Here is a 57671-nt window from a genome sequence, read left to right on the forward strand (position 1 = left end):
GATTTTTGCCGCTCAATATGCGCGCGAAAACACAATTCCCTTTTTCGGTATTTGTTTAGGTATGCAAATATGCGTTATAGAGTATGCACGCAACGTGTTGGGCTTAAAAGATGCCGATTCGACCGAAATGAATCGGGATACGGGGCACCCCGTTATAAGCCTTATGAGCGATAAGGCGGGAACCGAAGTTCCCGGAGGTCTTATGGGCGGAACTTTGCGTTTGGGAAAATACGAGTGCAGCCTTGCCGACGGCTCTTTGGCGCACAAAGCATACGGCGAACACAAAATTTGGGAGCGCCACCGCCACCGTTATGAGTTTAACAATGATTTTAAAGAACCTTTTGAAAAGGGTGGATTAAAATTCAGCGGTATAAACGAAGAGCGCGGCTTGGTTGAAATTGCGGAATTGGATACAAAGGTTCATCCGTGGATGCTTGCCGTACAGTTCCACCCCGAATTCAAGTCGAGGCCGAACAGGGCTCATCCTTTGTTTAGGGATTTTATCGGTGCCGCCCTTGCACACGGCGGTTCGGCAAAAAACTGACATTTTTCGGCACTCCGGCCGTTTTTCGGCTTTCGGCCGCACAAAAGGGTATATCAACAGCGTAACGGGAGACATTATGCACGAACATATAAAGGTTCTGGACTTCGGGAGCCAGTATGCACATTTGATAACAAAACGCCTTCGCCTTTCGGGCTACTATGCCGAAATCGCGTCCCCGGCCTCCCCCGCCGCTTCCTTTGAGCATACGCGCGGCATTATTTTATCGGGCGGCCCCGCTTCCGTGTACGAAAAGGATATTCCCGAATTCAATGAGGGGATTTTCGATTTGGATATTCCGGTACTCGGTTTGTGCTATGGGCATCAGCTTATGTGTAAGCACTACGGCGGCACCGTACAAAAGGCGCAAGCCGGAGAATTCGGCATAGCTTCTTTAATCGAATGTAAAGAAAACCCCTCTCCCCTTTTTGAAAACATCGCCTTTCCTTCTCAAGTGTGGATGAGCCATCAGGATGAGGTAAGCTCTTTGCCGCCGGGCTTTGAATGTACCGCATACACCGCAAACTGCGCTTATGCAGCGATTCAAGACCTTAAGCGAAAACGCTTCGGCTTACAGTTTCACACGGAAGTAAAAGATACCGTTCAGGGAATAGAGATTTTGGAAAACTTTGCGCGTTTTTGCGGCATGGGAAAAAATCGGAACACGGATGTTCTTCTTAATGAAATTATGGAAGATATTCGCCGCGACGCACAAAACCGTTCGGTATTGCTTTTTTTATCGGGCGGCGTAGACTCAACCGTAGCCTTTGCCCTTTTAAACAAAGCGCTCGGTACGGAGCGGGTTAAGGGGCTTCATATAGACAACGGCTTTATGCGCAAAAACGAAAGTGCATCAATAGCCGAGCGCTACCGTTCATTCGGATTTACAAACTTTATCGTCGAAGACGCTTCCGATCGATTTTTAAAAGCCGTATATCGCGAAACCGACCCGCAAAAAAAACGCCATGCCGTCGGTGAAACCTTTATCAAAGTGCGCGACGAGGTAGCATCAAAATACGGTTTGGATTCGGATCATTGGCTTTTGGCGCAGGGAACGCTTTACCCCGACATTATAGAATCGGGCGGAACAAAAAATGCGCACGTTATAAAAACCCATCACAACCGAGTAGAAGGCATTCAGGAATTGATTGAAAAGGGTTTGATTATTGAGCCTTTAAAAGATTTGTATAAGGATGAGGTGCGCATTATCGGTAAACAGCTCGGCCTTCCCGACGAATTGATTATGCGCCATCCTTTTCCCGGCCCCGGCCTTTCGATAAACGTGTTGGGAAGTACCGGAAAACTCGACAATTCTTCAGAATATAAAGAAGCCCTTGCACAAACGGCCGCCGCCCTTAGCGAGCTTAAAAAACATTCAACTTCAGTCGCCGCCTCCCCTTCCGCTGCAATCGCTTCCCCCGCCTCGCAAGCCGTTGCCGACGCCGTTACGGGAGACCTTGCGGAAGCCGTCGGCTGCATAGAGCGAATCGGCGTTTTACCCGTAAAGTCGGTCGGTGTGCAGGGAGATTTCCGCACCTACCGCTTTCCTGCGGTTTTGTATACCGCAAGCCAAGACGACTATGCGGATAAAAAAGCCTCTTTACAAAAAGCGGAAAAACTCTTTGCCGTACACGGCGCCGAACGCTTATGGGGCGGCTTTGAACACATATCTTCGGGATTGACCAATTCCTGCGAAAAGATAAACCGCACGGTATGGGCGCTCTACGAAAAAAAAGACTGCCGTCTTGTCGAAGGCTATTGCGATAAGGGGCGGCTCGACCACATACGCGAAACCGATGCCGTTATGCTCGACGAATTACGAAAATCGTCCTGGTACGCAAAAATCTTCCAGCATTTAACGATAAACCTTCCCTACGCCGCCGAAGACGGGCACTGCTCCATTGTGCTGCGTCCGGTTGTATCCGAAGACGTTATGACCGCACGTTTTGCGCATCTTGAGCCCCGCGTTCTTTTTGCCGCCCTTGAGCGGATAACGGATTTCGACTTTATCGATGCGGTATACTACGATATTACAAACAAACCGCCCGCCACCTTTGGCTGGGAGTAAAAAGAGGGGAAATAACTAAAATAATATTAACATTCAATTGTTTTATATTATGAATTATACCCGGCAGCGATTACACCTTGTTTTGATTTAAAATCGGAAGGAGAGCAGTCCATGTATTTACGAAAAACTTCTGCAAAATACTTATAACTATTAAAGCCGGTTTTTTCTGCAATTTCATAAATATAACAGGTTTCAGTTTTTAACATTAATATTGAAATATGAATACGGTATCTATTAAGAAAATCATTAAACGGGAAACCGGTTTCCTTTTTTAATATTCGATTCAAATATGTTGTACTTATGCTATATTTTGTACTAAGCTCGTTTAAAGTTATCTTATTTTTAAAATTTTTCCTTATATAATGATATATTTCTTTTACATAAAGAGAAAAATTATCTTGTAGCTCGTCGATTTTTTTTACACTAAAAGAACCTATAGGAACATCTTCTGTCAATACAATCTGTTTATTTTCAAAATATTTACAAATCTTTCTTATAGCTTTAGATAATTGGTCAGGATTTACGGGTTTAAGAAGATATTCATGTGCTCGTAATTGTACTGCTTTTTGTGCATATGAAAAATCATTATATGCCGATAAAATTATTGTTTCAAAACAATGATACTGTTTTGCTTTTGTCAACATCTCAAGCCCATCCAATAATGGCATACGAATATCGGTAATGACAATATCAGGAGTTAATTCAATAATTTTCTCCAAACCTTCTTTACCGTTTACCGCTTCACCAACTATTTCACAGTTAAGCTCTATCCAGTTAGTTTTATGCAATAAAAATTTGCGTATTATGTTTTCATCTTCAACAATTAATACTTTATACATATCTTAATCGCTTTGTTTTGCAGGGAAAGCTAATCTTATATCCGTTCCTTTTTTTAATTTACTTTTGATTTTTATTCCGTATGCGGATCCATACACCAATCTTAGCCTATAATGGGTATTCAATAGTCCCAAATGTTTTGATGTGGGTACCCATTCCTTATTTAATTTTTCATTTAATTTTTGTAATTGTTCCTCAGAAATACCGTCCCCATTATCTTTTACATGTAAAATAACAATACCTTTTATTATAATACCCGTTATTTTTATAGAAAGATTTTCTTTATAGTGTCTGTATTTTATACAATTTTCAACTAATGGTTGTAATAATAATTTAGGTATCTTAGATTTATATAAATCCTTTGAAATGTTGATAGAGTATTGCAATTTCTCTTCAAGACGTATTTTTTGCAATTCTAAATACGTTTTTATATATGATAAATCTTCTTTGATTTCAACTTGTGTATTTTTACTACCAAGGCTATAACGTAACAAACCTGCTAAAAGTTCAATTATTTCATTGGATTTTGCGGGATTGTCATAATTGGTATAATATATAATTTGTAAAACATTAAATAAAAAATGAGGATCAAACTGTGCTTGCAGCAACCTTATCTCAGCAAGACGAGTCTGATTACTGATTGCTATATTTTGATTAATTAAATTTTTTATCTCACTAACTAATTCTATATATTGATTGGATAAATATTGGAATTCATCGTTATTCTCCAATTGTAACTTATAATCGAGATTACCTGCTTGGAATTCCGATATAGCATTTTTTAACTGAATGACAGGTGTACTTAATTTCTTTGCAACAGACGATGAAAGAATATTCATCATAGCCAATATTAAGGTTGAAAAAAAGAATATTAATAGAAATCCGTATAGAATCATTTGTTCCAAAATGGTTATAGAAGTGAGTATTGTTACACTAATATTTGTTCCCTGTAATAAACACTGCGTAATTAGATAATGTATTTTATTAAGTGATATCACAGACGGGATTAAAGTTTTCTCATAAGTAAATCTGTTCCATGTATCTTTTATCCTATGATGATTTGTAGCTATAATAGTATCGTAATTATCGCTTAAAACAACAGCGTGCAAGTCAGTCGTTGATATTACAGACATCAAATCTGTTTCCAACATCTCACATATTATAAAACAAGAAGCTGCAGTATTCATTCTTATTTTATTTCCAAGAATATATACAATATCGTTATTCCCAACTCTTTTTTCATGAGAAGTATAACCGATTATCTTACCTTCATCGATATCAGCAATTTCTAGAATTTGCTTATGCAACGAATTGTTTATTATGTAATTTTCTCCCATTTGCCAAGCATTTGTTATTAAAATATTGGCATCCGTATCCAATACATAGAAAAGACATTTACATTGTCGATTGCGATTAAAATCATATAATATCTTATATAATAAATCCTTGTTTTCACGATCCAATATATATGAATGCAATACCTCATTGTTAGCAAGAGATTCTAAGAATACAATGTAATCCGTAATTTCTTTTGATAATACAGATCTTAATTTTGTATTTGTTTTTAAATTACTTTGTACAACAATATAAACACTACAAGAAATAAAGGTTAGCCAAAGTAACAGAAAAAAAAGAATAAGGATGGCAACATAATGGAAAAAAGCTGATTTCACGGAACTATTAAAATCTTGTCCTCTTTCATGCTTCATATTATCCGCCTAATACTTTACCCCTAAATTTTTATTTCTGAATTCTTTGATAATTTAAAAAATAACAATAGCACGGTCACGGTACTTAAAGCCAATATAACAGATAGAGCTGCAGCTGTTCCATAGTTTGAACGAACAACCTCAGTATAAATAGCTATTGTTAAAGTTTCCGTTTTTTTCACATAAAGGAGGATCGTTGCACTAAGCTCACTGATAATAGTCATCCAACTTAAAATTGCCCCTGACAACACACCGGGAAACATCATTGGTAATACAATATATCCAAAAGTTTTAATATTTGAAGCGCCTAAGCTGATAGCAGCTTCTTCAACACTCGGATGTATGTTTGTTAATATTGCAGCGCTTGAGCGTATTGTATATGGTATACGCCGTAAAACATATGCCAGCAACATGATGAATACACTGCCGACTAACATAAAAGGTTTACGGTTAAAGCCGAGTAACAATGCAATCCCCATGATAGAACCCGGAATAATATACGATACCATTGTCATTGTATCAAGTAAGTGTGTAATTACACTTGCACGTCTTACTGCCAAATAGGCAACAAATACACCGATTAAAACAATCATCAGAACGGCTACTATACTAAAGACATACGTATTTACCAAACAGTTTCCTAATTTTTTAAAGGCTATATGAAAGCTAGTAAGCGAATATCCCGGTATAAACATTCTTCCGCTTGTACTTGTCTTTCGGAAAGCAGTATACGTAACGGTCAATTGCGGTAATAATCCTAAGAAAACTATTATATATACGAATATATGCGCTGCAATATTTTTCAATCCAGAATGTTGTATTGCTTCCATAGATTTATTTGCATTCATAGTGTATGACATTTTGCGAGATATATATTTTTGTAACAGAAAAAATATCAATGTAATAATAACCATAATGACACTTAATGCCGCAGCGAAACCGTCATTTCCACCAACCTCACTGATGAATTCATTATATATAAGATATGGCATTGTACGATAGCCTTTGCCAATAAGTTGTGGCGTCCCAAAATCGGCCATACTTCGCATAAATACCAATACGGCTCCGGATAAAATCATCGGCATCAATAACGGCAAAATGACTTTAAAGAAACGTCTAATCCCTATACAACCAAAGCTTTCCGATGCCTCAAGCAATGATTTATTTATATTTTTTAGAGCGCCGGATACATATAAATAAATCAGAGGATATAATTGTAACGAAAAAACAGTTAACATTCCGTGAAATCCATAAATTGACGGTAATATAATGCCGGAAGTATTTTTAACAAAATTAGTTATAACACCGTTACGCCCAAGTAATAATATCCAGCTATATGCACCGATAAAAGGAGGTGATAACATTGTAATAATAATTATAATTTCAAGAAACTTTTTTCCATAGATTTTCATGGTATGTGTAATATACGCAAGTACGGTTCCGATAATTACCGTTGTGAATGTTGCAGAAAAAGCAACAAGAAGACTATTTGTTAAAGCAGATACATAATATTTTTTTTCAAGGAATTTATTAAAATATTTAAACGAAAAAATTCCGTCATTTATAACACTTAGACGAAATATTTGTAAAAGCGGATATACCATAAATAATGTAAAGAATAACAAACAAATAATTGTAGACAATGTCCAAATATCCCATTTAATTCGGATAGATTTTATCTTATCAATTTGCATTATGCTCTACTCCTTGAACAAGATTTTTTGAACCGTCTTTAGTGAATACGTTTATTTTTTTAGATTTTATTTGTAAATGTACTTTTGTGTTTTTAGGAATAATTTCAGCAATATCAGATTCCGATATTGTTTCGATTTCCCGGCCATCCGATAAAGTTATAAAGTAGTGAGTATTCAATCCTAAAAATACACTATCTTTAATGACACCTTCTATACCATTCTTTGAATGTCTTGATATGCAAAATTCTTCAGGACGTATGGAAACTTTAACCGTACCTATATTTTTCGCCTCAGGAAGCATATTATCCATCTTTATTGTATAATTGTTATAAAATTGTAATGTATCGCTCTTATTTATTTCGATACATTGTGCTTCAATAACATTACTTCTACCGATAAAGGTTGCAACAAATAAATTTGCCGGTCTTTGATAAATATTTTTTGGAGTTCCCACATGCTGTAAAACACCTTGGTTCATTACTCCGATTCTGTCGCTAATAGCAAGTGCTTCTTCTTGGTCATGTGTTACATATATTGTTGTAATTCCTATTGAGTGTTGTATTTCTCTGATAGCATTTCGCATTTCAATTCTTAGCTTTGCATCTAAATTTGATAAAGGTTCATCCATTAATAATACGTCCGGCCTAATTACAATTGCTCGTGCTAAAGCTATTCTCTGTTGTTGCCCTCCAGACATATTCTGAGGTAATCTGTCTTTTAATTCCTCAATATGAACTGTTTTTAATATTTCGTTAACTCGACAATTTATTTCTTCATTGGATATCTTTCTTTCTTGAAGTCCGAATGCAACATTTTTAAAAACCGATAAATGAGGAAATACAGCATAATCTTGAAAAACCATACCTATATTGCGTTTACTGGGTGGAACATTATTTATAATTTGATTATTGAATGATATTGTTCCTCCTTCTATTGTATTGAATCCCGCTACCATACGTAATAAAGTTGTTTTACCGCAGCCTGACGGTCCGAGAAGTGTAAAAAATTCTCCTTCATGTACTTTTAGAGAAAGTCCGGGTATAACAGGCATTCCATCATCATATTTCTTTATAACTGTATCAAACATAATTGGATAACTCATTTTGCATAGCCCTCAGTATATTTCCATATTATTCAAAAAAATTGCTGTAAAAAATTATTATTTGACAACTCAACACGTCTGCAATTAAGTTTTTGTATATACCTAATTGCAGACAGTTTTTTGATTTTTTAATATTTATTTTACATTAGTCACATAGTCTGTCCATTTTTCTACCCATTCGGACTTTTTCTGTGAAACATATTGAAAATCTGTTGTAGTCAGTTTTATTTCCTTAAGAGGTTTCATGTGTTTTCCAACAACGGCATCCTTTCTGACGCCCCGAAGACAAGCTTCCGTCCCGAGTTTATTTTGAATGTCTTCACTGAGCACATAATCAATAAATTTCTGGGCATTTGTCAAGTTTTTCGTTCCTTTTACTATCATCAAAGCTGAACCGCAATAAACGACACCTTCTTCCATATAAACGACTTCAATATGATCGGCCCCCTCTTTAACATAAGAACAGGCAGGATCCTCATAAGTCAAACCAACAGCATATTCACCTCCTACAACACCCTTATGAACAGCACTTGAAGATTGCAGGACATTTCCGGAAATGTTTTCCAACAATTTTTGGACATATTCCCATGCTTGGGGACTATCATGTTTTCCTTCCGGAGAAAAATCTGCCATAATATTAGTAAGATGATCAAACGCAGAACTTGATGCAGCAGCATCGGCTGTTACGATTTTACCTTTGAGTGCAGGATTCAATAAATCTTTGTATCCTTTTACTTTTATATTTCCAATAAGGTTTTTATTTATAAGTATAACAGATGTACCCATTTTATATTGATTGATAGCACCGTCATTTTTAAAACCGGCAATAATATGTTTTTGATTAGGAGATTCATACGGATGAAATAAATGTTCCTTTGATTTTGCCATTAAATAGCTACATCCCAACAATACATCGGCTTTTGGATCATTTGCTTCTGATTCCAAACGTTTTAGAATTTCACCGGAACCGCCGGTTATGATTTCAACTTTTATTCCTGTTTTTTCTTGAAAACTGGGTACTATTAAGTTTATAAGTTCATCTGATTCCGTAGAATACAAAGTCAGAATTTTATTTTCACCGGTTTTTGCCGCAGCATTATCACTTGTACCTTTGGCAAAGCTCAAAAAGACCAGTAATCCCATTGTTACCGTTGCAATGATTTTTTTCATAATTAAACTCCTTGAAAATAGTTTTATAGATATACAATCTCTTATATCTATAAAAATTATACCATTGAATATCCAATTTACAATCCACAATAAGAAACAAAATATCCGCAATTCGAAACTAAGTTTATTTATAGAGAGCGCGCAGCAATACTCATAACTGTTATAAAGGAAAAGGTATATTGGAATAACAAAAATTCAATATATAAATTTAATTGTCAATCTGATAACGAAAATTTAATCAACCTCATTTTAACTTTTCCATCACCCTTTACTGTTTGCCGAAAGTATGAGATACTGAAAAACACAAAAACACAGGAGTCATTATGAAAGACATTATTGAATACGACGATTTTGCAAAATTGGATATGAGGGCGGGAACGGTTTTATCCTGCGAAAAGGTTGAAAATGCCGAAAAGCTGTATAAAATTATGGTCGATGTCGGTGAAGAAAACCCGCGGCAAATAGTATCGAGTTTGGTCGATTACTACACTGCAGAAGAATTGACCGGAAAGCGCATTATCGTTTTGGTGAATTTAAAGCCGCGGAAAATGCGCGGTATAGAATCGCAGGGTATGCTTTTGTGCAGCGAAACCGAAGACGGTAAAACCTGCGTTCTTTTAAAGCCCGAAAAAGACGTGGAACCGGGAACCCCCGTTACATAAAAGCTTAATAGGCCGGAACCTTTGGAACCGTTTCGACAGACACGGGTTCCGGTACATGTAAGCTTTCTATTTTTTGTAATTCATCAGCCTGTTTTTTTATTTCTTCTTCTACATCGTAGGCATTTTGCAAACCGAGCCAAAATCGGGTACTTGTTCCGAAAAAGGCTGCAAAGCGCAATGCCGTATCGGCCGTTATTCTCCTTTTTCCGTGTATAATATCCGATATTCTTGTTTGAGGAATACGTATAGCCTTTGCCAGCCTATAGGCGGAAATATTCATCGGCTTTAAAAATTCTTCCGATAATATTTCTCCGGGGTGAATATTCGGTAATTTATCATCAATGATAATCGACAATTTCGAGTTCATAGGCATCGTTAAATGATTTGATCACGGAACAATAATACTGCAAGACAGGAGTATTGTCAAATTTATTTTATATCACTGAAATTTGTCGAAATACACGAGAAAATACCTATATACGAACCGGAAAATTCCGTAAAAAATCAAAAAACGGACGCTTGACTAAGGCAAGACTTTTTTGATATACTGAACGGCGTATCGGGCGGAATAATTCAACCCGCTGCGGTCACGGTGCCTGTAGTTCAGGGGTAGAGCGCCAGATTGTGGATCTGGTTGTCGAGGGTTCAAATCCCTTCAGGCACCCGAACAGATTATCTGTTTTATGCGTTCGTAGCTCAGCCGGATAGAGCAACGGACTTCGAATCCGTAGGTCGCACGTTCGAACCGTGTCGGACGCAGCGTAAATATTCGCAACGTGTAAACGTTCGGGGTAAAGTAAAAAACGGATTATTACGGGCCATTAGCTCAGTTGGTAGAGCAACAGACTCTTAATCTGTGGGTCGCTGGTTCGAAGCCGGCATGGCTCAAAAAGACCGAAACTGTAAAAAGGAAATATCCTTACAAACAGTTTCGGTTTTTTTATTTTTAAATCGGCGGCTGCCGATTGCCCTTTATACCGGGCTTGCTGTTTTTGAACGCGATTGTCCCTTGATGTCGAGCGTACATAAAAAAAGAGGTGCCGAAAAAGTACGCGCTTTTAAGGCACCTCCGATATTTTACAAATTTTAGAGCGATTTTTTTACTTTGCAGCGGCCGCTGAAGCTCCGGCAAGTTTACCGAACACAACCGTATCGGGCAGTGCATTGCCGCCCAAGCGGTTCGAACCGTGTATGCCTCCGGTTACTTCTCCGGCAGCATATAAGCCGGGAATCGCTTTGCCGTTTGTATCAAGCACGCGTGCATCCTTATCAATTGCAACACCGCCCATTGTATGGTGTATTGTCGGAACGCGGATTCCGGCATAAAACGGTGCTTTATCGAACCTTTTATCCATTACCTTTTTGTTAAGCGGATCTTTTATTTTTCCGTCAACAGCTTTATTATATTCTTCTACCGATTGTACCAAATTGTCGGGATTGACTCCCATCTTTTCGGCCAAGCCGCTTATCGTGTCGGCTTTAACAACAAGTCCTTTTGCAACAAGTTCGTCTATCGTTTCGTTAAAATCGTTTTTAACGTCGCCGGATGTATATTCATGCGCATCGTGAAGGATAAACATCTTCTTTTCGGGCTGCGCCAATAATGCACGGGTAAGATTGTCGCGGCGTTCGTCTTCGGCTATAAATCTTTTTCCTTCAAGATTTATAAACAATTGGTTCGCGGCATTAATCGATATATTGCCGGACATTCCGCCGGTTTCCGGATTGCCGACCGGTAAAAGTTGAATCCATTCCATTCCGACAAGGTTTGCTCCGGCAGCTTGAGCCATAATAATGCCGTCACCGGTCGCACCCATGTGGTTTGTCGAACCGAGGCCGTCCAAGCCGCCCCAGTGAATATCGTATTTTGCAATCAATTCGGAATTCCGTGCAAACCCTCCAGTTGCAAGTACGACACCTTTTTGGGCAAAAAGGGTATAGTCGTCGGCAGCCGAAGATGCTTTTACTCCCGTAACCTTTCCGTCTTTTATAATCAATTCGTCGGCCTTTGTGCTTAACAAAATCTCGCAGTCTTTTGCACTGTTCAAATATGCCATATAAGCTTCAATGGGGCCGGTCATAAGCGGTTTTTCGAATTGGTGCGTTCTGGGCCACAAAGAACCGGTTACCATTCCCACAAATTCCTGAACTTCAACACCGATACTTTCCAGCCAGCCGATAGATTCTTGAGCGCCCTTTGTAAGCTGATAAATCAATTCGAGGTTTCCTACCCTATCGCCGCCTTCAAAGGCTTGCAGTGCGTGGAACTCGGCAGAGTCAAAGGTGTAGGTCGCTTTATTGTCTTTGTATTCTTTTAACTGAGCTTTTACTTTTTCGATAAGTTCTTTATGCAAATCGTTTGCAGGCTCGGTATTGATAAAGCGGTTGACGGCATCCAAATTACCCTTTCTAAGCTGAATTTTTTGCTGGCGTCCGGGGTCGAAGGCGTTATATTGACCGCCCGAAATAATCGTTGAACCGCCGACCGAGGGCATTTTTTCAACAACAATGACCGAAGCGCCCGCTTGTTTTGCACTCACCGCTGCGGCAAGACCGGCACCGCCTGCTCCGACAATAACTACATCCGCTTTTTTTGTTACCGCCTTTTTTTTCGCTGCAGATTTTTTTACCGCATTTTTAAAAACCGCAACATTCGCTCCGGATTCGGTTAAAGCTGCTTCGGCGGCGGTTAAAATTGCCTTGCTTGTAACGGTCGCACCGGATACCGTATCGACGGCCAAACTTTGATGTTTGACAATACTTTTGGGTATATTTTGAATTGCGGCATCGGAAATATTCGGCGTTTCATTGTGAGAAACAACGGAAACATCCGTAATTTTACCGTTTTTTAAGGTAACCGCTACCTTAACGTCACCGTGAACACCCTGCCCCGTGCCGTTAAACACACCGCTGATGTTCCCCGCACTGTTTTGTTTTGCGGAACAACCGGCAATTACAAAAATTGCCGTTACACATAGAAAAGCTGCAAATCTCTTCATCCCTTTCATAAAAACTCCTATAAAGTTTTTAGCAGAAACCGTCATAAACCGACGACATACAATATGGGCGCGACGCGTTCAAAATGTACATAATAAAAGATTTATTATTCTGCTTAATTTGCAAGTAGAACTATGTTGATTAAAAATCGAGATTTAACCGACAGTTCTTATAGTGTAATCACTATAAGTCTTGCAGTCAAGAGAAGTTTTGCGTTATAACAATTTACAGGTCTTCCGTTTCTTCTGCGGGATTTTTTCTGTAAAGCCTATCTTTTACCACATAGCCTTTTTCATCGCAGGTTCCGTAATAATCAAAAAAACCTTTATCGATTGCAATAGGAAGCCATACCCTATAATCAACCGACATTTTTAAAAACGGCAGTCGTTTTACACTTGCCCAAAAGGGGCGGTTTAATTCGGTTTCCTTTATGCAGCCCGTATATTTGGATGTCACATATATATGGCAACGAAAATTTTTTCCGGGCATCGAAAAGTTTAAACGCCCCTGATAACTCGGCTGCTCAACCGATAATCCCGTTTCCGTATATACGCTTTTTTTACACACTTCAACGGCATTTTCCTGCTCTTGTAACAAAGATATAGGGCCGGAAACCTTTCCCGACCCCTTTTCTTTATATTTGCGCTCAACAAGCAAAACTTGATTTTTATTATTTAAAACAAAGCACAATACAAACGTTTTATCCGGCCGCCAATCGGTCCATAGATCGTCGAGTTTTTCATCGACCTTTTCTTCCGGTTTTACAAGCAAGTCGGGATGATCCGAAAAAAAACAGTCGTCGCATGTATTTTCATCAACGGTTAAAATCTGTGTAATCGAAAGTTCTTTGCCGCATTTTCGGCATAAGCGGCTGAACGGCCACATCACAGCACGAAACACAAATACGAAAACGGCAAGTATTGCCAAGCCGACAAAAGAAAAATACGGGTTATAATTTTTGTTTACAATCACGTATAAAAACAGCCAGTATAAAAACGCACAGGCAAACATTATCAGTACGGCTTTTCTTTTTTTGCGGCATATACCGCCCTTTTTTAGCTGATTAAAATAAACAAGAGCAAAAGCGACAAATAAAAAAATATAATTATCGATTATAAAAGAAAGTATTTTTTCCATATGTATTTTTTTTATAAAAGCAAAGGGCTGCCGCAAAACCGCTTCGGGCAGCCCTCAAATACTGTTATTCAATAACCATTACCGAAACACCGTCGGGGATTGCGGTTACCGCAGCATCGGGATTTCCGCATATTTTTTCGGCAGTTTTCATAGCTTCGTCCAAACTATGGGCGGGAATCATATGTAAATCCCGTATCAGTTGGTCGTCGGCATCCGAAACATAGATAACTTGAGCACGCTGTAAAATACGGATAAATATTTGCGTTTGCCATTGGTCGGACTGCGTTTCATTTCTTCCGCGGCTCATAAAAAGGTCGAGTGTTTTTTGAATATCCGGCTCATCCGCCATCTGATGATAAAAGCCTTCTCCGCCGTGCCCGTCATTCGACTTTGCAAGCATAATGATAACGCCGCCTTTTTTAACCGTCGCTTCGGCGGCAGTCATTCCCTTAACGGCTTGATATATGTTTTGGTCAAGCGGGTAGCCGCCGTTTGTGGAAATAACGATATCGGCGGGTTTGGCATCTACTTTACAAAGTGAAGAAAGAAAATCGCAACCGGCTTTATGCGCTTCTTTAAAATCGCCGGCGACCGCATAAATGGCTTCTTTTTTTTCATTAATGATAACATTAACGATAAATGCAAGTTTTGCATGAGCTGCCGCCCACATCATATCGTTATGAATCGGATTGTTTTCAAGAATACCGGTACGCGAATGCGAATCGGCAATAAATTCCGAACAGTGATTTGCAAGAACCGTTGTACGGCTTGCAATACCGGGAAGAACGCTTTTGCGGCCGCCTGAAAAACCTGCAAAAAAGTGCGGTTCGATAAAACCTTCTGCAACTAAAAGGTCTGCATCGATTGCAAGACGGTTTAATATACAATCGCCTCCGCTGGGAAGCGTACCGATATGCACCAAAGGCGACTTATCGCAATCATGTATGATAATTTTTTCGTTTTTACAAATTTCTTCGCCGAACTTACTAACCAATTCTTCTTTTGTGGTTTCTCTATGACATCCGGTTGAAATAAGAATCGTAATATCGGCATCGGGATTTCCTTTACGGATTTCCGCAAGCATATGCGGTACAATCGCTTTGCTCGGAACGGGGCGCGTATGGTCGCTGGCAATGAGAACTACTTTATTTTTACCTTTTGCAAGCTCCGAAAGCCTTTGAGTACCTATCGGGTTTTTCAAAGCTTCGACAACAAGTTCATCTTGTGTTTTATCCGTTTTATAATGATGAAGATTGGAAACAAGGATTCCTTTGATTCTTTCATCATTAATGTTGATTTTTAAAAACTCTTTTCCGTAGGGAAATGATAATTCCATAATATCATCCTAAAAATTAAAATAAAATCCGTTGTTTTTGCGGCTTCTGCCGTTTTACCCCAAACACCGGCTTTAACTATGGTTACATAAAAAAGGGTGCCGCAAAAGCTTTACTGTCTTCGGGCACCGCTTTTTTACAGGAAATGCACTGATGTGTATAACCTTTACGGCTATGTCTTAAGCATGTGCCGTTTCTTCTTCCGAAGCAAGAGGCACATCGTAATTGATAAGACCCTTTTTCTCTTCATATTTATACAATGCGTTAACGACAAAGGGCGTAACTATAGCCGTTACTATAACGGAGGCGGCACACTGAGCGGTTGCAGCAGCGGCATAAGGAGCCCATGTCGGATCGATAGCGGCTATAGCGGCGGGTGTCGCTACGGAATTTCCTGCCGAGGTACCGACTGCAGCACCGACGGCACAGCTTCTGCGGTTCTTTTTTCTAATCAACAATCTGTAAACGAAATATGATGTCAATCCCGTCCATACAACCGTAAGCAATCCGACGCCGATACCGGGCAAACCTGCCGTTACAAGGGTATTGAAATTCATACCCGCACCGAGCGGAAAGGCAAATAAAAAGATGGAAATAAGCATACCGGGCTTAAGGAAATCGCGCATTTTATCGTCAAGATTTCCGAGAATCATACCCACAATAATGGGGAAAATGCATGCAAACAAAGCTTTTAAAGGAATGGTTGCAACACCGGCAAGCCCCATAAAGCACATTTCGTAAAAGGGTCCGTCATTCGAGGATATTACCGCAATAGCACCCACATCCGTTTTATCGCCGTATTTTGTGGCAAGGGCAGTATATAAACCGCCGTTGGAGTTTGACATACAGCCGATAAGACCGAGCGGCGTCATTCCCAAAAAAACCGCACCGGGGCCGCCGATTTTAGCTAAGATAACACCGAGCGATACGCCGAACAACACTTTGCTTGTGTTAAGCACTATTCCCTTATAAAGAGCTTGTCCGGCACTCTTAAATTGAATTTGCGCTCCCGAACACAAAAATAGTACGGCAATAAGAGCACTTGCACCGTTTTTAAAAAGGGCCGTAGTAAAGCTCCCGATCTTTAAAAACTCCGGAAACAATGTGTTTACAACGACACCGAGAATCAACGGGATAACCATCAAACCGCCGGGCACCTTGTTAATAGTGTCAAGAATCTTGACCTGACCGAGTTTCATACCTACCTCCATAATTGCGGGTCAGAAATACTTATTGTAAGAATAGATTATATCATCATATATAAATCTGTCAAGAAAAACATAATTTTTCTCCGACCGCTTGACTTTTTTAACGGGCTTTGTTATATTAATGAACGTTCGCAAGGTTGGGATTTCTGCTTGCTAAAGGGCGAGAGTGGTGAAATTGGCAGACACGCCGGATTTAGGTTCCGGTGCCCTAGGCATAAGGGTTCAAGTCCCTTCTCTCGCATAGTCGTTTTTGACCGTGCGAAACGCTTGTTTTACTTGCGGGAATAGCTCAGTGGTAGAGCGCCACCTTGCCAAGGTGGATGTCGCGGGTCCGACTCCCGTTTCCCGCTCGAAGCGAAAGGCGGTTCGGAGAAATCTGAATCGCTTTTTTTTTACCTCAGGGAACTTCTAAAACCTCAGTTTTTAAAGAGGCTCTTTATCTTATTGGGTTCCGGCAAAAGCCGGGCAAAGGAACCGTTGTGAATACTACAAAAAAAATCGAAAAACTTGAAAACTCGTCGGTAAAACTGACCGTAACAATTCCTCAAAAAGAAGTACAGGAAAACTACACGCAAATTATCAATAAATATGCAAAGACAATTCAGATTCCGGGCTTCCGCAAAGGAAAAGCCCCCGTATCGGTTTTGGAACGCAAATTCGGCGAAGCCCTTAAAGCGGATGCCGCCGCCGACATAATCGAAAAAGCGTTGGAAGAAATTTTCGACGATATCGACAAAAACGACAAACCCAATCGCCCCCTGCCCTACGCTCAGCCGAAAATGGATGAAGTTCCGAAATTGGACACGGCAAGCGATTTGGTATTTTCCGTTACCTACGACATTATGCCCGAAGTAAAGGTATCCCATATCGACAGCGTTACAATAAAAGAGCCGCAGGTAAAAATCGGAGAGGCGGAATTGAACGAAGAACTTGAAGCAATCCGCGAGCGCAATGCGATGGTTATCGACAAAAAAGACGGCGACGCAGCAGCAAAAGACGATATTGCGACGGTTGATTATTGGGAATGCGACGGCGACGGTAAAATGCTTGATAACACAAAACGCGAAGATTTTGTCTTTACAATCGGAAGCGGCCAAAATATCTACAAATTCGACGACGATATAATCGGCATGAAAAAGGGCGATACCAAAACCCTGACCAAATCATGGGACAAGGATTTTGAAGACACAGAGCTTGCCGGTAAAACAAAAAAAATCGGTGTAACGCTTAAAGCCCTTAAACTGCGAAACCTCCCCGATTTGGACGACGAATTGGCGCAGGACGTAAACGAAAAATACAAAACCCTTGCGGATATGAAAGCCGATATAACAAAAAATCTTGAAACGGCCCTCGAAAACCGCCTGCGCGAAATTAAAGCAAATTCCCTGCTCGAACAATTGGTTGAAAAAAATCCGATTACCCTTCCCAAGTCCATGCTCGATGCGGAAATCGAAGCGCGCTGGCATATGATGGCTCAGCGTTTTCAAACAAGCCCCGAACAGCTTGAAAAGCTTGTTGCGGCTTCAGGGCAGACCAAGGAAGAAATGCTTAAACAGTGGGCCGGCGATTCGGAAAAAATGCTTAAAAGCCGCTTGATTGTCGAAAGTCTTTTAAAGGAACGCAATATCACGGTTACCCCCGAAGATCTTGAAGCCGAATACGAAAAAATAGCCGGCGGAGCGAATATTTCCGTTGAAGAAGTAAAAAAACACTATGCGGATGCGTCGAAAAAAGAGTATCTTATAGATGATATGAAAGAACAAAAACTGTATGCGCAATTATTTGCCGAGGTAAAAATCACCAAAGGTGAAAAAACGGCGTTTGCGGATTTGTTCAAAAAATAATTTCCTACTAAGGACTCGATATGAACGAAAAAATGAGCGGTTTTCTTCCTCACGTTATTGAACGAACGGGCAACAGCGAACATTGGTATGATATTTATTCCCGTCTTTTAAAAGACCGTATTATTTTTGTTGACGGCGAAATTACCGATTTGACGGCCGACCTTGTGGTCGCCCAAATTCTCTTTTTGGAATCGGAAAACCCGGACAAAGATATCAGTATGTATATAAACAGTCCCGGAGGCTCGGTAACCGCGGGCCTTGCCGTCTATGATACTATGCAGTACGTTAAAAGCGATATTCAAACCATTTGCTTAGGACAAGCGGCAAGCATGGGAGCTATCTTATTGGCAGGCGGAACAAAGGGCAAGCGTTTTGCCCTTCCCTCATCGCGGATTATGATTCATCAGCCCTGGGGAGGCGCGCAGGGACAAGCTTCGGATATAGCAATTCAAGCAAAAGAAATCGTGCGTTTAAAAAAACTGAGTATCGATTATTTCGCCTTTCACACGGGTAAAAAAGCCGATAAGGTTGCCGAAGATATGGAACGCGATTTTTATATGAGCGCTCAGGAAGCCCTCGATTACGGTATTATCGACAGTGTTATGGCGGCAAGGAGAAAAAATAATGGCTAAGTTCAAAAACGGTTTTTCTCAATCATGTTCTTTTTGCGGAAAGCCGGCAGCGGCAACACGGCGGTTAATAGCCGGACCGAACGATATTTTTATCTGCGATCAGTGTATTGCGGTATGTCAAACGGTTCTCGATGAGGAAAAAACAACCCCGCAGCCGATTCAATTAAGTGAAGTTCCCACGCCGAAAGAATTTAAAGAGTATTTGGATCAGTATGTAGTCGGCCAGGATTATGCAAAAAAAGCTTTATCGGTTGCCGTTTATAACCACTATAAAAGAATGTCGCTGCCTACACGAACCGACCGTTCAAACGACGATATACAAATCGAAAAATCCAATATTTTGCTTATGGGGCCGACCGGTTCGGGAAAAACCCTTTTGGCAAAAACATTGGCGCAAAAGCTTAAAGTTCCTTTTGCGATTGCGGACGCAACAACTTTAACCGAGGCCGGCTATGTCGGCGAAGACGTTGAAAACGTCCTTTTAAAGCTTATAAATGCGGCAAACGGCAATATTGCGGCCGCCGAACGCGGTATTATCTTTATCGACGAAATCGATAAAATATCGCGCCGCTCGGAAAACGTTTCGATTACGCGCGACGTGTCGGGCGAAGGCGTACAGCAAGCTTTGTTAAAAATTATCGAAGGCACCCGGGCAAGCGTTCCGCCGCAAGGGGGCCGCAAGCACCCGAACCAGGAGCTTATCGATATAGATACGACAAATATACTTTTTATTTGCGGCGGCGCCTTTGTCGGGCTTGAAAAAATCGTTGAAGCGCGCATACACCAGCATACGATGGGCTTCGGGGCCGACGTCGATGCTTTTTCCGACGAACAGCGCTGTGAACTTTTAAATCAAACCAATCCCGACGATTTGGTAAAATTCGGTCTTATTCCGGAATTAATCGGAAGATTTCCCGTCAATGTCGCTCTTAAAGAGCTGACCCGTGAAGATTTGGTACGAATTTTAACAGAGCCGCGCAACGCAATAACAAAGCAGTTTCAAGCTTCTTTTGCGCTGGACAATGTAGAACTTGAATTTACCTCAGAGGCTATTAATGCGATAGCCGATCTTGCATGCAGTCAAAAAACCGGCGCACGAGGGCTTCGTTCAATCGTAGAAAAACTGCTTTTGGACAGTATGTATGAAGCTCCTTCTATAAGCGGCGCAAAAAAACTGCTTATTACACAGGATATGGTGCATAAAAAACATAATCCGGCTATCAGCCTTATCGGCGAACAAAAAACCGCATAGTTAACCGGTGAAAAACTAAACGATTTTTAAAACAGTTCCGCCATATGCGGCCGTTTTAGCGCAGAGATTGTAAAAGCTCTATTGTTTTTTCGGCCGTTTTTTCCCATGAAAAACGCTTAACCCATTCAAGGCCGTTTTTTATAAGCCGCTCGCGTAATTTCGTATCGGTAAGCACCGCTTCTATTGCCGAAGCGCAGTCTTCAATATCGTCCGGATTAAAATACAGGGCGCAGTCGCCGGCAATTTCAGGCAGCGAACCGGCTTTGGCACAGGCAACAGGGACACCCGAAGCCATAGCTTCTATCAGCGGCAAGCCTACCCCTTCCCCGACCGAAGGGAAAATACACGCTTCCGAACCCGAATAGAGTTCGGGAAAATCCTTGTGCGGAAAATAACCGGTTATAAAAATATCACAGGCAAACTCGGAAGCGGCCGCTTCACGATGAATGCTTTCGGCATAGGGGTCTTCGCTTCCGGCTAAAACCAAGCGGTGCGGAAAGCCGGTTTTTTTCTTAAAAAGCGAAAAAGCGCGGATCAATTCAATATGTTTTTTTTCCGGTTTTGACAACCGCGATGCGTAAATAATGTAGGGTTTTTTAATCGCAAAGGGCTGAATGTTTACCATGTCCGAATCTATAAGGGGACGCTGATAAAACATACTGTGATCTATACCGTCATAAATAACTTCTATTTTTTCAGGCCGTATATTTATAGCGGCAAGATCTTTTCGTATGTATTGGCTGACGGCAATAATTTTTGAAGCCGAACGCAAAGAATAGCCGAGCAATTTTAAAGCCAATGTATCGTTTGAAGATTTGAACGTTTCCGAAAGTATATCGTGAATAACAACAACCGACGGCAGTTTAGGCATCCAATGTATTATTTTCGATCCGGCAGGAAAAAGCACGGCATCGTATTTTTTTTTCGCGGCAAACCGCTTCAAATAAAATATGTGCCACAATCTTTCGGCCATTAAACTGTCGGGAATTTGTATTCCGCTGTACGAACAACGCCCGTCGCCCGGATCAAAGGTATAGCGGTCGATTTCCGGCCCGAATAAATCATAGGTACAGTTTTTATCCAAAGGCAGATTTTTAACCAACGAAAGTACATATGAACCTGCCCCCGATCGACCGTGATCGCAGCCGAATACGTCTATTCCTATATTCATCGTTATATTATAGCATAGATTCGGTATGTGTGCTATACTTTTTTTTATGGAACGATCTTCTTTTGATATACGTATAGCGGAAAAATTAAACGAAAAAGCAATTACCGTACCGACCCCCGTACAAAAAGATGTTATACCCTTAATATACGAGGGCGTTAACTGCCTTTTCGAATCGGAAACGGGAACGGGAAAAACCCTTGCCTATTTACTGCCCTTGATTCAACGTTTGTGTTTTGACGCTGACGATACCGATGAAACTTTGCGGCAAACAAAGCTGCTTATCGCAGCTCCGACAAAAGAATTGGCGTCTCAAATAAAAGCCGAATTGAATTATTTTATACCCGAAGGCGGAAAAACACTGCTGTGCTTCGGAGGCTCGCCTCTAAAACGGCAAATTGAAGGCTTAAAAGAAAAACCCTTTGCCGTTATAGGTTCTCCGAACCGTTTGCTGGAACTTATCCGTCTTAAAAAAATAAAAACGGCACAAGTGGAAGCCGTTGTATTCGATGAAGCCGACAGGCTTTTGTCAAAAGAAATGAGCGACGAAAGCACCGTTTTATTGGAAAGTTTGCCCGCACACGTACAGTTTTGCGCATGTTCGGCAACCCTTCCGCTGCACATACAAAGCCGTTTAACCGAATTGTTGGAAGAAACCGGAATAGCTGAAGGAAAAAGAACACAAATACGCATCCTGCCCAAAGAAAACATATTAACAGAACAAATAACTCACTGGGCATTTTATACGGAAAACCGTGATAAAAACGATACGCTCAGACGGTTTTTAGCCGCCGAAAATCCGGAAAAAGCTCTTATATTTTGTATAAATGCCGAACAAACCGAACATACGGCCGAATATCTTTCGTTTAAACATGTCGATTGCTTTGCACTTCATGCCCGCACGGATAAAATAAAGCGCAAACAAGCTTTAGATAAATTCAAAAGCGGTTCGTGCAAAGTCCTTGTCACCAGCGACCTTGCGGCGCGCGGATTGGACATTAAGGGAATCACGCATGTTATCCAAATGGGTTTGTCCGAAAATCCCGATTTTTTTGTACACCGCGCAGGACGCACGGGAAGATCGGGAAATACGGGTATAAACGTTGTTATAGGCGATGAAAGCGATTTGCATTTGCTTGCACAATTTGAAAAAAAATTCGGCCTTATCATATACCCTAAAGATTTATATGAAGGAAAAGTTGTATCCGCCGACGACTGTTGAGTAAGCGGCGATAAAATCAAAATGCGGGCAAATGTAGCGGCAAAGATGCGGCAGCTCATAAAAAAACAGTACAGTTTTATGTTTTCTTTGTCTTATCAGTAAGTACGGATACAGTACATTGACAGAGATTGCCCTCCGTGATAAAATTGTTGAATATATCATTTTTACTTATAAACAAGGATTTTATATGAAAAAAGAAGGTCATAAACCTATTACTAAAACGCTTCTCTATATAGGTTCCGTAATTATACTTATTTTAGCGGCGGTATCTTTTATAGTAATTCCCGCAATGCTTCCCGGTGCTCAAGAAAAATTGCCGCCGCTGGGTTCATATAAGGGTAAAAAAATCGAATATGTCCAGGGTTCGTATTTTACGGAAGCGGTTGCCTATTATGATAATCTGCAAAAAGAGCGCATGTCCCGAGAAAATCTGCAAAATACGGCGGACGGGGATATGCTCAGTATTTTTATCCAAGCATTCCGCGATACGGTTATGACCCTTGCTATTAGCGATGAAGTAAAAAAAAGCGGATATATTGTGCCGGAACCTCTTGTACAACGTGCAATGCTGCCTTATTTTTCCAACAGCAGCGGTACGTACTCGGCAAAGATTTTCCGCGACACTCCGAACAACCGCAAAATTGAAATCAGAAAACAAGTGGAAAATCAGCTTGTATACAGCCGTTATTCCGACGATATAAGCAATCTTAAATCGTCAAATGCCGAAATACAGTTCATTGCGGACATGAATAAGGCCGCCCGTTCTTTTGACGCCGCATTTTTTTCTACGGCGGAATATCCGAAAGAAGAAGCGGCCGCTTTCGGCAAAAACAATCCCGAACTGTTTATAAAATATGATTTATCCGTTATCACCCTTGAAACCGAAAGCGAAGCAAAAAAACTTGCAAGCCGGCTTAAAAACAATGAACTGGTGTTTACCGATGCGCTAAGTGAATATTCGACAAAACAGTACAGCGACGATAAGGGTGCATTAAACAACAAATATCATTACCAGCTCAAAAACATCGTCAAATCAGAAGATGCATTCAAAGAACTTACCGCCCTTGCACAAGGCGGAATAAGCGGGGCTATCGAAACGTCAAGCGGGTGGTCGATTTTTATGTGTACCGGAGCGGCTGAAAACGCTGATTTTGCAGACGCTTCAATGGCAAATCTCGTATATAATTATATGACGGTTTATGAAGCGGGTATTATAGAAGAATATTTTATAAACATTGCAAAGGATTTTTCGGCACAAGCTGCCGTACAGGGTTTTACCGAGGCGGCGCTTACATACAATGCACAAACGGCTGAAATTCCCCCATTCCCGATAAACTACGGTAATACGCAATTACTCGGTTCCATTGCTTTCGGTATTATTCCTCAATTAGCCGAAGCCCAATCAAATGAAAAGTTTTTGACAACCGCCTTTTCTTTGGCCGAAAAAGAAATCTCGGAACCTTTGGTTTTGGGACAAAATATAGTTGTTCTTCAACTCAAAAGCATTGAAACCGACGAAAAAGTTTCATCGGAGCTTTTACAATATATATATCCCCGTTACACATCGCAAACAGATGCGGCAGCAGTACAGTCATTTTTTATGGCAAGTCCGCACTTAAAAAACAATGTATTTGATGTGTTTTTTAAGCATTTTATGGGTAATTAAAACTAGATGTCCGGCAATGATACACCCTGTACGGTTGAAGCCCGTCAGGGTGTTTCCGTTTTATACCGCGGACGCTATTTGTTTTCGCGCTACGAGCCGCAAAAACCTCTGCAAAAGACACTCGAAACTTTTACAATACTGCCTGAAAGCCTTGTACTTTGCCTTTCTCCCGTTTTACCTTTTACAGTCGATTTAATCCGCGAAAAAATAGAGAAGGAAGCCATTCCGGGCTGTTTTATATTGTGCGCGGAAACCGATCCCGTCCTTTACGATTTTTATATTAAGCAAAAACAAAACAGTTCCCCACCGAATCCCCCTATGCAGCACAGCCCCGTGCAAAAAGGCGGCGAAAAAAGCATAAGCTGTCCCGATGCGGTATGTCCGGATGCGGCCGTCCTTTTTAAAAAGGAAGAGGAAATAGCGCGTCTTTTGGACGGAGAAGATTTTTCGCCCCGGTATTCGGGAAGCCCTCTTCCCGCAATAGGCTTTTTTAGGCGGGTACTTGTATTGGAAGCTTCGGGTACGGCCGCACTGTATGCGGATTTTTATAAAGCGCTTTTTTCTTATGCGCAAAACAGTATCGCCGTTTTTTGGAAAAACAGAATGACCCTGGTGCGCTTGGGACGGCTTTTTTCCCGCAATGTTTTAAAAAATGCGGCCCGCATAGCGGCCCGCTCGGCATCTTCGGTTCCCTTAATTCCCGCTTCGCTAAACCGCCCCATTCTGGTCGCAGGAGCCGGTCCCTCTTTGGATGCCCTGATTCCTTTTATAAAACGTTATGCGCAAAAACTGTATATCATAGCCGTTGACGCGGCATTCCGTCCGCTTTACGACAAGGGCATAAGGCCGAATGCCCTTGTTACCGTTGAAAGTCAAGTTATAAGTCAGCGTTCTCTTATAGGAGCGCGCCGAAGCGGTATACCGATTATAGCCGACATGTGCGCAAGAAGCGCAAATCTGCGTATTACGGAAGGCAGTTTGTCCTTTTTTATCTCGGAGTATGCAAAACTTCCCCTTTTGGAGCGCATAAAAAAAGCGCTGCCGGAACTTCCGGTTTTTCCGCCCCTAGGTTCTGTGGGCTTGGCGGCCGTTGAAACCGCCCTCTTTTTACGTGCCGAAGGCACAAGCGTTTTTACCTGCGGCCTTGATTTTTCATACCCTGCGGGTGTAAGCCATTGCAAAGAAAGCCCCTCACAAAAAGAAGGACACGCAAGTTCCGGCCGCCTTATGCCGGCAGGAAATCCCGCCTCGGCCTTTAGGGACGGCGCTTTTTTTATAGAAGGAAAGGGCGGAACGCATCTCGCCTGTGATCCCGCCCTGCACTCCTACGCAGAGCTTTTTTCCGCCCGCTATAAAAATGCGGCGAACATCTACGACCTCTCCCTTTCGGGAGCAAAGACGGGCCTTCCTTTTTTAACGGAAAAAGAAGCGGGCGGTTTGATAGAAAGAGAGGCCGGCCGATTGCCGGAGCGCGCTGCGGATTGCCCGGCGGAAATCGGGGCAGCCTCCGTTGAAGCTTTTTATATAGAAGAAAAAAAACGCCTCTATACACTGCGCGCCGCCCTTACCGGAGAATCGCCTCTGAGTACGGAAGCTTTAAAAGCCTTATTGGAAGAATGCAGTTATTTATATATCCATTTTCCCGACGGACATCGCGGACCCTCTTTATCGCAAAGTTTTTTAAACCGTGTCCGAAGCGAAATCGACATATTTATAAAAGATACGGAAGGTGCAGCCTCTCTCGCTTCTCTTGACGGATGAGAAGTCATAACGTACAATGATAAAAGGAGAATGGTATGGCGGAAGCAGTACAAATCGAAAGGGTTGCAAAAAAAACGCAGGAACAAACGGCCGAAATATGTTTTCCCCGCCGCACATTGGCGAGAATAGATGCGCTTGCAAAACGTACTTCCCTCTCCAGAAATCTTCTTATAAATCAAGCCGTCGAACACAGCCTTGAAGACCTTGAAGACATCTATCTTGCAGAACAGGTGTTGGAAGAAATCAAAACGGGAAAGCAAAAAGTATACAGTCTTGAAGAAGTTGAAAAAGAATTGGGTTTATGAAAGTTCAACTCTCGGAGCAAGCAAAAAAGACACTGTCAAAGCTTGATAAACCGATTTCAAGAAAGATAACAAGCTATCTGCATGAAATTGAAAAACTTGCCGATCCCCGAAGCCGCGGTAAAGGTTTGACAGCGGACAAAACGGGATTATGGCGCTACGGTGCCGTTACACGTTTTATATCGAACAACGGTAAAGCGTTTTTGATTTTTATCAGCGTTTGCTCTTTTTGCAGCGTTCCCTCCGTTTCGGAACAGATAAGGTATTCATCCGCCGTATTAAAACCGTAGCCGAAAAGCAAGTGCATAACCGTATTTTTTTTCCGTTTTTGAAAACCGCACACATATACATCGTCCGCTTTTTTAAAGAATAGTATCCGCTCGTTTTTTCGGGCAGGCGTCTTTATTTCGCTCACCTTTCCCGGCTTGTCGGTGCCGTCAAAAGAGAAAACATATAAAGCATTTTCGCGGGAAAAATACATTTTTCGCTCATGTGCCGAAAAAGACAAATATCGGCCTTCGGCAAAAAACACCGCTTCCCCGTTTTTTAAAGAAGCGGCAAGAACATAATCCTTTTTACCGTAAAAATCACTGCCCGTTTCAAGCGAAAAAAACGCAACGCCGTTATCCGTATCGATTTCAAATTGTACAACCTTGTATCCCTGTTCGGTATACACATCCAAACAGGGAACGAAAACCGAAGAAAGAACGGCTTTATTTTGCCCGCTTCGCTTTACAATACAATTTTGCGCTTGTTTTTTTCCACACTCCAATGTATACCAATTTCCGTCTTGAAAATATACCGCATCTATACGGGCTTCCTCATACCCAAGAGTATAGACTTCCTTCAATAAATGTGATTGTATATCGAAACGCATAAAGGTGCAAAAATCAAAACCCGTATCGCGGACTGTAAAAAATATATCTTGACCTTCTATATGCGCATTTATAATCCAGCCATGTTCTGCCGGAAAAAGAGGGATTTTTTCAGTAACGGTACATCTTCTATGCTGTTCATTTGAAATACGGTACAGAGTAGTACCCGAAACGGCGTAAAAAAAATCTTCTGCAAACAAAAAACTAAAGAGCAGCAGGGGAATAATAACAAGAAATTTTTCCATACCGACTTCTTAATATTATCCGAAAAGAGCTTGACGTAAAATACTGTTTATCCGTGTTTGATATATTTCTCCTTCCGCTTCTAAAGCTTCCAATATATCGGTATCTATCTTTATTGATATTGTTTTTTTTGTAGGAGAAGAAAGAGGAGGTCTCGGAAAAGCGGGCTTGAATTCTTTTAACTGCTCATCGGTAAATTCGGGAATATCTTCGTCATATACTATGGGGCTGTTTTTTATTTCATTAATTCTTTTATCCGTTAATTTTTTTGACATAATCATAGTATACCTCCTGCAATTTTTTTTCAGCCTTTCGTGCCGATATAATTCGTATGCGGTTATTTCGTTCCGTGTAATAAACCACAATAACAAGGATACCGTTTAAACAACCGATACTATAAAATCTTTGTTCATTGTGAGAGTGGGTATCATCCTGTCTGGTCAGAAGATACGGATCATTAAATATTTCGGTTATTTCATCAAAACCGAATCCGTGCTTCTTTATATTACTCTCATTTTTTTCCTTGTCCCACTCAAATAAAGTATCTTCGCTTATAATTGTGGTTCCCATAGTAACCCGCCAATAAAAGCATACACCTTAATCCGCTTATCTGCAAGTTTAAAAATTACTTTTCCGACTGGAGCACGTATTTTTTGGAAAAGGCGGTAATAAAGCGCACGCCGCATGAAAAAAGTGCAAAGCCCAACCCCGAATAAAAGGGGCCTATAAAGGCGGCCGGAAAAAGGTTTAATTTGCGGGAAACGATTCCGAAGCTCATCATGACAATCATAATGGTGTAAGACTTTAAATCGAAAAAAAGCCAAAAACAGGTGCGCTCATCGCTCATATCGCGGATACGGCGGATGTGTTTATACACAAGTTTGCGGAAAATCATCAAATAAAAAAATAAAAATACGCCGATAAAGGCTAAAATCGAAACGGGGCTGCGCATTGTAAAAAAAAGCAAAAGCGGAAAGCCCGTTTTGCACACCATAAAACCGGCAAAAACCCACACAATGCCCGCTATAAGCGGAAGATAATTTTTCGGAATCATGAAAAGATTTTTATGTACCGTATTTTTCATTCTTTTTCCCCGTTTTCAAAATATTCAAAGGCGTCGACTATATCCAGATAAACACCGTCAAAGCCCGCATCAAGTATTTTTTGCAAATACGAGTTGTCGCCCTTGTAAATAATATCCTGCCATTCGGAATCACGGTAATCGACTTTAAAGTTTTCCTTCCATGCGGGATTTTCACCCTTCAGCCATTCGGGAGCGGCACTGTCAAATTTTTCCGCAGATACACGGTCGGAATTCCGCCGGCTTTGCCGCAGCCCTTTGTTCCATTCATCCTTCCAATAATAGCGGTAGGATTCGGCTTCGCCTATGCTCATATAGGCGATAACTTTTCGGCGCGCACGGGATTTTTTATACTGCAGCGTTTTTACATCGCTTGATTCAAGCGCCGTACCGTCGAAAAACAAATCGATTACAAAGGCGTCGTAGTCGGTTGCCGCAAGACAGCGGATAAAGTCGTCCTTTGAAGCAAAATTTTCGGGGTTGATAAGATACAAAAAGTTTTTCGCCTGCGCAATACGTTCTATACTTTCATCGTTTTTATTAAAAGGTTCGGCAGGGCGCGGCGGTATTGAACTTAAATCGCGCTTATTTGCCGCAAAAGAAATATAGCCGTTTTGCCGATTGAGTTTATACGAAGAATCGATAAAAGCGGGCGAAGTACAATAATCGACAACCAGCACCGCCTTGCCGTTTTGTACAAAAATATCGCACAGCGATTTTAAGCGCTTTGAAACGGGGCCGGGGGTGGGCTTATTGTCGGCGGTATAGCCGAAATACAAGTCTTCCCTTCCCGTCCCCGCAATTGCGTTAAGATAATCGCTCATCACCGGAGAATCGGGCAGCCCGTCCGAAGTAATCAATTCCTGGGCGTTTTGCACAATGAGCTCAAAGCCGGGATTCGTTTTGTGTGCCGCCTCAGCGATTGCGATAACAAAGTTCCGCATTTCGCTTCGCCAATCGACAGCCGGCTTTTCACCCGAAACGGCATACGAGCGCGCGGCCGCACGGGGAGACAGGGCCGCACAGGAAAAAAGCAGACAGATAAAAACACCGGCAAAAAGCTTTAAAATAAAAACTGCGGCTTTTCGGTCTTTTTTCATTTGTATGTACCGAGCAGGGCCGCTCCTACAACGCCCGCCTTATCCTGTAGTTTTCCCGCGCAAATAGAGGGTAAAGCCGTATTCGGACCGCGAAGACATTCTTTTTCTGCGATGCGGCGAAGGGGCTCAAGCAGTTTTTCACCTTCTTTACTTATGCCGCCTGAAAGCGTGATAATCTGGGGCTGAAAAATGCTTACGGCGTTTACGACACAGGCTGCAAGCGATTTTATATAATACTCAACAGTTTCGCAGGCGGCTTTATCCCCCTTGTCCGCAGCGCGGAACGCGGTTTTTCCCGAAACGTTTTCGAGGCTTCCGCCGGCTTCGCTCCACAAGGCGCTTTCGGGGTATTTTTGCATAAAATCGCGGGTGGTTTGCTTTAAGCCGCTTGCCGAAGCGTACATATTCACGCAGCCCTTTCTTCCGCAGGGGCAGTCGCGCCCGTCAAGTTCTATAACGGTGTGACCGAGTTCCCCCGCCAAACCGTTAGCGCCGCGGAAAATCTCGCCGTTTATAATAATGCCCGAGCCGATGCCCGTCCCTATCGTAATAGACACCAAATCGGTGTAGCACTGTATGCCGAGCTTTTCGGGAGGCGTTTCCTTTCCCATGCCCGCAATAAATTCGCCCCATGCGGCGGCGTTTGCATCGTTTTCGACAAGTACGGGAAGCGAAAGTTTTTTTTCCAAATAATCTTTAATCGGAACGCCGTAAAAGCCCAAATTTGCCGCCGTTTCGACCGTTCCCGTTTTAACGTTTACAATACCGGGGGTTCCGATTCCTACACGCGAAAAGCTTTTCGGCGAAAGGCCGGGAAGCGTTTTTAACACATCCTCTACCGATGCGGCGCAGTCGTCAAGGATTTTTTTCCAATCGCGGGGCAAAAGGGTGCGCCGCTCTACGGAAGCAATCACCTTGTAGCCGGCATCGAGGACGGCTGTTTTAATCATCGTTCCGCCCAAATCTATTCCCAAATAATATTCCATATCTTACTATAATGTGCTATAATCGCTTCTATGTCAATCAACAAAAAAATACCTTCAAAAATACTTGAAGTATGCGCCGATTCGGCCGAAAGCGCCCTTACGGCGGAAAAAGCGGGAGCTTTGCGCATAGAACTATGCGCCAATTTGATTATCGGCGGTACAACGCCGACAATCGGTCTTGTAGAAGAGGTAAAAAAAGCCGTTTCGATTCCCGTAAACGTGCTTATACGGCCGCGTTTCGGCGATTTTTGCTACAGCAGTACGGAACTTAAAGCGATGGTGCGCGATATAAGGCTGTGCCGCGATGCGGGAGCCGACGGTATTGTCATCGGCTGCTTAAAAACCGACGGAAGCCTTGATACCGAAGCAACCGCAAGCCTCATCGCCGCCGCCCCAAGGGGCACTCTTTCTTTAACCCTGCACCGCGCCTTCGATATGTGTAAAGATCCCTTTGACGCATACCGCAGTGCCGCAAAACTCGGTTTCGATACGATTTTAACATCGGGGCAAAGTGCAAGCTGCTATGAAGGACGCACCCTTTTAGCGCAGTTAAACGCACAGCGAAAAGCAGGGGAACCCGTCATAATGGCAGGCGGCGGCTTAAAGCCCGAACTCATCGTTCCGCTTGCACGGGAAGCGGCGGTACGATTTTTTCATCTTTCGGGTAAAAAAATCGTACAAAGCCCCATGCAGTGGAAAAATCCGAAAGTCAGTATGTCGACAGACAGTTTCAGCGAATATGAAATATGGGCTGCCGACGAAAAGGTTATTCGAAGCGCACGAGAGCAATTCGACCTTATATAAGGTTTGAGTTCGTATAGGGGCAACGTTTATATACGGGCGGCTCAAAACCGACTTTTTGCCGCCCGCAGCCTTCCTTTTTTGCTTAATTGTTTATTCTCTTTTATCGATAATTAAAAAGAAGCTTTAATTGTACACACAGGAGAATTTTTTATATGACTAAGCGTATACACGGCCTTTTTATGTGCCTTGCGGGTTCGGTATTTTGTACCGTTTTTTTAAACAGCTGCCTTACAATTCCCGATAATACCGGCGAACAAAAAAAACAAATGAACATTCAGGAACTCATCCTCGCCGGGAAAACGGAGGAAGTACGTGCTTTATTCCAGTCGCAGGCGGACATCAATATAACGGATGAAAACGGAAACACGGCTTTGCATATAGCAGCTCAAGTAAACGATGCCCAGCTTGTCACTTTTTTATTATATAAGGGTGCCGATTCGGAAATAAAAAATTATGCAGGCGATACGGCTTTACATGTTGCCGTAAAACATAAGGCCGCCGCTTCGGCGGAAGTCCTTGCCGCTCTTAACAGCAATATTTTTGCAAAAGACGGAGAAGGAAACACTGCCTTTGATATAGGCTTAAAATACGGTTCTTTATTTTATGACGCATTGCTTACCACCCGTACCGGAGAAATACGGGATGTACAAGGACAAACGATTATCCATTATTTAGTAAAAAGCAAAAATACAGACGCATTGAAATTCTGTATCAAAAAGGGTATTCCGCTTTCCGTTAAAGACATACACGGAATAAGCCCCCTATTGCTTGCTTATTCGCAAAAAGACCTTGAGTCGGTATATATTGCCGCTTTGCTTATTCTTGCAAATGCAGCCCCCGAAAGAGGAAACCTTGCATATTTTGAAGACGCGGTAAAAACGCACAATCTTTCCATGCGGTTTAACGACGGCCAAAGCCCCCTGCATTTTGCCGTTATTTCAGGGGAAACGGCAATCGTGCAGTATTTAATCAAAGAAGGAAGCTCAACGGCTGCAAAGGATATTTCCGGCTCGACACCGCTGCATGAAGCGGTACGATACGGTAAAACCGAAATTGCCGCAATGCTTTTGGATGCCGGAGCCGATATAAATGCACGCGACAGTATGGGAAAAACGCCGCTTCTTATTATCAGTCCTGACAAAAAAAGACAGGAAATATATCAATTGCTTTTACAGCGCGGCGCCGCCGCAAATGCCGTAGATGCATACGGCGACAACGCTTTACATATAGCCACAATGACTAAAACCGAAACAGCCGTTTTGGAAGCGCTTGTCGAACGCGGCGCCGTTATCGACAGCCGCAATAAAAAAGGGCTTACCCCCTTGGCACAGGCAGTCGAAAGAAAAAATGCCGCACACATAGCTTTTTTTGCATCCAAAAATGCCGATATACACGCCGAAGACATAAACGGGCAAACTCCTTTAAGCAGATCCCTTGAAGGCGAGTTTGATATGATAAAAACGCTTATAAACGGCACGAATATCAATTCCCGCGATTCCATCGGCAATACACCCCTTCATATTGCCGTCTTTAAAAAAGCATCTCCCGAACAAACACGATTTTTGCTGGAAAACGGTGCCGAAATAAATGCCCGTAACAGAAACGGAGACTCTCCCCTGTATATGGCGGTACAGCAAAATAACAGATTTATCGGCGAAATGCTGTTGGCACAGGGAGCGGATGTATTTTCCGCAAACACGGCAAACTATTCCCCGCTTCGCTTAGCCTTAAGCGCAGGCGGCGACGTACAGGATTGGCTTTTAACATCGGAAGTTATAAAGGCGACAGACGGCATGGGAAACACCCCCCTTCATTATGCAGCGGAATGGCATTTAAACGATGCAGCCTCCGTTATTCTTGAAAAAGGCGCTCCGATAAACAAACAAAACACAAACGGAGAAACCGCAGTATTCAGTGCCGTCAAATCGGACAACGACTCCCTTATAAAAATCTTTATAAAAAACGGTGCCGATTTGAATTTGCGCGATTATTTAGGAAATACCCCCCTTCATGCATGCGTGCGATGGGAAGCGCAAAAAGCAGCCCTTATGCTTTTAAAATCCGCCGATGTAAACGCAAAAAATCTTTCGGGAAAAACCGCTTTGCATGAAGCCGCTCACGGCGGGCGGATAAAAACGGCAAAACTGCTTTTAAATCATAAAGCCGATATAAATTCGTCCGACATAACCGGAAGAACGCCGCTTATGGATGCCGTCGTAAATGAAAATACTGAAATGACGGCCCTGCTTCTTCAATTGGGAGCAAGTCCTTCCATCCAGGAAATGTACGGAAGAACCGCCTATCACGATGCGGCCGAAACGGGAAATACGGCATTGATACGTTTACTGCGTAGATCGGGCGGAAATCCGCTTGCACGCGACATTCACGGCCGTACCCCGCTCTCTTTGGTATTGCATAAAGACAAATCGGTTATAGGAGCGGTATTGGGAGATGACATAAACCTTGCCGACTCGGACGGAAACACCCCTGCCCATATTGCCGTAACGTCTTCCGTTTCAGCTGCGATGTTTACCGCCCTTATCGAAGCGGGTTTTCCGGTAGACAGGCGAAACAGAGAAGGGATTACCCCCTTACTGCTTGCGGTAAAACACGACAAACCGGATTTAGCCCGCATTGCCTTGGAAAAAGGAGCGGATCCCTTTATACGGGACAATTTATCCGAATGTGCCGTAAGTTATGCATTAAAGCATGATAATACCATATTGAATATGATTGTACAAATTGCAGGAACAAAACGCGATATAGCCGGAGAAAACATTTTGCACTATGCCGCCCGTGAAGCCGATGCGGCAACCGTACAGCGCCTTTTGTCGATGAGTTTGGATAAAACGGTAAAAAACATTTCGGGAGAAACACCCTATGATACGGCGGTACGCTGGAAGCGAAACGATATAGCCGCCTTACTAAAATAGGCAGAGCCTGTATTTTAAGAGCCGGAGCGCAGTTCATCCAAAACCTTTTTGAACGCGCTGTCCGGCTTTTTTAATTCTTTTGCACCGCGCGTAATTTTACATAGACTCATTTTAAACATACGGGCAATTTCTCTTTGAGTAGTGCCCTTATCGATTTCTCGCACCAAAAGCCAGCGCTTTGCCAAATCTTCCCGCTCGGCACCGGTAAACAAACAGCCGAAAAAGTCGGCAATATCTTCAGGATTGCTCATGCCGGCGATAATCGCATACAGTTCATTCAAGCCCTCATAAAAATCACGCTCGGATACCGCGTCTTTTTTCTCTTTGTTTTCCATAACAGTCATTATACTTGCAATCACAAAAAAAAGACAGTATATTCTATATATGAGTGAAACAACGGAATGGGAAGGCATTGCATACAAACAGGTTTTTGACGAAGAAACGCTGGGACTTGAACGGCGCAAAGCGTACGACAGGGATTTATCGATACAAGAATTGGAAAACACCTTACAATCTCTTTATGTGAGTGAAGGCAATAATTACACGGGACGCGGGCCGGTCGGCGACATTGTTATGGCAGCCACCATTGCCGCATATGAACAGTTCATAGAAGAATGGAAAAAAGATTCCCGCCCGCAGCGGTAAACGGTGCCGAGGCGGCCTTCCCGAAGCCGAAATTGCAAAGCTGTAAAAACCACGGAACAAGACCGAAGGCTCTTAGCCGAACAATCTGCGGGCATTTTGCAGTACCGCGGCGGCCAATTCTTCGGTAGACAAGCCGCGGATATTCGCAACAAAGCGGTAAGTGTGTTCAATGAGCAACGGGGTGTTCGGTTTTCCGCGGAAGGGAACGGGGGCCAAATAGGGGGCGTCGGTTTCCAAAAGCAGGCGGTCGGCGGGAATAAAGCGCACCAGTTTTTCGGTTTCGCTTATTTGTGTTTTTTTTGCGTATGTTACCGAACCTGAAAGCGATATGTACCAGCCCTCGTCCAAAAAAGCGCGCGCTTCTTCCGCACCGTAAGAATAACAGTGCAGCACGCCTTTTTTTTCGCCCGCGTTTTTAATGCCCGCAAGGGTTTGCTCAAAGGCGTCGCGCGAATGAACGATAAGGGGAAGCTCCAATTCCCGCGCCAGCTCAAGCTGCATATCGAACAGTTCGCGCTCCCCTTCTTCGTCGGCATCGTCGGTATTCCAGTGGCGGTCAAAGCCGCATTCGCCGATTGCACACAGGCGCTTTTCATCGCATAATTCAATTTGCTCGCGCAAAACGTCCATATGCAAAAAGCGGTCGGCAATCGCGTCTTTATCCGGCCAAATACCCGCGCCGAAACGCAGCATTGAAGCCGCCCTCTCTTTAAGCGATGAATCCTGAACGGAAGCGGTTATGCCGTTTACAAAATCGATACGCTCTTTTAAATCGTTCGAGCGGGTACCCGAATCCAAAACAAAGGGTACTTTTTTATCGGCAAGCTCACGTATAACCGAGGCGGCGTCTATACCGCGCCCGGCAAGATAGGTTAAATGGCAGTGGGTATCGGTAAACATCGGTTCGGGGGCGGCCTTATTTTACCACTTCATAGGGCCAGCTTATAATACCGCCGAAATCGTAAATTGCCGTATAGCCTAAGGCTGCAAGTTTTCCCGCAGCATTGCGGCTTCTGGCCCCCGAACGGCAGTATACGAGGATTTCGGCGTTTAAGTCGGGAAGCTGAGCCGGACGGCTTGAACCGATAGTTTCGTTGGGAATTACAATAGCACCCGGAATGTGCCCCGAATCGTATTCGGCCTGTGTGCGCACATCAACGATGATTACGCCGCCCTTATCCATACGGGCCTTTGCTTCCTGAGCGGAAATTGTAGAAAAGCTATTCTTTTGCATATGTTTCTCCTTAGTACCTGCGGCTCCCAAACAGGAAGCGCATACAATCAAAGCGGCATAGACAGCAATTTTTTTTACCGCTTTTACAGCTTGTTTTTTCATACATACCTCTTTATAAATCGTTATTTTTCCGTTACCGCTTATTTTCCGCAGCGGCAATTTTTTCCAAAAGTGTAATGCCTTCAATATACATACGCGGAATATGAAAGGGACCCTTATACATATTTCCCTTAAGCGCTGTAGAAAGGGTTCCGTCGCGGTGAAAATAGCCGTAACATTCGCCGTATTTTTTATCGGGAAAGCGCTCGTGAAAATAGTTGTGCGCAAGGCTAAAGCGCGTTTGATATTTTTTTTGTCCCGTCAGGTAATAGGCATACAGCGAAGCGATAACCGCTTCGTTTTGCGGCCACCAGAATTTCATATCCTGCCAATATTCGCTGAGGCTTTTATTTTCGATGTCGCGGAAATATATAATACCGCCGTACTTTTTATCCCAGCCGCGCTGCCACATCCAATCGAACATATCGAGGCCCAACTTTTGTAAGTCTTTATCGCCGCGCTCAATCCCCTCTTTCATTATAAACCACGAGCCTTCTATAGCGTGCCCCGGATTTAAAAGACGGCCTTCAAAATGCTCATACTGAACCGAACCGTCCGGAGCGCACTGTTCGAGCACCGCCTTTAATTCGGGCTTTATAAAATACGTTTTGATTTCGTCTAAAAGAGTGTCGATGTACCGGTTGCAAAAATCTTCGCCTTCCATATTGAATTGACGCAAAGATGCACGCAATTCGGAAACGGTATTCAATAAAATCATCGGAACGCCGAAACCGCGCGCGGGGGCGTTTTTTTCATCGAATTTCGGAATAAGCAGACCGGGTGTTGAGCGTATTTCGTCGATTTTTTTAAGCAGATTGAAGGCTTTTTGTACGTAAGATGCTTGACCCGACGAGCGGCCGTAAGAGGCAAAACCGACTACCGCAAAGGTTTCGCTGAAAAAATAGCGCAGGCGTTTTATAACCGGCTTTCCGTCCCCGGTAAGGCGAAAATACATTCTTCCGTCGGCCTTATCGGTGCAGTGCTTTTCTATAAAGTCCGCCAAAGAGCGGCAGGCATCCAAGTATTCGGGGTGTTCTTCTCCGTAAGAGGCGGCCTTCATATAGGCGTGTGCGAAGGTCCACAAAGCGCGGCCCTGAAACCACACCGATTTATCGCTTTCCAAAAGGCTTCCGTCCCTGTCCAAGCCCGTGTATATTCCGCCGTGAACGGAATCCATACCGAACTGTAACCAAAAAGGCAGCACCGAGCCGGTAAGATTTTTCTTATAAAACGAAAGCAGTTTTTTTGCATTGAATTCTTTTGTTGCCGTATGCATATCGGCTTCTACGGTATAACAAGCATTCGGCTTTGTCAAGACAGGGCGTTTGCATAAAGGAACCGCGCCTTCCCCGTTCGGGGAACGATGTCTTCCCTGTACGGGGAACAGGTGCTTCACCGAGCGGGGAATGGGCTCTTCACCGAGCGGGGAGTACAGCCCTTAAGCTTTGGCGGTGCAAGGCAGTTTATAGACAATTTCGCGTAATTCTTTAAGCGTTTTATTGCCGGTGCTGAACTTGGTGCGTATTATTACCGTAACTTTTCCTGCCGGTACCGCCGCGGGTACGCGGGCGATAAGCGGATGTCCGGCAAAACTATACAATTCCCCGTTTTCGTGTTACACTGTGAATGAAGGGGGTGATGGAAGAATGTCTAAACACAAACGCAGCTACAAAGATTCTGTCTTTGTCGATTTGTTCGCAGAAGACGAAAAAGCAAAAGAAAACTTTTTATCGCTTTATAACGCCTTGCACGGCACAAACCTGCAAATGTCCTGTCCCGTAGAAAACATAAGGCTTGATAACGTAATGTATATGAACATTATAAACGATGTTTCCTGCCTTGTGGACGGTAAAATCATAGTGTTGGCTGAACACCAGTCTACCATAAACGAAAACATGCCTTTGCGCTTTTTGCAGTATATCGCTCGGCTCTACGAAAAACTGCAAGCACCGACAGACAGGTATCTGAGAAAGCTGTCAAAAATACCCGCGCCCGAATTCTATGTTTTCTATAATGGTGTAGAAGATTATCCTGAAACCGCAATTCTAAAACTCTCCGATGCTTTTATAACGAAATCCGCACCCGCACCCTTGGAGTTGACGGTGCAGGTTTTAAACATCAATACAGCTAAAGCACATAAAGTTTTAGCCGCGTGCAAAGCGCTTGAAGAATACAGCCTCTTTGTAGAAGAGGTCCGAAAGCAAATGCAGCTCGACAGCGAAAACGGCTTTACCAATGCGGTAAAAATATGCATAGACAAAGACATCTTAAAAGACTACTTACAGAGAAAATCACGGGAGGTAATAAACATGTTAATAGCTGAATACGACTATGATACCGACATAGCGGTACAACGGCAAGAAAGCCTGATGATCGGCATACAACAAGGCATGGAAAGAGGCTCTTACCAAACAAAACTTGAAACGGCAAAGATATTAAAACAGCTCGGCGATTCTACTGCAAAAATAGTGCAAGCCACGGGCTTAAGCAAAGAAGAAATCGAGGCTTTATAAGAATAAACATGTTAATAGCCGAATATGATTGCGACACCGATATAGCCGTACAGCGTACTTTGCAGACAAAGCCTCTTTGATACGGTGAGCAAAGAGGCTTTGATAGTGAATGTTAAGCTTTGGCGGTGCAAGGCAGTTTATAGACAATTTCGCGTAATTCTTTAAGCGTTTTATTGCCGGTGCTGAACTTGGTCCGTATTATTACCGTAACCTTTCCCGCAGGAACCGCCGCGGGTACGCGGGCGATTATTTGGCTCGGCTGGTTTACCGAGAGGCGGCGGGTTACCTTGTGTTCGGTACCGTCCGCAAGGCGGAAAAAGACTCCTTGAGATGCGTCGGTTTCGTCGATTTTAAGCTTGTTACCCTCGATGATGATGTCGTCGCCTATTGTTAAGGTGCCGTCGTTTAAGGGGAGAGAGGACACCCCGTTCCGGGCAGGGTTTCCTCTCTCCCCTTGCCCCCTCTCACTTTCCCGCACAGCCAAAGGCCTCGCCGGCCTTTGGAATCCGGCCTATGCAGCTGACAGCTGTATGTTCGATATTATCTTTAAATGTGAGCAATTCTTCAGAATTGCGAACCTAAAGCTATTTTTATGCGATGTTTCGCGCTTGTCGCGAAACTCGACGTTGAAGCGAGCGGCGCTATGTAAGCCGTGAGCTTCAACCGTGCGTTTGTGAATCTTTTCGTCGTAGGGGGCGTTTTCGGTAGCCCATACCCCCGACACGCGCGGGCTTATTTGCACCAAGCCGTCCATAAAGCTCGCTCCCTCTTGGATAAGGTCTTTAACCGCCTTGTCCCGCATGTTGAGGATGTTGATGATGGTTTCTTTTCGGAACTCGCTTCTCTCCTTGGTGATGAGCTCTGCAATGTCCTCGTTACGCTGAGTTGCGGCGTGAGCATGAACGTCCGCAATACAGTCGCGGTCGTTTTCTTTGGTTAAGGTGTTGGGACGTAAGTACACTTCCCAAACGCTTTTCTTTTTTGCCATAACATACCTCCTAAGTATTAGGGGGAGAGAGCACCCCGTTCAGGGCAGGGTTCTCTCTCCCCCTAGAACCCCCTCTCTCTCCCGCACTGCCAAAGGACTCTGCCCTTTGGAATCCCGAACATACAGCTAAAACTGTATGTTCAATGTTACCTTTAAGTGTGAGCACATTTTCAAATGTGCGAACTCAAAGCCGATTATCCGCGATGTTTATGACGGGCATAAGCCCGTCATAAACTCGACGTTGAAGCGAGCGGCGCTATGTAAGCCGTGAGCTTCAACCTGTACCCGCCGTTCCCGCTGTTCCGTAGGAAAAGCGGGAAATTTCTTTTCACAGTCCCGGCACGGATGCCGGAACAGTTCCATATAAACAAGATTGCCTGCGGCAAACCGTTTGCCGTAGGCAATCTTGAAGCATACAATCGGACAGGACGTCCGATTGTATGCACCGCCCCTAAGAACCCGGCCTATACAGCTGACAGCTGTATGTTCAATGTTACCTTTAAGTGTGAGCACATTTTCAAATGTGCGAACTTAAAGCCGGTTATTCGCGATGTTTATGACGGGCATAAGCCCGTCATAAACTCGACGTTGAAGCGGGCGGCGCTATGTAAGCCGCCCGCTTCAACCCTACTCCATCGTTACAACAATGCCGTATGCTTCGCTGTCGGCGTCGGGAAGGACGGTTATGTCGGCATCGGAGGCAGAGGCAATGGCGGAAGTGAACTTCCAATAGGCGGCTTTTCGACCGCCGCCGGTATAGAGAAAACCTGCCGCATAGATGTCGTTTCCGAAAGCGTAGAGGGCATTCACCGTGCCGCTCTCGGTACTTAACTTTATGGCTGTAAAGGAGCTGTCCGTTCCCTTCCATACACAGGGCTTGCTGCTGTCGTTTCTCCCGCCTATAAAGACAAGGCCGTCTTTTGTGCATGCGGCGTTTGCTTCGGAGCTGCCGGACGTTCCAAGCACCGTCGCCGTTACATCTGCACTTGTGCCCGTAACCTTCCATACCGCAGCATTGCCCGCCGCATTCCGTCCTGCAGCGTAGACTGCGCTGTCCAAAAAGCATACCGCCTTGGGATGTACAGAGCTTCCCGTAGCCAGTACCGTTTCGGTGCGCGAGGCTTCGTCAAGAGCTTTGTCTATTGTCCACAGGGCTCCTTTTGTTTGGGAGGAGCTGCTGTTGAATATTGTTCCTACGGCATACAAGGCGGAAGGCGATGAGCACAAAGCGTAAGCTTCCGACTCTGTCTCAGTTCCCGTGCTTGTACGCAGGTGGGCAATATTCACCGCGTTTTTGTCCGTTATGTCGGCAACGGAGGCTTCCCACGCTCCGTCTTTTTTGAGCTTTCCCGCTATGTAGAGGGAAGCGCCTTCGGTTAAAATTGCATTTGCGATGGTATATTGTTCGGGGCTTTTCCAGTAAGGGGTGTTTCCTTCCCATACAATGGCGGTTGATGCTCCGAATGCTTGTTGAAGCCCTGCACTGTAGGCTTTTCCGTCTTTAAGGGTAACAGAATATGCATATCCTCTAGTCATTCCCGAGTCCATAGGCAGTTCGTGCTTGGTGCCGTTTTTCCAATAATGGGGCTTCGGATTTCCGCCTGTTGTTATAGAGCCTGCAAGGTAGACTGAAGGAGTGCCCGAAAGCAGTTCAAAGGAAACCTTTACCTGTGCATTTTGTGTAACTTTTAGCTTGTAGGTAGGAGCGGTGCCGTTTACCGTCTGCCCGTTCAGTTCCCATTTTTGAAGCTTGTAACCTGCATGCGGGGAAGCGGTAAAGGTGATTTCCGTGTTTTCCGCTACCATGCCGTCAGAAGGAAGGGCGGGGTTTACCGTTACGGTGCCGTCTGAGGCGGGCTCAAGCGTTACCTTGTACTTGGTAAGGGGTGTTGTTCCGCCTCCTCCTGCGGAGTTGGGGCAGGCGGTAAAGAGCCCCATAATCACGAGCGATGCGGCAAGTGTGAGGACTGCCGCCCGATTTCCTAAAAATGTAGTTCTTTGTTTTGTGTTTTTCATTGTTTTTCTCCTTAATAAATAATTCATAATTCTTATCTGCACACGGACGTGCAGAAAAGCTATAGATAATGAGTTTTGGGCAAAGCCCAAAACCCGAGTTCAAAACCGCACAGGACGTGCCGAATGCCGCACATAAAACATCCTGTTTTAAATCCTGCACACGGATGTGCAGAAAAGCCGTTAGTAATGAGTTTTGCGCAAGCAAAACTCGGTTTAAAAACCGCACAGGACGTGCGGTTTTTAAACCGATTACGGGGGTTTGTGTCTAAAAAAAGAGGGTACGGGCTTTACCCTACGCTCTTTTATATGCGAAGTGTGTTTTGTGTGTGAGTGAAAATGTATTTGGGCACAGCTAGCCCTCAGCTGTGAAGCTGTGAAGCTGTGAAGCTGTGAAGCTGTGAAGCTGTGAAGCTGTGAAGCTGTGAAGCTGTGAAGCTGTGAAGCTGTGAAGCTGTGAAGCTGTGAAGCTGTGAATTTTGCGCGTGGAGGCGGTACCGTGTCAAGTAGTTTTGCCGACTTTTCCAAACTTTTTTGAGAACCCTTTATTGTACTGTTTAAGCGGTTTATTTTCCCGTTCATAAGCCCTCGCAAAAAGTCAATATAACGCACAGCACGGATGTACGTAAGCGGATTATCCGCGATGTTTCAAATCCCGCCATGAACGGCAGAAAAAGCTTTATATAACCAAGTTTGCCTCGGCAAACTTGAAGCATAAAACCGAGCAGGAAGTTCGGTTTTATGCCATGTTCCCTTTGCAATCCGTATTCCCCATAGCTTTTACAACCTGCACACGGATGTGCAGAAAAGCCGTTAGTAATGAGTTTTGGGCAAAGCCCAAAACTTGAAGCATAAAATCACACACGGATGTGTGATTTTATGCACATGGACGGCGGAAAGGCCGACTATCCGCGATGTTTTGCAACGCAAAACTCGTCGCATAAAACCGAGCAGGAAGCACGGTTTTATGCAACTGTATATCCAATGCTATCTTTAAGTGTGAGCAATTCTTCAGAATTGCGAACCTAAAGCTGTTTTTATGCGAGTTTTGCGAAGCAAAACTCGACGTGCAAGCGTGCGGCGTTATGTGAGCCGCACGCTTGCACCCGTACACGGATGTATGCGCAAGCTGCAAGTAAGGAGTTTTGTGCTTTGCACAAAACTCGGATTAAAGAGCGGACAGGATGTCCGCTCTTTAAACATTATAACCCAAGTTTTTGAGAATAACAACTTTTCGGGAAAGATTTTTGTAATTTGTTTTAAGAAAGTACAGAGTGCGAGTCCGAGGGGCGAACGGGGAAAGTGCGAGGGGCGAACTTTGTACTTCGACATTCGCAGTCGGTGTCGTAGTCATATTCGGCCAGTAACATGTTGATTCTTATAAAGCTTTCACTTCTTCAATACTTAAGCCGGTAGCTTGGGCAATATTTTCGATAGGAAGATTCATTGCAAGTAAGTTTTTTGCCGTTTCAAATGCCTTTTGGTACGTGCCTTGTTCAATTCCTTGTTGTATGCCTTCTTCCCGTGCGTCCATTTCGAAGGCCGACATAAAGCGGTATTCCTGCCGCGCCTGTTCGTTTTGTTTTACTGTCCGTATCATTGCTTCTATCCTCCCGGTGAGATCAGTATTTCACCGTTACTAATCCGACTTTGTTTTCAAAACGGCTAAAAAGGCGCTTTGCGGAAGTTCCACATCGCCGACCATTTTCATGCGCCTTTTGCCCTCTTTTTGTTTTTCAAGCAGTTTGCGCTTACGGGTAACGTCGCCGCCGTAGCATTTGGCAAGTACGTCTTTTCGCAGGGCGTTAACCGTTTCGCGGGCGATAATTTGTCCGCCTATGGCGCCCTGTATTGCAATTTTAAATTGGCGGCGGCTTATTTCTTCTTTTAACTGACCGCAGACACTGCGTGCGCGTTCAATCGCATTGCCCCTAAACACAAGCAGCGATAGCGCGTCTACCTTATTGCCGTTAATTAAAATATCAACCTTTACCAAATCGGTGTCGCGGTAGCCGATAACTTCATAATCGAAGGAGGCATAGCCGCGGCTGTAGCTTTTTAAGCGGTCGTAAAAATCGAATAACACTTCTGCAAGGGGCATTTCGTAGATAATTTCAACCCGCTTTTCGTCGAGATACTGCATATTGGTTTGGGAGCCGCGCTTTTCGGTGCACAGGGCCATAATCGAGCCTAAAAACTCGGCGGGGGTAATAATGGACGCCTTTATGTAGGGCTCTTTTGCCCAGCGTATAAGCCCCTGATCCGGATAGTCTGCGGGATTATCGACAAAAACTTCCGTGCCGTTTGTCATACCCACCTGATAGCGTACCGAAGGGGCGGTAAAGATAACCGATTGGTCAAAGTCGCGTTCCAAGCGCTCCTGCACGACTTCCAAGTGCAAAAGGCCCAAAAAGCCGCAGCGGAAACCGTGTCCCAAAGCCAAAGATGCGTCCTTTTCGTAGGTTAAACTTGCATCGTTCAGCTTGAGTTTTTCCATGCTGTCGCGCAGTTCTTCGTAATCGTTTGTGTCCACCGGATAAATCGACGAAAAAACAACCGGCTTTACTTCTTTAAAACCGGGCAGCACTTCGTCTGCGGGGTCGTCGGCAAGGGTTACCGTATCTCCGACGCGCACATCGGAAACGGTTTTAATGCCCGCAATAAAATAGCCGACATCGCCCTCGTTCAGTTCGCGCGTTTCTTCCAGTTTGATTTTAAACACGCCGGTATTTTCGATTTTGTATTCGGAGCCGGACGACATAAAGCGTATGGTTTGTCCCGGCTTGATTTTGCCGCCGAACATACGGATATGAACGACAACCCCGCGGTAGGGGTCGTAGCGGCAGTCGAACACGAGGGCCTTCGTTTTTCCGCCCGTATCGTGAGTAGGAGGCGGAATGCGCTGCACAATGGCTTCAAACAAGTCATCGATACCCTTACCCGTTTTCGCCGACACCAAAACGGCGTGCTCCGGATCCAAGCCCAAATCGTGTTCTATTTGGCGCTTTACCGACGGAATGTCCGCAGCCGGAAGGTCGATTTTATTGATAACCGGAACGATTTCAAGGTCGTGTTCGAGGGCCAAGTACATGTTCGATAAGGTTTGAGATTCAACCCCCTGTGCCGCATCCACCAGCAGCAAGGCGCCTTCGCACGAAGCGATTGCGCGTGATACTTCATAAGAAAAATCCACGTGGCCGGGCGTATCGACGAAATTCAATTCATAGGTTTTGCCGTCCTGCGCGGTATAGGGAATCGTTACCGCCTGGCTTTTAATCGTAATGCCGCGCTCGCGTTCGATATCCATATTGTCGAGTATTTGATTTTGAAATTGGCGCGCATCGATGATATTGGCCTTTTGTATAAGCCTGTCCGAAAGGGTTGACTTACCGTGATCTATGTGCGCAACAATGCAAAAATTGCGTTTTTGTTCTAAATTTGTCATCGGCTTATTTTATTAGAAAAGATAAAGACTGTCCAGAGGCGCGCCGACGGCAAAATTCACGTCCAAGTAACCGCTTTTTCGTTTTTTTGTATACAATTCCGCATAGACTGCACCCTCGTCTTCAAACAGTTTGGTGCGGATTATTTCGACCGGATCGTTGGGCGAAAAACCGCTTTCGTCGGCAATGCCGCCTTTTACAACGGAGCGCACGGTAAATTTGCGCTTATTGCCCACCGAAGAGTGAACCAGTTCCATACCGAAAAGGGGATAAAACATACGGTATTCGGCTTCGCGCTCGTAAATCGTTTTTCCCGGATATTCGCTTCGGACATCGAGATAGACAAGGGCTTCACCCGGTATTTGTGCCCCCACTTTGTCGTCCGGCGGCTGCTGTTTGCCCTCCGCCGCAGTTTTATTGTCCGCCCTCACTTTATCGTCCGGCGGCGCGGTTTCGGTTTTTGCAGGGCGGCGGTAGGCGATACGCGCAAGAGAATCGGGGCGGCAGCCTATAAGCACAAACTGTAAATCCTCGATATTCCGCACGGCTTTTCCGTTTACGGCGCTTACAATATCGCCGGGTAAAAGCCCCGCACGCGAAGCGGAACTTCCGGGCATAAGATACAGTATTTCAACACCCGCTCCCGTTTTATCGGAAGGCTTGTGTTTAAAGGTACGCCCGTAAGCGCCCATCCATGCGTGTTCGGTTTCGCCGCCCGAATATAAAAGTTCCAAAACGGTTTTAAGGTACTCGACGGGAATCGCAAAGTTTAAGCCCTGAAAAGCCGGAAGCCCCGCAAAGACAATGCCCTGCACTTCTCCCTTTTCGTTGACCAGGGGGCCTCCCGAATTGCCGGAATTGACGGCGGCGTCTATTTGCATAACCGAAACGGTGGATAAAAGCTTGCGGTCAAAAGAAGAAACGATGCCGGAGGTAATCGTGCTTTCCAAGCCCGCAGGAGAGCCTATGGCGTAGATACGCTCCCCTACCGCAAGATTTTCCGATGACCCCAGAGTGAACACGGAAGGAGGCTTTATTTCGGTTTTTAACAGGGCAAGGTCGAGGGTTTTGTCCCAGCCTATAACCTTAGCCGGGATGCGGGTTTCCGAATCGGAGGCTTTTTTTATATAGAGTTTACCGTAGCCTTCGTATTTCGGGTCCACCAAGTCGGCTATAACGTGGTGATTGGTAATAATATAGCCGCGCTCGTCGATAAAAAAGCCCGAACCGATAACGCGGGCGGCATAGCCCATGCCCTTTTCAACCTTGACGCCCAAATCGACCCACACGGTAACGCTTCCCTGAATAAGGCCGGCAAGGGTTTTATCGGCTTGACGGGACGGCAAAACGGGAAGATTTTTAAAAGCGGTTTCGGCTTCAATGCGCGCTTTCGCAAACTCGGCACTTGGCTCAAAAGCAAGGCCGAGGGCACTATATGCGGTTTCCAAGCTTTCGGCAAAGCGGAGGGCATCGGCATATTGTGTATCCCGATTTTTTTCAGATACGAGTTTTTGCGTATAAGAGGCGCATTCATCGAATAAAGCACGGGCGCGCCGTATACAGTCATCTTTGTGTTCAAAATCGTCGGGACGTGCATCCGTTTCCCGCACAAGAAGGGCCGCCCGCCATAGGGAGCGTAAGGGGGAGGTTTCCCGTTCGTTTTTTATATGCTCGATTTCTTTATTGAATATCTGCCGGTCGGTAAAATCGGGAATCCCGTAATCGGCTTTACGCGAAAGGCAGGATGCGCACAAAAGAAACATACAGAGAAAAAAAAGAAAAGCCGGACGGCGCATAGATGTAAACGGCGGCACTAAAAAAACTCCTTTATCCGTACAAGACTTCTATTCGTATAAAACTTCACCGAAACAGGTGTTTCCGTTTTTTACGGCAAAGATTCTGATAAATCGATCCTTTTCTTTTACCCAAAGTAAATCGCTTACCGTAACTATAACACCCGAACCGCCCTTACGGTTAAGCATTTGTATCATCATTTCGGCATAAAAATTACCCGGATATTCGCCAATCCAAAAAAACGGGGCAGCCGGATCTTTTGTAACGGGTTGTCCGTTTACGGAAACGGGTTTTCCGTTTTCAAGGCGAACAGTAACCGTATTACCGCTGAACGGAGATTGGTATTCGATTTCTTCGAATTTTTCATCGTAACGAGTCCAGCGAATATCCCATTCGCCCTTATTCCTTCTTTTCCATACCGCCGATTGTCTTAAGCCGGGGCCGTACTCTTGTATAAGCTCATGTATACCGTCTCCGTCGGTATCGGAAAGGGTTTTATATAAATATAATCCCTTTGCGTCATTTTCGGTTCCGAATAAATTCATACTCAGCCGGACAGCTTCTGTTGGACTGCGGTATTCCGGAGCTTTTTCAATATCAAAACCGTATATTTCGGTGACTTCGTAACTTCCGTTTTTATCCCAATCGACATTTCTAAATCGCAGTATACCGTTTTCAAAATGTCCGTAAGCATAAGGGGTTCCCCTGTCCGTGTAAGTTGCATTTTGTATTCTTCCCTCGAACAAACTGAACCTGACGGAACCGTGTGCATACTCATTGGACTTGCGTTCAATCGTATGCGATAAAGAAAATATATGTTCTTTGGAAAAATCTTTTAAATCATCTTGTAAAACGGGAACGTATAATACGGTTCCGCCGTACTTTTCCATAACCGTATCTTTTATGATATTGACCGGAGTTCCGAATAAAGTATTGTCGCGTATATCATAGCTTTCTTTTGTATCCTCGTATATGATACGTGCAATCGAAGGCCATTCACCGTACCACACATTTATTTTTTCATTACAAAGCTCTAATTTTACGGGAATGCCGTAATCGCAGTCCGCAACCCAATCAAGACGGCCGTCTTGTTCTTTGTCGTATTCGATAATAAAAGGACGGCCGAGCCGATACCGGGTCTTTATATCTGCAATACCGTCATTATTCGTATCAAAACAAATCGTACCGGCAAAAACGGCATAAAAGTTGCGTAAGCGTTCTTTTAAGCGCTCATCGGTAATCAGCGACACAAAGGCCCTTAAATGTGTATAATCTATTGTTTGATTTAAAAAGGGAAACATATAATCAAAAGCTTTTTCTTCGCTAAGCAATCCGGCTTGTAATGCATACACGGCATAGAGGGGATCCGTTTTTCCGTACGCATTCCACGAGCGAAGCAAACGCTTTTTTTCATCGGCGGAAAAACCGAATGCAGAGGCTTTTAACAAAATGTCCGGATCGGCATCCTGTAAAACTCTAATCCGTGATAAAAAAAGCGAAAGAAGCTCATCGAAAACAAGTTTATTGTTTGAGTTTGCCTCGTCATTCGAAAAAGCGGCATTTTCACAATCAAAAAACAACACGGCAAAGCGCTCGTCTTCGGGAAATTGAAATGCCGCCCGCTTAACGACGAGCCGCGCCTCCTGCACATCTCCTAAAAGATACAAAGCCTTTGCACGGGTATATAACGCATCTTTACCGGAAAGTACGGGCATTTCATCCAAAAGTAAAACGGCAGCGGCGGGTTTTGCCGTCTTTGTATATAAATCCGCAAGTAAAAGCCGCGCAGCATCGCGGTTATAGTCGTACCAGCGGTTTTGCAAAGCTGCCGTAAGAAGAGGTTCAATCATATAGGCGGGTAACCCGCGCACCGACATACTGAGCGCTTGAATATAATACAAATCGGCTATTGTATCATCGTAAACCAAACCTAAGGCCGCTTGGGACGAGGCTTTTTCATATTCTTCACGTATAAGAAGTTTTTTCGCGCTGTCTATATAGCGCAAAGCGGTTTTGGTATACTGTTCCGGATTTTGTGAAAATACATGTACGGCAACAACACAAAGATAAGCAAAGATAAAAAAATGCCGTAAAACAAACACCGATTTTCGCATAACCGCCTCCTTTTTACAATTCAGCTTTGCACTTCAACTTTATACTTCAGCTTTCGGCAGTACCTCGCCTGCGCAAATTGACGCGCGGCCCTTCCAAACCGCTTCCGGCTTCTTCTTCGTTTTCGGCCGGCTCTTTAAGCGGCTCAATGCCGAGCAGTTCGCGCACTTCCGTATCGTCAAGGGTTTCTTTTTCAACTAAAGCTTGGGTAAGCTTATCCAATTGATCGCGGTGCTCGGTTAGGATTTTTACCGCACGCTTTTTCGCTTCGGTTAAGATTTTTTCGACGGCACGGTCTATCTTTTGGGCGCTTTCTTCCGAATATCCTTTGCGCCGCTCGATTTCTTTTCCCATAAAAATAGGCTCGTCTTCCTTACCGTAGGAAACCGCGCCCAAATCTTCGGACATTCCCCATTCGCATACCATGCGGCGCGCAATATCGGTTGCCCGCTGTATATCGTTTTGGGTGCCCGTAGTCGTATCGCCGTAGACAATCGATTCGGCCGCATAACCGCCGAACATAATAACCAGCTGGTCTTTAAGCCAGCTTTTTGTGTGAGAATAGGAATCTTCTTTAGGAAGACCGACGGTAAGGCCGAGTGCCCTCCCTCGCGGAATAATCGTTACCTTATGCAAAGGAGAGGCATGCTCCAAATAATAGTACGGGAGGGCGTGCCCCGCTTCATGACATGCGGTCATTACGCGCTCTTTTTCGGGCATAACCATTGATTCGCGGGCAACCCCCATAAGGATTTTATCGCGCGCTTGTTCCAATTCGGTAAAGGACACCTTTTCTTTGTTTTTGCGTGCCGCAAATAAGGCCGCTTCGTTTATCATATTCGATAAGTCCGCCCCGCTCATGCCTGAAGTGGCGCGCGCAAAATGCTTAAAGTCCACATCGTCGGTAATTTTGATTTTTTTTGCATGAACGAGTAAAATCGATTCGCGCTCTTTAATGTCGGGAAGCGTAACGTGTACTTGGCGGTCGAAACGGCCGGGACGCAAAAGCGCGGGATCCAAAACGTCGGGGCGGTTGGTCGCCGCCAACACGATAACGCCGTCCTTATTGTCGAATCCGTCCATTTCCACCAGCATTTGATTTAAAGTTTGCTCGCGCTCATCGTGGCCGCCGCCGAAACCGGCACCGCGCGCGCGTCCTACCGCGTCAAGCTCGTCTATAAAGATAATCGCGGGCGCACGTTTTCTTCCCTGTTCGAATAAATCGCGTACACGGCTTGCACCTACACCCACAAACATTTCGACAAAATCGCTTCCCGAAATGTGCAAAAACGAAACGTCGGCTTCACCGGCGACTGCGCGCGCCAAAAGGGTTTTACCCGTTCCGGGACTGCCGACCAAAAGCACGCCGCTGGGTATTTTTGCGCCGATTTCGCGGTATTTTTTGGGATTTTTCAAAAAATCGACGATTTCCGCCAGTTCTTTTTTCGCTTCTTCCTGACCGGCGACATCGCTGAAGGTTACCTTTTTTTTGTTATTGTCGAAAAGGCGTGCCCTGCTTTTTCCGAACTGCATGCCGCGGCTGTTTTGCATGGACATTTGCCGCATAATAAAAAATACAAAAAGAATCATTAATAAAAGCGGCAAATACTCAAACAGCTCGGTTAAAACACTCGGCTTTGAAATTTTGCCCGAAACGCTTACACCGTTTTGCTCCAAAAAGAACATAAGACCGGGGTCCTCATAGGGAATAACGGTTTGAAAGCGTGACTGCATATCGGAGGCCGCATTTGCCGAACGCATGGTTCCCAAAATCGTTTTTTGATCCTGAATTTGAACTTCGCTGATATGTTTTTGTTCGACAGCCTCTAAAAAATCACTGTACGATATAATCGGATACGTATTCGATTCCCTGTCCGTAATAGCGGTAAAAATGAAAAAAATTGCAAACATCATCAACAGGGTAATTAAAAAACGGCCGACCGGCGGTTTTATATTGGGAGCCTTATGTTCCGGCCCCTTACCGTTTTTTTGTGATGTATGTTTTGAAAAGGACTGTTTTTTATTCATGATCGTTCCTTATTACAATGCAAATTATAATACAAAAATATTTTAAATTCCTGCCGTAATACCGGCAGATTTAAAAATAAAGAAAACACCGGAAAAATCACCGGCACAATCTTTTACATACCAATCGGGATATCCCAAAGGAGCACCCCATATGCATACCGGATTTTGACCATATTCTATTACCGGTATTAAAGAGGTATGATGCGGCTCTATGTTCCATTCGTTCCATATTTTTTTTAAAGTTTTATGAGTACCTGCGGCAGTTTTAATGCGATCGCCCGGTTTTCGGCTTCTTAAGCGGACAGGAAGGCAAAAAGGTCCCATACATACTTCCCCGTATTTATTGTCGGCACAGTTCGCCTTTTTCTGTACTTGAAGATCCGAAGCGTAAACAACTTCAAAATATCCTAAGGGGAAATCATATGTACCGGGAGCATCGATTTGAATGCAATAGCCTTGGTTTATTGTATCGGGTTCCGGTTTTGTACGGATATTGTTTACGTATAAAAAGCGTTTTGTACGTATAAATTCAATACCGCAGCCCTTAACGCGGCTTTGTCCCGAAGCACAATCTCTAAACAGCGCATAAGGCAGCCGCCATGCCGCCGAAACTTTGTGGGCAGCATTGTACAAGGCCCGTATACGGACCGGAAAGCCGGCATTAAAAAAAGCCGATGCATCAGTACGCACGGTAAAAACCGCCTGCGTACCCGCCGTATGTCTTTTGACTCTTTCTTTACCGGTCAGGACACAACCTGTCAGTACACAAGGTTCCCACAATACGGCCGAAGCAAGTTTTTCGATAAAAGCCGCCTCTTCAGCCGCTTTTTGTGCCCCCGAAAGTACGGCCGTATCCCAGCCCCGTACATGTTCATTTAAAAACGGAACGACACGGCGGCGCAAATTATTACGAAAATAGGCAGTGTTGCGGTTTGTACTGTCTTCCCGAAAAGGAATCCCGTGTTTTTCCGCATAAGCTTGTATAGCCGAACGCGGAATATCCAATAAGGGGCGGCAAAACAAACCGCGCCTCTTTGCAATACCCGCCGCCGCCTGCCCCGAAATACCGGCAGAAGCTCCCTGAAAAAAACGCTGCAAAAGCGTTTCCAATTGGTCATCTCGATTGTGTGCCAAACAAACAAAATCACAAAAGCGGGCTTTTGCTTCGTTTTCAAACAGCTTATAACGGACAAAGCGGGCAGCTTCTTCAATTCCTCCGCCTCTTTGGGATGCGGCGGCGGCAATTTCACCGGGCGCAACCGTTTTAAGCGTACAAGGGATTTTTAAAAGGCGGCATTGATTTTGTACAAACAAGGCATCGCCTTCGGTTTCGCACGCTTTGCGTAAATTATGATTTACCGTTATCACCGAAAGATTAAAACGAAGGTTTAAATCCGTATTGCCGGTACCGGACGATAAGGCTTTTAAAGCATAGAGCATAACCATAGAGTCGATGCCGCCGGAAACCGCCAAAAGTAAAGACGGCGGAGTTTGAATGCCGTCTATACCGCATTTTTTTAACCCCGCCGCAACTTTTTTTAAAAAATCCTGCACGTAAATCAGCGCAGCGGTTTTACCGCAGCTACAATTTCATCGGCGGGCGTAAGCACGGTTACACCGGAACCGGCATTTATATCCTTTACGCTCAACTGTGCATTTAAGCTGAGATTTGTTACATCGACAACAATGCGCGGGGGCAAATCTTTGGGTAAGCACTTAATATCGACCGTCGCTATACCTTTTTCCAAAGCACCGCCTTCACGCACACCGACAGGATTACCGCGCAGCAATACGTTCATTCTAACCGTTAAGGGTTTTTCCGGATCGACCGCATGGAAATCGACATGAAGATTTTTATCGGTTATAATATCGTATTCCGTTGCTTTAATTAATACGGGTTTACCCTCTTTTCCGTCAACAACCAAAGAAACAAGGGTTGTAGCGGTTGCGGTTTTCCATACCTTTGTAAATTCGCTTTCATCAACGGTAAGCATAAAAGCTTCGCCCTTTGAATTATACATAACGGCAGGCAGTTTACCTTCGGCACGCAGTTTTTTTGCAGCTGCCTTGCCCGTTGCCGTACGGGAAGCGGCCTTTAAAACCAATTCTTCCATCTTAAACTCCTCATTGAGAAAATAAAATTTCGGGAAAACACTGTAAAAGCGAAAAAGAATATACCCCATCGTTCATCACGCCAGAGTTTTCCGAATATTAAAAAACAACACCGACTAATTGAGTATTTGAATTAATCGGTATCGCTCTAGCTGGACCGGCTGGATTCGAACCAGCGGAATACCGGTACCAAAAACCGGTGGCTTACCACTTGCCGACGGTCCAAAGAAAAATGCGCCTAGAAAAAAGCTTGTTACGGGAATAGTATTTCCGTATTAAAGCTTAGTCGTCGTCCGCGGATGTAGAACCTTCCTCGATATGTCCCGCTGCATACTCTGCAAGAATAGTATCTTGCAATTTAGTACGAAACTCCGGACTGATCGGATGGGCTACATCCTTATAGTCACCGTTACTGGTTTTGCGGCTAGGCATTGCTATAAACAAACCAGTTTTTCCTTCAATAATCTTGACGTTGTGCACAACAAAACAGTTTTCAAATGTAACTGTAACGTATGCTTTCAGCTTTCCTTCCGCCGCTACCTTACGGATACGAATTTCGGTAATCTGCATAACCACTCCTCACTTGGCAGGATAACCTATTGTGCATGGCACACTACGCAGACAGACCGCAAGTTTTTACAACCTGACATCTCCATCTATCGCATAACCGAGTGTAAGCGCTTTTTGCTTCCGCTTCGGAAGAAAAAACGCCGTAAACTGCAGAACCGGAACCGGTCATTTCGGCAAAATCCGCACCGACAGCTTTTAAGCTTTTCAATGCAGCTTTGATAACCGGATAGGACTCTGCAAGCGGTTCCGTAAAACTATTACCGAAAGTCCATTGAGCAGCCGGCTTACGGTAAATAGCTTCCAGTTCCGCAACTCCGGGAAGTTCCCGCAGAATTGACCTGTTTATTCGCTCATCCAAAAGTGCATACGCTTCTTTGGTCGAACTGTAAACATCAGGCTGCACAAGTACAAAGTAAAGGTCGTTACGGGAGCTGATTTCCCTAATAAACTCGCCTCGTCCCGTCACCACGGCACAACCGTGCGACAGAAAAAAAGCAACATCGCTTCCGATTCGGCAGGCTGCCTGCATTTTTTGTTTTGTTTTAAGCTTCGTTTGAAAAAGTTTATCCAAAACAATCAGCAAAGCCGCCGCATCCGAAGATCCGCCGCCTAAACCGGCTCCCGAAGGAATACACTTCGTCACATCGACGGTTACAGCTTCGTTTATACCGGTAAGATTACAAAATTCTTTATATGCCGCCGTAAGGGTGTTTTCGGCAGGAAGCGGCGCACCTTTTACCTTTACCGTACACTCCGGCTTTCCCGCTTTTTTTTCAACGATTAATTCGTCACATAAATCAATCGCTTGAAACACACTTTCAATATTATGGTATCCGTCATTCCGTCCCGATTCCTCAGCAGAAAGCACCCGTAAATGCAAATTGAGTTTTGCGGGTGCACGAATACACATCCTATTCGGCATAGCTAAATTATACAGAAAAATATTTTTTTGTCAAACGGTTTAGGCAAAAAAAAAGCTTTTCTCAATGGGTATTGAGGGAAAAAGCGTCTATAAATAAAATTTTTACAACATTTTAAAAAAAACAGTTGACAGAAAGATAAGACTCATCTATGTTTAAGGTAAAGATATTAATTAAGGAAGTACTTAAATGCTCAGTGACAGCGAATTGCTGGATTATTCGTCAACTGCCGGCTATGCAATCGAAAATGCTTATGACGACGATTTTGATGACGATTTCGACGATGACGACGATTTCGATGACTTTGAAGATGACGAATTCATGGACGACGACTTGGACGATTATGACGACAGCGAAGCCGATTTCGACTATGATGAGGATGACGACTTTCAATATGACGATGATTTGGACGAATAAATCGGTATAAAAGCGAATCTCATCCGGAGGCACCGATGCGGTATCGGCTTAATCCGTGCCTCCGTTTTATAAAAGCTTTTCGCCTCCGTGCCACAATTTTTCCAAATCGTAAAAATTTCGTGCCTCGTCCGTCATTAAATGTACAACGATTGTTCCCATATCCATTAAATTCCAATCGTCGCCGGAAGGCAGTTTTCTGTCGGGAACTCGAATGGTCAATTCGTTTTGCTTTGCGTAATCCTTTATTTGTCTGTATAAACCCTTCCAATGAGCACTGCTGTTCACTGTGGTAATTACAAAATAATCCGTCCAACTGCTTAATTGTGAAATATCCAAAACAACGGTGTCGGCGCCTTTAAAGTCGGTAAGGATATCCGCTATTTCCAAGGCTTTTTCTTTATCGGTTTTCATACAATCCTCTTTTAAAATAATCATCGGACATAGCGTCCGTCAAAATCTTTGCCCAATACAATCGTAAAGTCAACCAGGGTATCGGCTTCAAGGCCGTCTTCCTTTTTTATTTCGGCGGTTTTAATATTCGTACAGCGTATAAAATCGCCGATGCTTTTGGCAATCTCTTTATTGCCGATATGGTCTATGATAACGGTTTTTTCATAATCGTTGCGGTCGGCATTGGATGTCGTAAGAATATCATAGCCTGCACTTTGCATTAATGCAGCCGTATTTTTTGCAAGCCCTTGAACCGAAGTTCCGTTTTGAACGGCAAGAACATAAATACGGCTGTGAACAACTTCCGTTTCCGAAACAAGGGCCGAAACGGTTTGCTTTAAAACGTCTTTTATAAGCTGTCCGTCATAATACGGAAATAAAAGTAATTTGTCGTCTACCAAGCGCTGCGAACCGGTAATCGATTGGGGGAAAAGGCGCTCGGCATCGATCAAAGAAATTTTTTCCAAAAGGCTGTACAAGCCTTCATTGTCGATATTGGCTTTTATCCGCGATGCATAGACGGGGAAAATGTTCTTTTTAAATATATCCGTTCTATGCATATTAACGGCATATAAAAAAGCAACAACCGCATTTTGTAAGCGATCCTGCCTTTCGGCTACGGCAGCCTCTTTATTTTCGTATAAAATATAGGTACGTATTTTATCGCCGTCGAGTACAACCGAACCGGAGGGCAATAAATAAGGAATACCGTCGATTTTATCGTCAATCGGATACGGTACAAAAACTCGTAAACCGCCTAAAAAATCCGTCAATTCGGAAAACTGTTTTAAATTTATTTCAAGCGAAAACGGAATGGACATTCCCGTAAGCTTTTCTATCTCAGCCCGGTATACATCTATGCCTTTTTCTTTATAGACGGCATCTATACGGTCTACCCTTCCCAAGCTTGCATAAATGGCACCCGTATTTCCGAGTATATCGATAAGGGCACCGCGGTGAGATACCGGATAATAGGCCATAAGCATTGTCGAAAGAGCTTCTCCTTCATCTTCAAGGACAATAAGCAGTTTAATGATTTGGTCGCTTTCCAAAACTTCTTCGACGGGATTGGTTTTAAGCGCAAATACCAATAATAAAACGGAAACCGTCAATACGGCCACAATGAGAAACAAAAAAACAATATGTTTGTGTGTCCCCAAACGGGGTTTATAATTCGCCATGTATTTCCCCTCGTAAGGATTGTATCATCTTAAAAGTATCGGATGCAATTGCTTTGTTTTGATTTTTAAGATAATTTTCGTTTTCTTCGGCAACCGCCAACAAAAGAGTATCTAAACTCAAGTTCATGCACTGTGTAATATAGGCTTCGCTGCTGTGCGCCCTGCCCGGTTCTATTTTATCGGCAATATATAAAACCTTTGCCAAATCGCCCATACCCGCTTTACCGAAGGTATGGCAGCGCACGGCTTCCAAAACATCGCCGTTACATACGCCGAAGTCTTTTTGAAGAAGAACCGCCGCCGCACGCCCGTGTAAAAGGGATTTTTTTTCCGCTTCCAAGCCGGATACGGGGTGGCCGTCGAGGACTGCCAAAGAAAAAAGTGCATCCTCGTCCATATCCTTACACATATCGTGTACAATGCCGGCAAAGTAACCGCTTTGCGCATCAAGACCGTAGCGGCGGCATAAGCGAGAAGCGGTTAAGGCGGTGCGCACCGAATGCTCATAGCGTTTCGGATTCACAGCGGAAGCCGTATAGAGGGAAAGGCGTTCAATCAAATCGGCATCTATCGGAAGCGAAAAGGCGGCTTTTTGTACCGAGGATGAAACTTGCACGCAGGAAGTATTTCGGTTTTTATTTAAAGCCATACAACTTCCTTTGCACAATGTACTCATAAACGCTTGCGGGAACAAGGGCTTTCCAATCTTTTTTTTCGGCTGTCATGCGCCGTATCGCAGCCGAAGAAACCGCACAAAACTCATTGTGAAGCTGAAGGTGCGGACGGGGGAAAGTCCCGCCTGCACCGGAATGCTCGCCTGCCCG

General features: G+C 44.0%; 52 protein-coding genes, 6 tRNA genes and 1 pseudogene (2 of these 59 running past the window's edge). 20 read left to right on the top strand and 39 right to left on the bottom strand.

The genetic code is table 11. The features are described 5' to 3' along the window. Both H0R92_RS03085 and guaA read left to right on the top strand, forming a co-directional pair. Positions 1–544: the end of a CTP synthase gene (locus H0R92_RS03085; protein WP_432961051.1), read on the top strand. It extends 1091 nt beyond the left edge of the window; the window shows 544 of its 1635 coding nt (coding positions 1092–1635); the start codon falls outside the window, past its left edge; the stop codon is at positions 542–544. A gap of 76 nt (positions 545–620) precedes the next feature. Next, on the top strand, positions 621–2609 hold the full coding sequence (gene guaA, locus H0R92_RS03090; protein ID WP_432961053.1) for a glutamine-hydrolyzing GMP synthase: 1989 nt from the start codon (positions 621–623) through the stop codon (positions 2607–2609). Positions 2610–2656: 47 nt separating this feature from the next. Here the strand turns inward: guaA and H0R92_RS03095 are convergent, their stop codons facing one another. The 5 genes from H0R92_RS03095 to H0R92_RS03115 all read right to left on the bottom strand — a co-directional run bounded on the left by H0R92_RS03095 (position 2657) and on the right by H0R92_RS03115 (position 9121). Continuing rightward, positions 2657–3448: a response regulator transcription factor gene (locus H0R92_RS03095; RefSeq protein WP_432961055.1), complete on the bottom strand. Its 792-nt coding sequence runs from the start codon at positions 3446–3448 to the stop codon at positions 2657–2659. Between the two features lie 3 nt (positions 3449–3451). Beyond that, complete coding sequence (locus H0R92_RS03100; RefSeq protein ID WP_432961057.1) at positions 3452–5155, bottom strand: sensor histidine kinase; 1704 nt, start codon at positions 5153–5155, stop codon at positions 3452–3454. A 23-nt stretch (positions 5156–5178) separates the two neighbouring features. Continuing rightward, positions 5179–6849, bottom strand: coding sequence for an ABC transporter permease (locus tag H0R92_RS03105; protein ID WP_432961059.1), 1671 nt, complete (start codon positions 6847–6849; stop codon positions 5179–5181). Then, on the bottom strand, positions 6839–7951 hold the full coding sequence (locus tag H0R92_RS03110; protein WP_432961061.1) for an ABC transporter ATP-binding protein: 1113 nt from the start codon (positions 7949–7951) through the stop codon (positions 6839–6841). The genes H0R92_RS03105 and H0R92_RS03110 overlap by 11 nt, the downstream gene beginning before the upstream one ends. Positions 7952–8086: 135 nt before the next feature. After that, positions 8087–9121: an extracellular solute-binding protein gene (locus H0R92_RS03115; protein WP_432961063.1), complete on the bottom strand. Its 1035-nt coding sequence runs from the start codon at positions 9119–9121 to the stop codon at positions 8087–8089. Positions 9122–9435: 314 nt separating this feature from the next. Between H0R92_RS03115 and metG the strand changes: the two are divergent. Then, positions 9436–9783, top strand: a pseudogene (gene metG / locus H0R92_RS03120) (methionine--tRNA ligase subunit beta); the annotation flags it as partial. 4 nt (positions 9784–9787) lie between these two features. On the opposite strand, the gene H0R92_RS03125 reads toward metG, so the two are convergent. Then, positions 9788–10150 (bottom strand): HigA family addiction module antitoxin, encoded by a 363-nt coding sequence (locus tag H0R92_RS03125; protein ID WP_432961065.1) that lies wholly within the window; start codon positions 10148–10150, stop codon positions 9788–9790. Positions 10151–10375: 225 nt separating this feature from the next. On the opposite strand from H0R92_RS03125, the gene H0R92_RS03130 reads away from it, so the two are divergent. The 3 genes from H0R92_RS03130 (at position 10376) to H0R92_RS03140 (ending at position 10671) form a co-directional block, all read left to right on the top strand. Then, positions 10376–10447: transfer RNA gene (locus tag H0R92_RS03130), tRNA-His, on the top strand. Between the two features lie 21 nt (positions 10448–10468). Continuing rightward, positions 10469–10542, top strand: a tRNA-Arg gene (locus tag H0R92_RS03135). 56 nt (positions 10543–10598) lie between these two features. Continuing rightward, a tRNA-Lys gene (locus tag H0R92_RS03140) sits at positions 10599–10671 on the top strand. Positions 10672–10883: 212 nt separating this feature from the next. Here the strand turns inward: H0R92_RS03140 and H0R92_RS03145 are convergent. From H0R92_RS03145 to H0R92_RS03160, 4 genes are all read right to left on the bottom strand, one after another. Then, entirely contained in the window at positions 10884–12791 is a 1908-nt protein-coding gene (locus H0R92_RS03145) for a flavocytochrome c (RefSeq protein ID WP_432961067.1), read from the bottom strand. Positions 12792–13005: 214 nt separating this feature from the next. After that, positions 13006–13917, bottom strand: a complete 912-nt coding sequence (locus H0R92_RS03150; protein WP_432961069.1) for an NUDIX domain-containing protein — start codon at positions 13915–13917, stop codon at positions 13006–13008. A 64-nt stretch (positions 13918–13981) separates the two neighbouring features. Beyond that, entirely contained in the window at positions 13982–15253 is a 1272-nt protein-coding gene (gene larA / locus H0R92_RS03155) for a nickel-dependent lactate racemase (RefSeq protein ID WP_432961071.1), read from the bottom strand. 177 nt (positions 15254–15430) lie between these two features. Beyond that, positions 15431–16450: a 2-keto-3-deoxygluconate permease gene (locus H0R92_RS03160; RefSeq protein WP_432961073.1), complete on the bottom strand. Its 1020-nt coding sequence runs from the start codon at positions 16448–16450 to the stop codon at positions 15431–15433. Between the two features lie 169 nt (positions 16451–16619). On the opposite strand from H0R92_RS03160, the gene H0R92_RS03165 reads away from it, so the two are divergent. The 5 genes from H0R92_RS03165 to clpX all read left to right on the top strand — a co-directional run bounded on the left by H0R92_RS03165 (position 16620) and on the right by clpX (position 20187). Next, positions 16620–16700, top strand: a tRNA-Leu gene (locus H0R92_RS03165). A gap of 37 nt (positions 16701–16737) precedes the next feature. Continuing rightward, positions 16738–16809, top strand: a tRNA-Gly gene (locus tag H0R92_RS03170). 129 nt (positions 16810–16938) lie between these two features. Beyond that, positions 16939–18303, top strand: a complete 1365-nt coding sequence (gene tig, locus H0R92_RS03175; RefSeq protein ID WP_432961075.1) for a trigger factor — start codon at positions 16939–16941, stop codon at positions 18301–18303. Positions 18304–18323: 20 nt separating this feature from the next. Next, entirely contained in the window at positions 18324–18935 is a 612-nt protein-coding gene (gene clpP, locus H0R92_RS03180; RefSeq protein ID WP_432961077.1) for an ATP-dependent Clp endopeptidase proteolytic subunit ClpP, read from the top strand. After that, positions 18928–20187 (top strand): ATP-dependent protease ATP-binding subunit ClpX, encoded by a 1260-nt coding sequence (clpX, locus tag H0R92_RS03185; RefSeq protein ID WP_432961079.1) that lies wholly within the window; start codon positions 18928–18930, stop codon positions 20185–20187. Before clpP ends, clpX begins: the two co-directional genes overlap by 8 nt. A gap of 55 nt (positions 20188–20242) precedes the next feature. Here clpX and H0R92_RS03190 read toward each other — a convergent pair whose 3' ends face one another. Then, the gene (locus H0R92_RS03190; protein WP_432961081.1) at positions 20243–21358 is read right to left on the bottom strand and encodes a glycosyltransferase family 4 protein; all 1116 of its coding nucleotides are present in this window, start codon (positions 21356–21358) and stop codon (positions 20243–20245) included. A gap of 46 nt (positions 21359–21404) precedes the next feature. Between H0R92_RS03190 and H0R92_RS03195 the strand changes: the two genes are divergently transcribed. The 4 genes from H0R92_RS03195 to relB all read left to right on the top strand — a co-directional run bounded on the left by H0R92_RS03195 (position 21405) and on the right by relB (position 26309). Beyond that, complete coding sequence (locus H0R92_RS03195) at positions 21405–22577, top strand: DEAD/DEAH box helicase (RefSeq protein WP_432961083.1); 1173 nt, start codon at positions 21405–21407, stop codon at positions 22575–22577. A gap of 187 nt (positions 22578–22764) precedes the next feature. Further along, positions 22765–24243, top strand: coding sequence for a peptidylprolyl isomerase (locus H0R92_RS03200; RefSeq protein ID WP_432961085.1), 1479 nt, complete (start codon positions 22765–22767; stop codon positions 24241–24243). Positions 24244–24249: 6 nt separating this feature from the next. Beyond that, entirely contained in the window at positions 24250–26004 is a 1755-nt protein-coding gene (locus tag H0R92_RS03205; RefSeq protein ID WP_432961087.1) for a 6-hydroxymethylpterin diphosphokinase MptE-like protein, read from the top strand. 35 nt (positions 26005–26039) lie between these two features. Beyond that, a complete protein-coding gene (relB, locus tag H0R92_RS03210) occupies positions 26040–26309 on the top strand; it encodes a type II toxin-antitoxin system RelB family antitoxin (RefSeq protein ID WP_432961089.1) in 270 nt (89 codons plus the stop codon). A gap of 154 nt (positions 26310–26463) precedes the next feature. Here relB and H0R92_RS03215 read toward each other — a convergent pair whose 3' ends face one another. From H0R92_RS03215 to H0R92_RS03240, 6 genes are read right to left on the bottom strand one after another with little or no spacing between them, the layout of a single operon-like run. Continuing rightward, the gene (locus H0R92_RS03215) at positions 26464–27426 is read right to left on the bottom strand and encodes a hypothetical protein (protein WP_432961091.1); all 963 of its coding nucleotides are present in this window, start codon (positions 27424–27426) and stop codon (positions 26464–26466) included. Positions 27427–27441: 15 nt separating this feature from the next. Continuing rightward, positions 27442–27699 (bottom strand): BrnA antitoxin family protein, encoded by a 258-nt coding sequence (locus H0R92_RS03220; protein ID WP_432961093.1) that lies wholly within the window; start codon positions 27697–27699, stop codon positions 27442–27444. Then, positions 27677–27994: a BrnT family toxin gene (locus tag H0R92_RS03225; protein ID WP_432961095.1), complete on the bottom strand. Its 318-nt coding sequence runs from the start codon at positions 27992–27994 to the stop codon at positions 27677–27679. Before H0R92_RS03225 ends, H0R92_RS03220 begins: the two co-directional genes overlap by 23 nt. A 55-nt stretch (positions 27995–28049) precedes the next feature. Then, entirely contained in the window at positions 28050–28508 is a 459-nt protein-coding gene (locus H0R92_RS03230; protein ID WP_432961097.1) for a hypothetical protein, read from the bottom strand. After that, complete coding sequence (locus H0R92_RS03235; RefSeq protein WP_432961099.1) at positions 28505–29605, bottom strand: endo alpha-1,4 polygalactosaminidase; 1101 nt, start codon at positions 29603–29605, stop codon at positions 28505–28507. The genes H0R92_RS03230 and H0R92_RS03235 overlap by 4 nt, the downstream gene beginning before the upstream one ends. Continuing rightward, complete coding sequence (locus H0R92_RS03240) at positions 29602–30591, bottom strand: ROK family protein (RefSeq protein WP_432961101.1); 990 nt, start codon at positions 30589–30591, stop codon at positions 29602–29604. Before H0R92_RS03240 ends, H0R92_RS03235 begins: the two co-directional genes overlap by 4 nt. Positions 30592–30621: 30 nt before the next feature. Here H0R92_RS03240 and H0R92_RS03245 point away from each other — a divergent pair, with 30 nt between their 5' ends. Together H0R92_RS03245 and H0R92_RS03250 are read left to right on the top strand one after the other, a co-directional pair. Further along, positions 30622–31395, top strand: coding sequence for a copper homeostasis protein CutC (locus tag H0R92_RS03245; protein ID WP_432961103.1), 774 nt, complete (start codon positions 30622–30624; stop codon positions 31393–31395). Positions 31396–31547: 152 nt separating this feature from the next. Beyond that, positions 31548–34328 (top strand): ankyrin repeat domain-containing protein, encoded by a 2781-nt coding sequence (locus tag H0R92_RS03250; RefSeq protein ID WP_432961105.1) that lies wholly within the window; start codon positions 31548–31550, stop codon positions 34326–34328. A 14-nt stretch (positions 34329–34342) separates the two neighbouring features. Here H0R92_RS03250 and H0R92_RS03255 read toward each other — a convergent pair whose 3' ends face one another. Next, positions 34343–34663, bottom strand: a complete 321-nt coding sequence (locus H0R92_RS03255; protein ID WP_432961106.1) for a Trp family transcriptional regulator — start codon at positions 34661–34663, stop codon at positions 34343–34345. Between the two features lie 49 nt (positions 34664–34712). Between H0R92_RS03255 and H0R92_RS03260 the strand changes: the two genes are divergently transcribed. Continuing rightward, on the top strand, positions 34713–34973 hold the full coding sequence (locus tag H0R92_RS03260) for a hypothetical protein (protein WP_432961108.1): 261 nt from the start codon (positions 34713–34715) through the stop codon (positions 34971–34973). A 72-nt stretch (positions 34974–35045) separates the two neighbouring features. On the opposite strand, the gene H0R92_RS03265 is transcribed toward H0R92_RS03260, so the two are convergent. The 4 genes from H0R92_RS03265 to H0R92_RS03280 all read right to left on the bottom strand — a co-directional run bounded on the left by H0R92_RS03265 (position 35046) and on the right by H0R92_RS03280 (position 37906). Further along, a complete protein-coding gene (locus H0R92_RS03265) occupies positions 35046–35873 on the bottom strand; it encodes a TatD family hydrolase (RefSeq protein WP_432961110.1) in 828 nt (275 codons plus the stop codon). 16 nt (positions 35874–35889) lie between these two features. After that, positions 35890–36309 (bottom strand): rhodanese-like domain-containing protein, encoded by a 420-nt coding sequence (locus H0R92_RS03270; RefSeq protein ID WP_432961112.1) that lies wholly within the window; start codon positions 36307–36309, stop codon positions 35890–35892. Between the two features lie 31 nt (positions 36310–36340). Beyond that, a complete protein-coding gene (locus H0R92_RS03275; protein ID WP_432961114.1) occupies positions 36341–37582 on the bottom strand; it encodes an AGE family epimerase/isomerase in 1242 nt (413 codons plus the stop codon). A gap of 162 nt (positions 37583–37744) precedes the next feature. Beyond that, positions 37745–37906 (bottom strand): DUF4469 domain-containing protein, encoded by a 162-nt coding sequence (locus H0R92_RS03280; RefSeq protein ID WP_432961116.1) that lies wholly within the window; start codon positions 37904–37906, stop codon positions 37745–37747. Between the two features lie 46 nt (positions 37907–37952). Between H0R92_RS03280 and H0R92_RS03285 the strand changes: the two genes are divergently transcribed. Then, the gene (locus H0R92_RS03285; RefSeq protein ID WP_432961118.1) at positions 37953–38819 is read left to right on the top strand and encodes an Rpn family recombination-promoting nuclease/putative transposase; all 867 of its coding nucleotides are present in this window, start codon (positions 37953–37955) and stop codon (positions 38817–38819) included. A 112-nt stretch (positions 38820–38931) separates the two neighbouring features. On the opposite strand, the gene H0R92_RS03290 is transcribed toward H0R92_RS03285, so the two are convergent. From H0R92_RS03290 to ispE, 13 genes are all read right to left on the bottom strand, one after another. After that, complete coding sequence (locus H0R92_RS03290; RefSeq protein WP_432961179.1) at positions 38932–39297, bottom strand: DUF4469 domain-containing protein; 366 nt, start codon at positions 39295–39297, stop codon at positions 38932–38934. 33 nt (positions 39298–39330) lie between these two features. Further along, entirely contained in the window at positions 39331–39807 is a 477-nt protein-coding gene (locus tag H0R92_RS03295) for a DNA-binding domain-containing protein (RefSeq protein ID WP_432961120.1), read from the bottom strand. Positions 39808–40434: 627 nt separating this feature from the next. Continuing rightward, entirely contained in the window at positions 40435–41823 is a 1389-nt protein-coding gene (locus H0R92_RS03300) for an InlB B-repeat-containing protein (protein WP_432961122.1), read from the bottom strand. Positions 41824–43198: 1375 nt separating this feature from the next. Beyond that, positions 43199–43429, bottom strand: a complete 231-nt coding sequence (locus tag H0R92_RS03305) for an Rpn family recombination-promoting nuclease/putative transposase (protein ID WP_432961181.1) — start codon at positions 43427–43429, stop codon at positions 43199–43201. Positions 43430–43459: 30 nt separating this feature from the next. Next, positions 43460–45265, bottom strand: a complete 1806-nt coding sequence (gene lepA / locus H0R92_RS03310; RefSeq protein ID WP_432961124.1) for a translation elongation factor 4 — start codon at positions 45263–45265, stop codon at positions 43460–43462. Between the two features lie 12 nt (positions 45266–45277). Beyond that, on the bottom strand, positions 45278–47077 hold the full coding sequence (locus tag H0R92_RS03315) for a S1C family serine protease (RefSeq protein WP_432961126.1): 1800 nt from the start codon (positions 47075–47077) through the stop codon (positions 45278–45280). Positions 47078–47107: 30 nt separating this feature from the next. Beyond that, entirely contained in the window at positions 47108–49171 is a 2064-nt protein-coding gene (locus H0R92_RS03320; RefSeq protein WP_432961128.1) for a tetratricopeptide repeat protein, read from the bottom strand. Between the two features lie 46 nt (positions 49172–49217). Then, on the bottom strand, positions 49218–51197 hold the full coding sequence (gene ftsH, locus H0R92_RS03325) for an ATP-dependent zinc metalloprotease FtsH (RefSeq protein WP_432961130.1): 1980 nt from the start codon (positions 51195–51197) through the stop codon (positions 49218–49220). Positions 51198–51239: 42 nt separating this feature from the next. Then, on the bottom strand, positions 51240–52751 hold the full coding sequence (gene tilS / locus H0R92_RS03330) for a tRNA lysidine(34) synthetase TilS (RefSeq protein WP_432961132.1): 1512 nt from the start codon (positions 52749–52751) through the stop codon (positions 51240–51242). A gap of 5 nt (positions 52752–52756) precedes the next feature. Next, positions 52757–53311 carry a 50S ribosomal protein L25 gene (locus H0R92_RS03335; protein ID WP_432961134.1) on the bottom strand — a complete coding sequence of 185 codons (555 nt, stop codon included), beginning with the start codon at positions 53309–53311 and terminating at the stop codon, positions 52757–52759. A 150-nt stretch (positions 53312–53461) separates the two neighbouring features. After that, positions 53462–53534, bottom strand: a tRNA-Gln gene (locus H0R92_RS03340). Positions 53535–53591: 57 nt separating this feature from the next. After that, complete coding sequence (gene spoVG / locus H0R92_RS03345; RefSeq protein WP_432961136.1) at positions 53592–53879, bottom strand: septation regulator SpoVG; 288 nt, start codon at positions 53877–53879, stop codon at positions 53592–53594. Positions 53880–53922: 43 nt separating this feature from the next. Then, complete coding sequence (gene ispE, locus H0R92_RS03350; RefSeq protein WP_432961138.1) at positions 53923–54801, bottom strand: 4-(cytidine 5'-diphospho)-2-C-methyl-D-erythritol kinase; 879 nt, start codon at positions 54799–54801, stop codon at positions 53923–53925. 187 nt (positions 54802–54988) lie between these two features. Here ispE and H0R92_RS03355 point away from each other — a divergent pair, with 187 nt between their 5' ends. Further along, entirely contained in the window at positions 54989–55216 is a 228-nt protein-coding gene (locus tag H0R92_RS03355) for a hypothetical protein (protein WP_432961140.1), read from the top strand. 66 nt (positions 55217–55282) lie between these two features. On the opposite strand, the gene rsfS is transcribed toward H0R92_RS03355, so the two are convergent. The 4 genes in view from rsfS to nadD are tightly spaced (at most 20 nt apart) and all read right to left on the bottom strand, a layout consistent with a single transcriptional unit that may run on beyond the window. After that, a complete protein-coding gene (gene rsfS, locus H0R92_RS03360) occupies positions 55283–55627 on the bottom strand; it encodes a ribosome silencing factor (protein WP_432961142.1) in 345 nt (114 codons plus the stop codon). 20 nt (positions 55628–55647) lie between these two features. Continuing rightward, entirely contained in the window at positions 55648–56847 is a 1200-nt protein-coding gene (locus H0R92_RS03365; protein ID WP_432961144.1) for an LCP family protein, read from the bottom strand. After that, a complete protein-coding gene (gene yqeK / locus H0R92_RS03370; protein WP_432961146.1) occupies positions 56834–57496 on the bottom strand; it encodes a bis(5'-nucleosyl)-tetraphosphatase (symmetrical) YqeK in 663 nt (220 codons plus the stop codon). The genes H0R92_RS03365 and yqeK overlap by 14 nt, the downstream gene beginning before the upstream one ends. Continuing rightward, on the bottom strand, positions 57483–57671 hold the 3' end of the coding sequence (gene nadD, locus H0R92_RS03375) for a nicotinate (nicotinamide) nucleotide adenylyltransferase (protein WP_432961148.1). It continues 486 nt past the right edge of the window; the window shows 189 of its 675 coding nt (coding positions 487–675); its start codon lies off the right edge, out of view; its stop codon occupies positions 57483–57485. The genes yqeK and nadD overlap by 14 nt, the downstream gene beginning before the upstream one ends.

The organism is Treponema sp. OMZ 840, from assembly GCF_050937815.1.
Lineage (GTDB): Bacteria > Spirochaetota > Spirochaetia > Treponematales > Treponemataceae > Treponema_C.

Coding starts and splice junctions, on each gene's coding strand:
- guaA (WP_432961053.1), top strand. CDS start 621: ATGCACGAACATATAAAGGTTCTGGACTTCGGGAGCCAGTATGCACAT.
- H0R92_RS03095 (WP_432961055.1), bottom strand. CDS start 3,448: ATGTATAAAGTATTAATTGTTGAAGATGAAAACATAATACGCAAATTT.
- H0R92_RS03100 (WP_432961057.1), bottom strand. CDS start 5,155: ATGAAGCATGAAAGAGGACAAGATTTTAATAGTTCCGTGAAATCAGCT.
- H0R92_RS03105 (WP_432961059.1), bottom strand. CDS start 6,849: ATGCAAATTGATAAGATAAAATCTATCCGAATTAAATGGGATATTTGG.
- H0R92_RS03110 (WP_432961061.1), bottom strand. CDS start 7,951: ATGAGTTATCCAATTATGTTTGATACAGTTATAAAGAAATATGATGAT.
- H0R92_RS03115 (WP_432961063.1), bottom strand. CDS start 9,121: ATGAAAAAAATCATTGCAACGGTAACAATGGGATTACTGGTCTTTTTG.
- H0R92_RS03125 (WP_432961065.1), bottom strand. CDS start 10,150: ATGAACTCGAAATTGTCGATTATCATTGATGATAAATTACCGAATATT.
- H0R92_RS03145 (WP_432961067.1), bottom strand. CDS start 12,791: ATGAAAGGGATGAAGAGATTTGCAGCTTTTCTATGTGTAACGGCAATT.
- H0R92_RS03150 (WP_432961069.1), bottom strand. CDS start 13,917: ATGGAAAAAATACTTTCTTTTATAATCGATAATTATATTTTTTTATTT.
- larA (WP_432961071.1), bottom strand. CDS start 15,253: ATGGAATTATCATTTCCCTACGGAAAAGAGTTTTTAAAAATCAACATT.
- H0R92_RS03160 (WP_432961073.1), bottom strand. CDS start 16,450: ATGAAACTCGGTCAGGTCAAGATTCTTGACACTATTAACAAGGTGCCC.
- clpP (WP_432961077.1), top strand. CDS start 18,324: ATGAACGAAAAAATGAGCGGTTTTCTTCCTCACGTTATTGAACGAACG.
- clpX (WP_432961079.1), top strand. CDS start 18,928: ATGGCTAAGTTCAAAAACGGTTTTTCTCAATCATGTTCTTTTTGCGGA.
- H0R92_RS03190 (WP_432961081.1), bottom strand. CDS start 21,358: ATGAATATAGGAATAGACGTATTCGGCTGCGATCACGGTCGATCGGGG.
- H0R92_RS03195 (WP_432961083.1), top strand. CDS start 21,405: ATGGAACGATCTTCTTTTGATATACGTATAGCGGAAAAATTAAACGAA.
- H0R92_RS03200 (WP_432961085.1), top strand. CDS start 22,765: ATGAAAAAAGAAGGTCATAAACCTATTACTAAAACGCTTCTCTATATA.
- H0R92_RS03205 (WP_432961087.1), top strand. CDS start 24,250: ATGTCCGGCAATGATACACCCTGTACGGTTGAAGCCCGTCAGGGTGTT.
- relB (WP_432961089.1), top strand. CDS start 26,040: ATGGCGGAAGCAGTACAAATCGAAAGGGTTGCAAAAAAAACGCAGGAA.
- H0R92_RS03215 (WP_432961091.1), bottom strand. CDS start 27,426: ATGGAAAAATTTCTTGTTATTATTCCCCTGCTGCTCTTTAGTTTTTTG.
- H0R92_RS03220 (WP_432961093.1), bottom strand. CDS start 27,699: ATGTCAAAAAAATTAACGGATAAAAGAATTAATGAAATAAAAAACAGC.
- H0R92_RS03225 (WP_432961095.1), bottom strand. CDS start 27,994: ATGGGAACCACAATTATAAGCGAAGATACTTTATTTGAGTGGGACAAG.
- H0R92_RS03230 (WP_432961097.1), bottom strand. CDS start 28,508: ATGAAAAATACGGTACATAAAAATCTTTTCATGATTCCGAAAAATTAT.
- H0R92_RS03235 (WP_432961099.1), bottom strand. CDS start 29,605: ATGAAAAAAGACCGAAAAGCCGCAGTTTTTATTTTAAAGCTTTTTGCC.
- H0R92_RS03240 (WP_432961101.1), bottom strand. CDS start 30,591: ATGGAATATTATTTGGGAATAGATTTGGGCGGAACGATGATTAAAACA.
- H0R92_RS03245 (WP_432961103.1), top strand. CDS start 30,622: ATGTCAATCAACAAAAAAATACCTTCAAAAATACTTGAAGTATGCGCC.
- H0R92_RS03250 (WP_432961105.1), top strand. CDS start 31,548: ATGACTAAGCGTATACACGGCCTTTTTATGTGCCTTGCGGGTTCGGTA.
- H0R92_RS03255 (WP_432961106.1), bottom strand. CDS start 34,663: ATGGAAAACAAAGAGAAAAAAGACGCGGTATCCGAGCGTGATTTTTAT.
- H0R92_RS03260 (WP_432961108.1), top strand. CDS start 34,713: ATGAGTGAAACAACGGAATGGGAAGGCATTGCATACAAACAGGTTTTT.
- H0R92_RS03265 (WP_432961110.1), bottom strand. CDS start 35,873: ATGTTTACCGATACCCACTGCCATTTAACCTATCTTGCCGGGCGCGGT.
- H0R92_RS03270 (WP_432961112.1), bottom strand. CDS start 36,309: ATGAAAAAACAAGCTGTAAAAGCGGTAAAAAAAATTGCTGTCTATGCC.
- H0R92_RS03275 (WP_432961114.1), bottom strand. CDS start 37,582: ATGCATACGGCAACAAAAGAATTCAATGCAAAAAAACTGCTTTCGTTT.
- H0R92_RS03285 (WP_432961118.1), top strand. CDS start 37,953: ATGTCTAAACACAAACGCAGCTACAAAGATTCTGTCTTTGTCGATTTG.
- H0R92_RS03295 (WP_432961120.1), bottom strand. CDS start 39,807: ATGGCAAAAAAGAAAAGCGTTTGGGAAGTGTACTTACGTCCCAACACC.
- H0R92_RS03300 (WP_432961122.1), bottom strand. CDS start 41,823: ATGAAAAACACAAAACAAAGAACTACATTTTTAGGAAATCGGGCGGCA.
- lepA (WP_432961124.1), bottom strand. CDS start 45,265: ATGACAAATTTAGAACAAAAACGCAATTTTTGCATTGTTGCGCACATA.
- H0R92_RS03320 (WP_432961128.1), bottom strand. CDS start 49,171: ATGCGAAAATCGGTGTTTGTTTTACGGCATTTTTTTATCTTTGCTTAT.
- ftsH (WP_432961130.1), bottom strand. CDS start 51,197: ATGAATAAAAAACAGTCCTTTTCAAAACATACATCACAAAAAAACGGT.
- H0R92_RS03335 (WP_432961134.1), bottom strand. CDS start 53,311: ATGGAAGAATTGGTTTTAAAGGCCGCTTCCCGTACGGCAACGGGCAAG.
- spoVG (WP_432961136.1), bottom strand. CDS start 53,879: ATGCAGATTACCGAAATTCGTATCCGTAAGGTAGCGGCGGAAGGAAAG.
- ispE (WP_432961138.1), bottom strand. CDS start 54,801: ATGCCGAATAGGATGTGTATTCGTGCACCCGCAAAACTCAATTTGCAT.
- H0R92_RS03355 (WP_432961140.1), top strand. CDS start 54,989: ATGCTCAGTGACAGCGAATTGCTGGATTATTCGTCAACTGCCGGCTAT.
- rsfS (WP_432961142.1), bottom strand. CDS start 55,627: ATGAAAACCGATAAAGAAAAAGCCTTGGAAATAGCGGATATCCTTACC.
- H0R92_RS03365 (WP_432961144.1), bottom strand. CDS start 56,847: ATGGCGAATTATAAACCCCGTTTGGGGACACACAAACATATTGTTTTT.
- yqeK (WP_432961146.1), bottom strand. CDS start 57,496: ATGGCTTTAAATAAAAACCGAAATACTTCCTGCGTGCAAGTTTCATCC.